Genomic DNA, 57,671 nt, shown 5'->3' with positions numbered 1-57,671 from the left:
AATTGCCACCAGCTGGGTAAGCAGCTCGATCACGATAAGTCAGGCGTTATTCGGGTATCAATGGGTTAAAGATAAACGCGGCAGAATGGTGCGTAATGGGATCGATGTCGGTCGATTTGCAAGTAGATTACAGAAACCCATGACGCTCCGCGAGCAGTTGCATATTCCACCCAATGAACCAATTATTGGTCATATTGGACGGTTTAGCGCAGCAAAGAATCATACATTTCTGATTGAGATTTTTGAAGAGCTGCTGTACCGTGTGCCGAATGCGAGGCTTATTTTGGTGGGGGATGGTGCATTGCGGCCTCAGATTCTAGCATTGATCGAGCAAAAAGGAATCCAAAATCGCGTTCATCTACTAGGACTGCGAGACGATATTTCTGAGCTCCTTCAGGAATTTGATGTCATGGTTCTTCCTTCATTCAAAGATGGTTTGCCTATGGTTTTGATAGAAGCGCAAGCCGCAGGAGTCCCCTGCGTGGTATCCGATGTTTTTCCGGAAGAAGCGGATCTGAGGGCAGGCTTTTTCGCATTCGTGTGTTTGAAACAAGACATTGCTGTATGGGTGCAGTGGTTAATGAGGGCATTGCGCAGCGATCCTGTCCCGGTGGATGAGCGAATCCGAGCGATTCGACTAGCCGGCTATGATATTAAAGAGGTGGCTCTGGAATTAGAAGACGTTTATGCGTTCCAATAGATAGTAGTGAGAGCTCTTATGTTGGTGACTTAATAAGGGTTCTTTATTCGCAGCAACATCATCGATTGTATGAACAGTAGTCTAACGACAAGAATCTATTCCCATTAGCGACAAAAATACCACTACAAACATTAAAATCGCAGAATTTCATGACAAAAAAATACCTTAAAAACGAACTATGCGACATGAAAATCCCTCGAATGTGTTACAGTCATTTTTGATTTAGCCAAACAAAATGGTAAGGATAAAGCATATCTTTGGGTTAAATAGATCACGTAGCCGATCTATTTCTATTCATGTGCGAGTGATTTGCCTCTTACTTTACTAACGAGCAAAAAAATAATCGGTAGTCCAACGATGAAAATTGGAAAAATGTAAATAATCCATACGAATTTCGCATAATCCAACAGACCTATGACGTTTGCAGGCACTAAGGAAATAGTGAAAATGGCGGTTGCAGCAAATCCAATCATTACCCGCCAGTTCTTGATGCCAATCAATTGTGCAGTTCCATAACTGTTGATGAACAAGTAAATGGCTAACTTTACGAATACACTGAAAATCCAGATGAACATAATCCAGACATCCATGTTTTGAATAAATTCTAGATAATTAATAAATCGAACCATACTAAAATACGGAAAAATTAAGGTTGATCCGATATTTGTTCCGAATGTCATAATTACAAAAATTGCCGTAAGTACGGCAATCAAGGATGGAATGCAGATCGCTAGTAGTGTGGGCTTAAGCATCTTTTCAGAATTCGCAATAAAAGGCACTAACATCATGATCATCATGGACTCTCCTAGAAATGATGCATTCACCAATGACCCCTTCAATATAGCTATTACCCCAGAGTCTGCATATATCGGTAAAAGAAGCGCTGGGTGCAGATTCGTTAAATTTAATCCAAAAGTAATGACAATGCCGACCAGAAGCAATGGTCCTGCCATTTCACTGAAGCGAGCAATACCTTCGATACTTCCTGCGTAGTTTATGTAAACCATAGCAGCGACCATAAGAGCTGCTATGACCCAAATCGGAGTATCGTGAAAAAGAAATTGCTTAATAAATAAGGAGAATATTCTCAGTATATCTGCTGATACTGAAAACCACATCAAAATATACAACGCACCAATTAGCTTTCCGACCCACTTCCCAAAAAGCTTTTGTGCAAACTCCACCAGTGTGTGTGAAGAATGCCGTTGACAAACTCGCACTAAAATCAATGTCACAACTAGTCCAATTGCACCTGCCACCGCTAGAGAGATCCATGCGTCTTGTTTAGCAATCTCGATCGATGGAGATACAGTAAGCCAAATACTCATTGAAATTTCTAACGTTGTGAGCATCCAAAACAACTGCCAAGGCGAGATTTTCACGTTCTTTCTCCTATTCCCGGGATGCGTTTTCCAATATTCCCCATATTCTGAATTTTCAATTTGACATTAACCGATACTTCAACTGTCGGGAATATTTGATCCCAGCTGTTACGAAGTTCTTTCCATCGGTAAGGGTGTTCTTTGTGAATTTCTTCTCCGATTCCAAACACATCCTGACCATATTGAAGCTGCATTTTCTTAATGGTTGCTTCTACTTTCTTTGCTTTGATTTCATTAAGCTTACGTTCTAACGGCGTTCGTTCTGCGGTTACGGAAATATCCGTATTCGTGTTGTTTTCAAGGACTCTTCCTGTTCCCTCTAGCTTCACGTAGGCTTTAAGTTTATTATCTTTAAATTCTGTGCGAATGGATCTTTTTAAATTGGATTCGTATAACGATATGCTGCCTTCCTCCGTTTCTTCAGTAAGAAATTGATCTTTTAACACACCTTTAACCCAAAACATTTCCAGGGATTCTCTCCCGCTCACTTTCCCGACCATTTGCAAGTCTTTATTAAAGATAGCAACGGATTTAACTTCGATTATTTCATGTTTCTCTTGTTCACTATTCGGTGAAATCTCAACCATCGGCATGGAAGGCCGGATGCCATCTCGTCCTACATCGAGTAAGACATCTCGTAAGGCAGTATCCCCTAAACGGCAAAATCGGTCTTGATCAACGGCTACGATCGCTGAGAATTGATTAAACGGACTGTTGATTTTTAATATATCTTTTCCTTCTCCATTATTCACAACAAATATATCCGTACGCATACGCGTATCCGTATTTCGTGTAAATTGATCCATAATATCAACTAATCCTTTTTTCGCTAGCTTTTCTCCGATGAAAATGGACCTGCGTTGTCCAAGAAAAACCCTCCGGGGTAGTTTGTCTTGAATTTGTTGTGTCAAGTCTACGATTGAAGTTCCGGTCGCTGTAAGTACAATATTTGCTCTTTGCTCGCTTCCCCCTCCCCCTTTGGTGCTCTTGAAATTAGCGGGCACTGCAACCTGAGCGCTTTTTTGAAGTTTTCCGCTCTCTGATAAATCAAGAGCAGTTCCAATCCAGAAAGCGTAATCATTAATTTCATTCCTGTCCCAACATCCAGAAATTAACATTGTCAGTGCAATCCACAGGATTAAACTCATTTTCTTCATTTTCCTCATTGTCTTCGTTGCTCCGATGCGTATCGTTTATTCATTCGTATAAGCGTATCTTTCCAGAATTCTCGTCCAATAGGCGCTACCTGTTTTAAATAAGGGACGCCGAATGACTTCAGCGACACAAGATGAATCATGACGAACATGATCCCGATGGCGACACCATACAGACCTAGGAATCCACCTAACATCAGAAGTGGAAACCGTAGAATTCGAAACGGCAATGCCAAACTATAACTCGGAAAAGCAAACGAGGCAATTCCGGTACCGGCAACGATCATCACGATAGGAGCAGAGATAAATCCAGCTTGGACAGCCGCTTCCCCAATAACCAGCGCCCCTACAATACTTACTGCTGAACCGATTGCTTTAGGCAACCGAAGACCAGCTTCCCGCAATCCTTCGAACATCAGTTCCATCAACAATGTTTCGATTACGGTTGGAAACGGAATACCTTCTCTCGATACTGAAATACTGAGCATCAACGCAAGCGGAATCATCTGTGGATGGAACGTCGTAAGCGCAACATATACGGAAGGAAGTAAGCAAGACATAATTGCCAGCAGGAAACGTATAAGTCTGACTGCCGAGACATATAAAAAGCGTTCATAATGGTCTTCCGCTGCTTGAAAACCTGCCCAAAATGTCATAGGCAACAATAAAGCGTTCGGAGAGCCGTCGACGATAATGGCTACTCTGCCTGCCAATAGACTCGCAGATACGGTGTCCGGACGTTCCGTATTTTGGATTTGCGGGAATAGAGAAAAGGTCTTGTCCTCAATAAATTCTTCTATATATCCCGAGTCCAGCAATTGATTCGTTTGAAAAGTATGAAGTCTTCTTCGGACTTCTTGAAGCAACTCTGGTTTGACCTGCTCTTCGATATACGCAACGACAAACTCCGTATTGGTCAGTTCTCCTGCTTGATGCTTTTCGAACTTTAGTTTGGGATGACTTATTTTTCTTCGAATCATGCTTAAGTTTGTTTTTAAGTCTTCGGTAAATCCTTCACGCGGACCGCGAATAGATGCCTCATTGGATGGTTCATTAATCGCGCGTTGTTTGAAATCGGTCAGATCTGCTAAATACGCAAAAGGCTTACCGTCTAAAAAAATGGCCGTACTGCCTTTCAATACTTTTGCTACAATTTCCGATAAGTGATAAACACTTTTATACTGTGTCAGTCGATCAAAATCGCGACTAATCATACATGCCGATATAATCTGTTCCAGTTTATCCGAGTCTGTCATCTCTGCAATATAAACGAGTAAAATATCTGAGTGATCCGTAAATTTTAACGGTCTAAATACGATATCTTCACAATGGTGAAATATATGTTGTAACGCTTCGTAATTGATCGTAACATTTTCATTCACATCCACTGGAATGCTTTGCTCCATGGCACTCCCCCCTTCCCGAAATCTGTTTTCTTATTTTGTGTGGTTTTATGTCATTTTATTCCAAGAAATAAAAAGAAGCCTGCTCGCAATTTCGTAGCAGTGCTTCATTAGTCCGTCTAATTTTTTGGGGGTAGTATCTACAAGTTAAAAATGAATATTTATTGATAAATTTAAGGTAGTCTATCGGATTATTAATCACATTATGATAGGATATCTTAACGTAAAGATTATTGGTAATCAATATTTTAACTACTTTTTTATAAACTAAATAACTTTTTTCACAGACAACTGCTAGGTTTTAAAGGGACTTTCTTGTCGCCAGTATGTTTTATAGGGATATTCTTGTCATAAAAAAACGACAAGAATATCCCACAAACAGAAAGAAACCTTGATTTATCAAGGTTCTTAGTAGGCATTTTCATGTCGTTAGACTTCTTTTAGACTTCTTCTTTCCTTATTTATAATAATTATCAAAAAGGATTGACTTTTGTTTTTATTTATTTATAATAATTATTATCTGATATGGATTCTCATTGGACAAACAGTCAATATGAGTTGAAGGAGTGCACAGCGATGTATGATGTCATAATTATTGGAGCTGGACCGGCGGGAGCTTCAGCTGCTATCTATACAGCAAGAGGAAATCTGAAGACACTAGTGATTGACAAGGCACCGAATACAGGAGCATTGGCCATCACTCACAAAATTGCGAATTACCCGGGTGTCATTGGGGAGTTATCAGGTAAGGATTTACTCGATACGATGAGGGAGCAAGCCAAGGGTTTTGGGGCGGAGTTCATCCAAACAACGATTACAGCTGTAGATGTGGAAGGCGATACGAAATATGTATTTACGGCTGACGGAATCTATGAGGGCAAATCGATTGTTATCGCGACGGGTTCCAAAGGACGCAACCGTATGCTGCCAGGGGAGGAAAACTTGTTAGGGCGCGGCGTTAGTACATGTGCAACGTGTGATGGAGCCTTTTTCGATGGAAAAACGGTCGCTGTCATTGGTGATTCAGAGGAAGCCTTGGAAGAAGCGCAAGCGTTAAGCAAATTTACGGATAAAATATACTTCATAGTTCCACGGCCTGAACTGCAGGGCGTTCACAACGTTCCAGAATTGCCGCGTACTGACTTTCTCTACAAAGCCAAACCGCTTGAAGTGCTTGGAGACAAGCATGTAGAGGGGCTTAGGATACGCACGAGTTCTGGTGCAGAGGAAATAATCCAAGTGGATGGTGTGTTTGTCTTCCTATCCGGCAGTAAACCAGGCACAGATTTCCTACAAGATCAGGTTCCGTTGGACGCGGAAGGTTTTATGATTCTGGATAGCTCGATGCAATCACCAGTTGCAGGTGTATTCGGGGCTGGAGAAGTTAGACGCACACCGGTGAAGCAAGCGGTTGTCGCAGCTGCTGATGGAGCCATCGCGGCCATGGCGGTTGATAAATTTATTAATAAACGGGCTCAGCTGATCCCGCAATACAAATAATCCTATACCCCACAAGGAGATGAATTCCGATGTCGAATGTCATTGTTTATTCAAGTACAAATTGCCCTTATTGCCAACAGTTGAAAAAGTATTTAACGGAACAAAATGTCTCCTACGAAGAAAGAAACATTGATCTGAATGATCAATTCGGGCAAGAGCTTCACGATTTAGGCTTGATGTCTTTGCCTGTGACGGTCATTGGTGAACACAAAATTTTGGGCCTTAACGTTACCAAACTCAAAAAAGCTTTGGCTGAAATCGCAAGCTAATATCATACAAATAAAGAGATAGAGGAGAGCTAACCATGACACAATTAACCGTACAACCCTCACATACTTTTGCTAAAATAGGGCTTCCAGCACCTTCATTTTCCTTGCTATCGACGAAGAATATGGAAACCTTAGAAGAAAAAATAACGCTTGAAGATTATAGAGGAAAATGGCTTGTTTTCTTCTTCTGGCCCTTCGACTTTACGTTCGTGTGTCCAACCGAAATTACAGCTTTCAGCGACCATTACGAGCAGTTCCTTGAACTGGATTGTGAAATTGTTGGCGCATCGGTCGACAGTGTGTTTACACACAGAGCTTGGACTCAAACGCCGCGCGACCAAAACGGCATCGGTCCAGTGAAGTTCCCGCTCGTCAGTGATTTCTCCAAAGAAACAGCACGCGCATATGGCGTGTTAGACGATGAAAGCGGCGCTGCGCATCGCGGATTGTTCATTATCGATCCGGAAGGCGTGCTGCGTTACCAAGTGGTCACGGATATGAATGTTGGTCGCTCTGTAGATGAGACACTTCGTGTGCTTCAAGCGCTTCAGGCTGGCGGACTTTGTCCGGCGAATTGGAAGCCAGGCGATAAAACACTTTAAGTCACAATTGTAAAACAGGCCTCAATCGACTCTCACTCGATTGGGGCTTTTGTATGTATTCAAAGTTTGTTTTGAAGTATAATAGAAGAACTATATAGGTGAAGACAGAGAGGTTAGATGCATGATGCAGTCCATATCGGACAAACTGTTTATGGGTTCTTTGATTTTACTCATGATTTCCATTGTGGTTAGCGGAATTGGATTTCAGTTCGTAAATTGGCGCACACAAGTAAACGATGAGTTAGATGGGGAGACGCAAGGAAGCGGCTCTCGAAAGAAAGCCGTACTGGATCGGCAGGATAAGAGCTTGGGACGTGTGCTTCGTTCCTATTTATTTTGGATCGCGATAGCAGGCATTCTCATATCCATCGGACTTTCTTGGTTTAGCTCTAAATAAACATATAAGGCGTATAGCCCTCAGGATGAGTGTTATACGCCCTTTTTGTATCCTATTTTAACCGAAATGAGGATTTAAACAACAATTTCTTCTACGCAGGAGTTGCAGACCAGCTTGCCTTTGAAATAGGTCATATTCTCGAAATTACCGCAGAATACACAGGCCGGCATATACTTCTTAAGTGTAATGCGCTCCGGATCGACATAAACCTCGATCGCGTCGCCGATATCGATATGAAGTGTTCGTCGCAGCTCAATCGGCAAAACAATCCGGCCCAACTCGTCTACTTTTCTCACTATTCCCGTCGATTTCATATGAAAGCCTCCCTATTTATTTCCTTAGACTTCGATCAAGTATGTTGTTTAATCAATTCCACATATAAACTTGAATTCCTTTTATTTACTTCAAACATTTTAGTGAAATATCTGTAAAATGTGTGAAGGTGGACGACAAATAGAGGGCTTTCACGTGTTTCAATGAACATGTGGAAGCCCTCTATGGTTGGAGCGAAACTACGGTTGTGGTAAGCCTGCAATTGTACATGCTTTTTTCTTTGAATCACGCCTAATCCTAAATTCCTGCAATCGTGCAGGCTTTTGTCGTTTTTTTAATCTTAGGATGGAAAAGCAAAAAAATTCCTGCATAATCGCAGGCTTTTCCTCAATTCAAACGATTTTAGCGAAAATACCTGCACTTTCGCAGTAGGTTTTATCTAGTCCCGTTGTTGATCTTTGGAGGTTTGCTCTTTAAGCGCTGCATTTTTAATAACCAGTTGTTTGGATAATTCAACTTGTAAAAGGTTGATTTTATTAATCTCATCCTTCAATTTACTAAGTCTAGACATCTTGCTGCTTAAATCGCTGGGTGAAGTGCTTAATTTTATATCCCTTTGTAATTGATTTATTTTTGAAAGGGCTTTTTCCTTTTTTTTCTGTTCGTCGATACTTCTTTGTTGAGTTTCAGTAATTTCTTTTTTTAATCGATTTATGATAGATAAAGTGAAACTTATAGCCATTCAAGCACCTCTTAGCAATGTAGTGTAGCTTCGACACCATTCTACACTAATTACTGATCCATGCCAAAAAGGGAAAAAAAGAGGGGAGTGAAGCGGGGCAGCAACGCTGAGTCGTACGTGGTATGAATTACTCAATCAGCTTTACATCAACGATGACTTCCAAATCTTGCTGACCGGCGCCGCGATAGACACCTTTGACCGGAACGATATCGTTGTAGTCGCGGCCATGTCCGAGCTTAATATAGCGCCAATTGACCTCGCAGTTGTTCGTAGGGTCGTAGCCGAACCAACCTGTTCCCGGGATCAGGCACTCTACCCATGCGTGGGAGGCTTGGGTGAATTCGGTGCTGCCTCCTTGCAGATCGCCAACAAAGTGATAACCGCTAACATACCTAGCAGGAATCCCTTTATCTCGGCAAATGGCAATCATAAAATGGGAGTAGTCCTGGCAAACACCGCGCTTAAATTGAAGCATTTCTCCAACGGTGGTCTGTACGGAAGTGGCTGAGGGATCATAGGTGAAATCACGATGAATCGTTGTGTAGATCGTACGCAGTAATTCGTATAAACGGATATTTTGATCAGAAATGGCATCGGAGTATGCCTTGAGTTCAGGGGTTAAACCCGTATAACTGGTTGGCAGCAAGTACTCCGCATGCTCATTTTGGAAGTCATCGCTAAGTCTCATCCCTTTCTCCTCGAAAGGAGAAGCGACGCTTGACGGAATGTTATCGTTGTCGTTCGTGACGACAGTGGACACCATTTTAATCGTTAGCTCGCGATGAAGTTTATTGACGGTAAAAGCATGTACACGATTATGAAAAAAATCCGAATACGTAAAGAAAGCTGAAGCAGGCTCCGTGGTGATTGCGTGATGATAGCAGGCTTGACGATTATCAGTGAGAGGCGTTAAACGAACTTCATTGACACTGTCCTGCGCTGTATGGGTGTAGGAATAGCGTGTGATATGAGTAATCTCCAGCTTTTTCATGCGATGACCTCTTCCCGGGAGGGAAAAAAGACTTTTGACATCCTTAACCCCATCACGTTACAGGATTCCCGAAGTGCACTTAACGTCATTTCCAATTTGCCGGATAAAATATCCTCTTCGTCCATGCAAGCAAGATTAGCCTTTACTTTTCCCGCTAGCTTAGCAAGTCTTTGTACAGCGAGGTTTAAATCGGGGTCTTCCAATTGAATGCCCTGCAAGGAACGCTCCAAGGATTGGAAAGAGAAGTTAACCGAGCGTGGAAATGATTCGTGAAGCATCAGAAATTTAATAATGCTGCTTAGATTTACGGTGTCTGCATGTTCCCTGCGATACGACTCATAACCGCTAACCGATTTCAATACGGACAGCATAAGCGGGTAAGAAGAGAGCTCTTCCCTAGCGTAATCATGACATAACGATTGGAGTAAGCGCAGCAAGTTCTCAGCGCGCTCCAAATATCTGCCGGCTTCCACGAAGTGCCATTCATTTTGACGCGGCATGACGGATGTGGCTGCTCCTTGAAACATCGACAAGGTGTCGCGAATGAAACGATAGAACAAATGAGGCGAATCGTTAGTGATATCTCGTACTTCTTTTTCTTTTAGCCAGAGATACAAGCCATTCATGATATCCCACAGCTCTGCAGGCATTTTCTCGCGAATATTACGAAGGTTAGAGCGAGCATGGTTGGTGCATGCTAGCAAAGAATTCGAATTATTTTTATCGAGTGTAATGTACTGGAGGACATGCTGTTCGGTGAAGCTCCCGTACTGCTCCGTAAATGCGGCACGATCGCCAATTGTATCGATTAATCGGCTCCACGATTGGTCGCTACTAGTCTCTTTCTCCTCGCGAATATGATAATACACGTCGATTAGCCTCGCGTGATTCTCCGTTCTCTCCGTATACCTGCCAATCCAGAATAAAGCTTCCGCTGTACGTCCCATCATTACCATGTTCGCCGGCCTCCAATCTATATTTGTTTCCCTATGAATGAGTGACCCACGTGTCCTTGCATCCCCCACCCTGCGAGGAGTTCACTACAAGTGAACCTTCCTTCAATGCTACCCGGGTGAGTCCGCCAGGTATAACCTGAATGCTCTCGCCGGCGATGACGAAGGCCCGAAGATCGATATGCCGTGCAGCCATTTGACCGTCCATCATGACAGGAGCTCTGGAAAGCTGAATCGTTGGTTGAGCGATATAGCGCTCGGGATTCGCAATAATTTTAAGCCGAAAATCTGCCAACTCACTCTCAGAGGCCGAAGGCCCAATGAGCATACCGTAACCGCCGGAGAGCGAGGTCTCTTTGACGACCATTTCATCTAGATGCTGCAGCACGTGATCACGTTCTTCCGGTCTAGAAAGGATATAAGTAGGCACATTATTCAGAATAGGTTCTTCGTTCAAATAGTAACGAATCATGTCTGGAACATAGGCATAAATGGCTTTGTCGTCGGCCACTCCGGTTCCAGGGGCATTCACGATGTTAATATTACCCGCACGATAAGCATTCATGATTCCAGCTACACCTAACATCGAGTTCGGATCAAAAGCAAGTGGATCCAAGAAATCGTCGTCGATTCTTCGATATAAGACATCGATTTGGCAGAGTCCCTTGATCCCGCGAATATAGACCTTATGATCAATGACGACGAGATCGTGCCCTTCAACAAGCTGGATGCCCATTTGCTGGGCAAGGAACGTATGTTCGAAGTAAGCTGAATTGTAGCAGCCTGGGGTCAATAAGCCAATGACAGGATCAGATTTTCCCGAAGGGCTAAGCCTGCGCAATGCGGATAGAAACACATTTAAGCTATGTTCAATATCTTGGATCGAATGGCTAAAAACGAGCTCAGGGAATAAGTGCGTCATGATGGAACGGCTTTTATACAAATAAGAGAAGCCTGAAGGTGATCGCAAATTATCCTCTAGGACGAAATATTCGCCATGCTCATCGCGAATTAAATCGATACCTGATACAGTTACGTACACATCATTCGGAACGGATAGACGCATCATTTCAGGTCGGAAATAGCAATTGGAAAGAACCATTTTCCTAGGAATAATACCGTCCTTTAAGATGCACTGGTCATGATAAATATCCTTGAGAAATAGATTAAGCGCCTTAACACGCTGCTGAAGCCCTCGTTCTAGCTTGAGCCATTCATCCCGTGGAATGATTCGTGGGATCGGATCGAAAGGGATGGTTCGTTCCAATGCTTCCGCTTGATCAGGGCTGTAGAGTGTAAACGTAATTCCTTCTTCCATCATGCGTTTCATGGTGGCCGTCTGGCGCTTACTCAAATTCCCCGCCTTCATAGACATGAACTGAAGGAAAACATTTTGATAATGTGATCTTACCGAATAGGAGTTCACAAACATCTCATCAAAAAAAGGACGGGGATCATAGGGGGTGGTGACCAGATTCTCAGGTTTGGACATCGCAGCTCCTGGTTTCTAAGCTATGCTTTCGGAAGCTACGTTAGGATAAGGGCCCGAAGCAGAAACCAGGCCTCCTTTCTGATCTAAGTTCTTTTTGTGTTAGAAAATATGACGCAACCTAATGGAAAACGTTGCTTTTTTATTACATTGTAAATTTATCAGAAAATTATGTCAATATAGCTTACGTATAAATTAACTGACAAGAAATGCGCAAATAGATCAAATGGTTGAAAGTTTCGAGAATTTTCTGTTTTTATCTTGCTTTACGTCGGAATCAGCTATAAAATGTCGAATAAGTAAATGTTACATAAAGTCACAATAGAGTCATATGCTAAATTGTGAATATAGGAGGTTGGGGTATGTTTGATTGGCTGGGATTTCGAAAAGGTCTGCCTTTGTGGTGGTCGTATCGTTTGAATCGTCATCTCAAAGAAGATGTGGAACATATCTTCGAAGGGATTGCGCATACGAGAATTGAAATTTTACGAAGCTGGGTAGAGGCATATTGGTCCAATTTGGATCGACTGCTTGAGCAAATATCTGATTCTGAGCATGGATCTACAGGCTTGACACAGGATGACTCGATGGTTCAACGGCTGTTGGCGGCAGCATTAAAGAGCGGTGCTGATTTTTCCGAGATTTTCATATTGAATGAAAAGGCAACAGTGATTCACTCTACGTCCCCTACTCATGTTGGGAAGTCTTATGATTCAGGAAGTGATCTTACAAAAGGGCTAGAGGAAGCGCGTAAAGGCAAGAAATGCTTATTTGGACCTTATTCCGATCCCCTGACATTAAAGTTTGGTCCAAGCACTTCTCCGTTTCACGATGCTATGACACTTGCTTTTATTACTCCTATCATGGTTAACGGCATATGGAAAGGGGCTATTTGCGGACGTGTCCCGAACGATGTGCTCGGCGATCTAATTCAGCGTGAGTCAGGACATGTGTATCCGGACTCCGGAGATAATTATTTATTTATGGCGAAGCCTGTGTTAAATAAACAAATTGTCCCAGGCACAGCGTTATCTCGCAGCCGTTTTGAGGATCTTACCTTTACGCATGGTGACAATTTAAAAGATGGCGTACGCACCGATTACGGCATTGTCGGTGTAAAGGAGCATACAGAGCTTGAGCTTATTTTCACGGATCCAGCAACGGGACAGCTTCATCCGGGGATCGCGGGAACAATTGCAAAGGGGCACAACCTATTCGTGGAGTTTCCAGGTTATTCGGATTATCGGCATATTTCTGTCATTGGCAAAGGTGTTACCTTCCAGCTTCCGCACTGCCCAGATGTTTGGGGGATGATGTGTGAAGGCGATCTTGAGGAGGTATACCGTATTCGCAGTATCGACTGGAAATTGCTCAAGCTGCAGCTGCGGTTCATTGTAGGTTATATATTACTCTCGGCAGGGGGCTTTTGGCTGCTTAATGGACATGTTTCCAGTACATGGGGATCCGTAATTATGGCAGCTGTAAGTCTTGTATATGGAGGAATAGGCGCAAGCATGATAAGGCGAAAAGGCAGCAGGCCGATCGTAAGGCAGCTCGCGCAAATGAATAAGTTCATCCGCATTAACGCAGAGGGCAGCGGAGATTTGACACAGCGCCTGCAAGTGCAGGAGTTCGCTGGCGATGAGACGCGGGAATTGGCGAAGTGGATTAATAATATGATTGATTCCCTTGAGGGGATTATGCTTCAGGTAAAACAAGCAGCGGCTGAAGTTCAGCGGAGCCAGGAACGAATGAACGATTCAACGGGTTCAACGGAACAATCGACCGGACGCATGAGCACCAAGATTCATGATATGATTCGTTCTTTGCGTGGTCAGCTCAAGGACATCGATGTTGCTAAGGATGTAACGCAGAATATGAGCGGCACTCTGCGTGAATTGGAAGAGAAGGCTTCGGGTCAAATCGCTGTGGCGCAGGATGAAGTGGACCGTATTGGCGAAAAGATGAATCATATTTCGGCGAAAGTCGCTGAAACGAATCGTACCATTCAGACTTTTTTGCAAACGACGCAAGAAATTCCGAAGCTGCTTAAGGTCATCGAAGAGATTTCCGCTCAAACCAATCTGCTTTCCCTGAATGCTTCCATTGAAGCCGCGAGGGTAGGTGAACACGGGAAGGGCTTCGCAGTCGTGGCCGGAGAGATTCGCAAGCTGGCTGATCTGACTAAGAAGTCTACGACGGAAATCAACGACACGATTGAACAGATTGAGCGCCATGCGAATGAAGCCTTCATCTCAATGGAAGAAGGCACCAAGGTTGTTCTCGAGGGGACGCAAATTGTAGCGGCGGCTTCTGAGATTCTAAGCAGCGCGAATGCGCACGACACCATGAAGACACAGGTGGTGGATGAAGTGGTTGCGCTGATGGAGAAAGTGGCGGCGGTAAGCATGGAGAATCGCCAAATCTCGGCGGAGGTTGAGCGCACCGTGCAAGAGCTTCTGCAGGATATGCTTCACGTGCGCCAAACGACGGGGGATGTAGGCGCTATTACGGAGTCATTGCTTCTGCTTGTCAATCAGTTTCATTTAACGGAGAGCCGCATTCGATAATGGTTTGATTCTAAGACATTTCCTGCGCATGTTAGCTAACCCATCCCGCATACAATGATAATGCGGAATGGGTTAGCTTTGTCTTGCTTGCGAAGAAAGTTTTCTAAAGAAAACTTAAAGGAGGATGTCTAATGAATGACCGTTTGAGCATTCGAACGAATAGGGAGTACATGATGGATCCCGGCTATTTTCCAATGCTCGTAGAGCGTCTGAAGGAGGAGCATTTGCAGATGCGCGAGCAGCTCTCCGGGATCCGAACGATGGCTGCTTCCTTGTACTCCCTTGAGGATTGCTCAATAGGAATGTGCAAGCTGATTGAACTCCAAGATCTGATTCTCTCCCTTGTTGAAGAGCTGGAACAGCATTCGGAATGGGAAGAAAAAGAATTATTTCCTCTCCTACAATCTTATTTACATCCAACAACAGCGATGTCTGTCTCTCGTTCCATGACTGTTTTAGAGCAGGACCATGACTTGGCGAAGAGAGTGGTGCAGGCGTTCGTAGATGGCGTGAATGCGATGAAAGTGCCGATAGATGAGGAGTTTTTGCATTTGATGGCATCGGAATTAATGACAGCTTGCTTAATACTGCTCAAACATTTTACCCTAGAAGAGGAGCTGGTGTACCCGCTCACCGATCGCATCGTGGAACAATTAGCTTAAGTACATAAAAAAGGGTCTTCTAAAGTCATTTGACTTGTAGAGGACCCTTTTTTGAGTTGAGTTTACTGCGGTTATTTGTTCGTGCGCTTATTCAGTGCGGGCGCGCAGGATGGTCTGCTGAGAGGAACGACGTTCTGCAAATGTGGGGAAAATGTAACACAACTTGAAATTAGCGGAACGTCAGTTCGCTATTTGATGAAATTTGTGCGTTTTCGGAACAAAACAACGATATAGCGAATCCTCGTTCCTCCTGTAATGAAATTCGGGGTTTTTCGGCAAAATAGCGTACTCACGTTCCTCAAAAGTATCACCTTGCCACCTTGGCAGGTCGCCGAAAGATTAGGTTACCACGCAGAACAGAAGAGGGATGAGTAAGTTGAGGGGGATGTGCTATTGAAACGCTTTGCAACAAAGAATAACCTAAGGCAGCGCCTTAGGTTATTTGTAAGTGTAACGCTTAAGCCTCAAGCGTGCTCATCGTTTTCTCTTCGCATTCTTTCGAGCAGAAGCTATTATGCTTCTCTTCACAGGCTTCACAGCAAATATGCTTCAAGTGGCAAGCATCGTTCGCGCAGTTGATGTAGCGATCTTCTGCCGTTCCACAGTGGTAGCATTTGCCTACGACGATATCTTCGTCCGTACGATTGATGGGGACTGAGATCCGCTCGTCGAAGACGTAGCATTTGCCATCGAATAAGCGACCTTGAACATCTTCGTCTTTCCCGTAGCTTACAATACCGCCATCCAGCTGATAAACCTCTTTGAAGCCTTCCTGTAAAAGGAAACCTGACAGCTTCTCACAGCGGATACCGCCGGTGCAATAGGTGAGAATCGGTTTGTCCTTGTATTCCTGGAGATTATTGCGAATCCATTCCGGGAATTCCTTCGTAGTCTCAACTTCTGGACGAATGGCGCCTCGGAAATGTCCGATATCGTACTCGTAATGGTTGCGTCCATCCAGGACAATGACATCTTCATGCTGGAGCTTCTCGTAGAATTCCTTTGGCTTCAGATGTGTGCCGGTGAGTTCGTTCGGATTCACGTCTTCTTCAAGCCGGAAGGTGACGAGTTCCTTTTTAGGACGAACAAATAGCTTTTTGAAAGCATGCTGTTCACTTTCATCTATCTTGTAGATCATGTCTTTGAACAGTGGCATTTGACGCATCATCGCCATGTAAGCATCGGTTTGTTCGACCGTTCCAGAAAGCGTTCCATTAATACCTTCGGGAGCGATAAGGATACGGCCTTTAATTCCGAGCTTTTTGCAATAAGCCAAATGTTCCCGAGCCAAAGCTTCGTGATCTATGACGGTAACGAATTTATAATACAACAAAATGCGATATGGAGCGCCTTCTACTGTCATGATTAACTTAACCACCTATACGTATATATTGCATGCTTAAACAAAGATAGCATAAGCATATAGTGACATAAACCAGCGTATTTTTCAATCTAACAGCAATTTTTGGATGGAATGAAAAACTTCCTCCAGAGCAATGGCAACTGATAGAAGTTGGTTCTGGATCATGCTGGCGTTTAATTCGTCGGGCCCAGCGTTATGTTCTAACATTTCTTCTAGGGCAGTTGCCGCGGCGAAAACCCGATTGGCAGACAGGTTGCTAGAAGAGCCGCGCAGCGCATGCAGCTGACTAATGGCTTCGGCATAGTCCCCTTTCTGAATCGAAAGGGTTAATTGCGGAATAATAGGAGCGGATTGCCTATAAAATGTTCGAAGCATTTCGTGATAGATCTCCGTTTTTCCGCCAAGCCGTCCAAGTGCTTCTTCGATATCTAGTCCAGGAACAGCCATCCGATTCTTCTCACTAAGAACAGCATCGACGGCTGCAAATAATCGGCTAGGAATGATAGGCTTGGAGATCACTTCGTTCATGCCAGCGCGAATGCAATCCAAACGCTTCTCCAAAGTAGAGTCAGCAGTTAAAGCAATGATAGGGATGTGCATCCATTTTGGCTCAAGACGAATTCGTTTGGTAGTCTCAATACCGTCTAGAACGGGCATATGGATATCCATTAAGATCAAGTCGTAATCGTTATTCTCTAAGTCATTTAATGCTTCGAAGCCGTTGGAAGCCAATTGAACGTCACAATTCATACTGCTTTCCAGCAGCGAACGAGCGACCGTTTGGTTAATTTCATTATCTTCGACTAAAAGAATACGATGAAATTTGGTCATTCTTTCTTCTGTTTGTACGAAGTCAGTCGTGGATATAAGTTCCTTCGCGGCATGTGTGCCTGTTAGTGTTTGCAGCGTCTGGTACAGCACGATCCGTGAGATAGGTTTGACCAAAATTGCATGTGGAGCCCATGCTGCAGGCAGCTGCTCTAAGGCATCCCTACCCGATAAAGAGGTGTAAATAACCGTTAGAATGTTCATTCGATTGCAGGCTTCAAGCATGCCCAGCCATACTTCCTCTCCGTACATATCATCAGCTTCCATATCAAGCAGGATCACATCTACGGGAATAACTTCAATGGCATTCCTTGCTTCTTTCCAAGAATAAACGCCGGCTGCTTCTGTGCACATGGATTGAAGAGTATGGACAAGCACTTGGTTCAGATAAGGGTGATCTTCCACAATTAATACGCGCAGCGGGAGGATTGCCTGAGACTTCTTCATAGGTTGTAAGGACAACGTGAAAGGTAAGCTAATCCGAAATTCACTGCCAAACTCTGGTTGGCTTGACACCTCGATGGTGCCGCCCATATTCTCAATAATGTTCTTGGAGATAACAAGACCGAGACCCGTACCCCCGAATTTCCGATTCGTTACTTCATCTGCCTGAACAAACGGCTGGAACAGCTTGGACAGCTGCTCTTCATCCATCCCGATGCCTGTATCGCTGACGGTAAAGCTAATTCGGACTTCTTCCTCTCGGAACTGTTCCACATAAACACGCAATGTGACCGTTCCTTGCTCCGTGAATTTTATCGCATTGCTAGTTAGATTCAGCAGTACTTGATACAAGCGCAGCGAATCCCCAATGAGTCCAAGCGGTACACTATCGTGGATATCACAAATAAAATCAACCGGCTTGTGGCCAAGCAGCACACTAAGGGTTTCACAGACACGGTCAATGGTCTCATCCAGCTGGAATGCATGATGTTCAATCGCTAGCTTGTCCACCTCGAGCTTCGAAAAGTCCAGAATGTCATTAATAATATTGGAAAGGGATACCGAGGATCTCGCTATTTTACTTATATAATCCCTCTGTAGCGGTGACATGCTTGTTCGCTCCATCAAGTAGGAGAGTCCGACGATGCCATTGAGAGGTGTTCGAATTTCATGACTCATGCGAGCTAGGAAAATCCCTTTAGCCAGATTAGCATCATCCGCTTCTTGCTTCGCTCGAATCAGCTCCTCTTTGGCATGTACTTGGTCCGTAATATCTCGCGTAATGGCTGAGAAATAACAACCAGCTTTGTCTCCTGGGCAATGGGGAACGATGATGACGGAAATGAATATTTGCCGTTTCTCCTTCGTTAGGACCTCAGCTTCAAATTCCCAGAATCCTTCCCGAATGGCTGTGTTCAAACCCTCTTCGAAATTGATGTCATTCTGGATATCTACATACTCACTGAAATGTTTGCCGGCGGTTTGTTGTTTATCTAATCCAATTATACGCTTACAAGCCTGATTCATATAAAAAATATAGCCTCTCTCATCAAATGAGAGAATGGAATCACGTGCGCTTTCTACAATCGTTAACAATCTCTCCCTAGTCTCATTGCTCTCCTTAATATCGCTAATGTCTCGAGCGATGAATACGAACCCTTTCAGCTCACCATTCGGATGTGTAATACTACTGACACTAACCTGAACGAAAATACGAGTGCCATCTTTGTGATGCCAAGTCCATTCAGAATCCTCTTTGAGATGACGTAATGAACGAATCACGAGGGCGGTACAATCAGCTGGAACATATTCCCCAAGCTCTGACGAGTATTGCGCGGCTCTTTCCATTAGTTGTTCTTGATCCAACCACAGGAGAGGTGTAGCTTTCTTATGAACTTCAGCAAAAGAATAGCCAAGAAGCTGTATAGCTCTACTGTTGAGATGGTTAATCGTAAAGAAAGGGTCTGTTACGATCATGGCATATTGATTGTGATGAATAAAAGCTTCGAAAGGCTCGAATAGTTCACGTAAGTTTTCGATCATGCCATTCACAGAATGGGCAAGAGCACCCAGCTCATCCTTGCTTTTGAAAACGAGCGGTTTGATGTAGAAATTACCTGCAGCGACTGATTCTGTAACATGAAGAATTTGCTTGATGCGTTTAATAATCAGTGTATTAGCCGTCAAGTAAATGAGGAGAAAAATGACCACGGCCGTCATCATAATTAATCCGATAGTCGACCAAAGCAATGGACTCGTTGGAGCTTCGAAAGCTGAAAGGGGCATGGAATAAGCGAGATACCAATCTAATTGAGGTACACGCGCATAAAACCACCGAGCTTTTTGGCCGCCGTATAAAGATTCATCCAGAAATCCTTCATTCGACTGCAGCGCTTTTTGAAAGGCGGGCATAAGTGAAGGGTATTCTTTGAAAATATTAAGGTTCAAAATTTGCGGTGTATCGGTATGATACAGAATGAGTCCCTCTTGGTTCACGATAAGTACTTCGCCCTTCTCCAAAGGGGTATGAAGATGCTCGAAAAAGGTTTGTTCCGCATCAAGAGAAATGTTTATGATACTCGTCACTTCGTTTTTCTCATTGAAGACAGGCGCGGTAATGGAAATGATGTATTTACCGGTTATATGACTGATTTCAGGATCAGAGATGAACGTTTTCCCTTTTAGTGCTTCTTGGAATCTTCGTTCCCCTGCTGCAGAAATGGTTTGTCCGGTAGTGAGCGTCATAGAGCCATTGAGATCTATAATCCCCATAGAATGATAGCGTTTAGCGCCTGTTTTTAATTCTTGGGTCAAAAATTGGAGACGCTCCTCAAGTGTCCCATGCTTCATAACATCAACCCGACTTAAAAGTTCCGCTTCTGCTAAACGGATGGATAAGAAATCGTATAAGTTTTGTGCGGAATTGGAAACGGAAGTTATCGATTGTTTCTTCATTTGTTGAATCAGCTTATCTTTCGAGAGCCGGTAGTTGGTAATCCCTACAACAGTTAGGGATATGCAAGTGATTAGAACAAGCAAGGAGACAAGTTTGAAACGTAACGATGATGACATGAGCAACCTCCTTGAAAATGATAAACTGTTAGCAAATCTAACAATTTCACAATGAATGTAAGGTAAGAAATTTAATGAATAAAGTTTATGATGATTGCAGCAGATGAATTGAGTATACATCATAGTTGGATCATTCATTCATTATTTGGGAGGAATTGGCATATGCGACTTACAGTGCGAACTAAAATGATTACGGTATTTGCACTCATCTTTCTGATGATTGGGGGGTTAAGCTGGACAGATATGAGTCGAATGGGCGCGTTGAAGGACAATACCAAGAAGCTTGCTAGCAATTGGATGATGGGTATTCAAATTATTGAAGAGATTCACTATAACTCGGAGCATCTATTGACCTTATACTACCAGAAGAAGTTAGAGCCGGATGTAAAGAAGCATGAGTCACTTGATGCTGCAATGGCATCATCAATCGCAAGTATTGATAAGTTGTCAGCAGATTATAAGGAATCCCTCGCCGGGGAAGAAGATGCCAATTACTTCAAGGAGCTTAATAAGAATTGGGAAGATTTCAAGACTGCTTTTATGAAAAACAAACAAAATGCCGCTGATCCTAGTAAGGTAAAAGAAGCCGCAGAAAGTCTTCAGGTGATGTCAACCGCTTTTGGAAAAGCGCAAAAAACAATGGCGGATATGGTTGCGTTCAATCAAGAGGGAGGAAGAAAAGCGGAGCTGGAAAGCTTGAACGTATATAAAACTAGTGTGAACACATCTTTTATCGTCCTTAGTATCATCATTGCATTCATGCTAGTTACTTGCTATGTGCTTGTTAGAAACATTTCCTCACCCGTTCGTAAAGCATCACATGCCTTAAATCGGATAGCGAATGGGGATCTCACCGTCGAACCTATTATCATAAAAAATAAAGACGAGATTGGCGTGTTAGTCAGTTCGGTAAATCAAATGGTTAACCACTTGCGTAAGTCTGTAGAGCAAATGATGCAAGCCTCGAATAGCGTAGCGGCATCGTCGCAGCAGTTGTTTGCCAGCTCCGAGCAGAATACATCTGCCTCGCAGCAAGTTGCACAATCTGTTCAGGATTTCGCGACTGGAGCCGATAAACAAGCCCAAAGCTCGATGGAATGCGGCAAAGCGATGGAAGAAATGGCTGTAGGCATTCAACGGATTGCAGAAACAACATCGGATGTATCTGATTTATCGATTTCTGCCTCGCAGATTGCTCAGCAAGGGACCATTTCGATGGAGCGCGTAGTGAGCAAGATGCAAACAGTGAGCCATTCTGTGGATGCTGCGAATAAAGTCATAAAAGAATTGGAAAAGCATTCACAAAGCATCGGTAAAATCTCGACGCTGATTGGAAATATTGCCTCGCAAACCAATCTTCTTGCCTTGAACGCAGCGATTGAAGCTGCTCGTGCCGGAGAGAGCGGAAAAGGTTTTGCAGTTGTAGCCGGTGAAGTTCGTAAGTTAGCGTCGCAGACGGATGACTCTGTACGTGATATTACCGAACTCATTTCGAACATTCAAAGAGATTCTGCACGTGCCGGTCTGGTTATGGATAAGGGACTGTCAGAAGTACAGGAAGGTCTTAAAGAGGTAGGGATTGCGGAGCTAGCATTCGGTCAAATCGTCAACGCGTCGCAAGAAGTAGCCAGCAAGATTCAAGAAACGGCTGCGGCGGCTCAGCAAATGGCTGCAAGCTCGGAAGAAGTTTCGGCAACCGTAACTAGTGTAGGCTCTGTTGCGCAGCAAACTTCGGGGACCGCTCAGTTGGTAGCGGCTGCAACGGAAGAGCAGCTCGCGTCCACGGAAGAGATTACAGCTTCTGCTGAAAGCCTTGCTGGTATTGCTCAAGATTTGCATCAAGTTGTGAGTTCATTCCGAATTGCATAAAAGAATGTTGACGTCCAGACTTTCTGATACGTTGGCGCGTCTAGTTATCGTAAAGGTTAAATCAACCGAAGATTACTCACGATAACGAATGAGGAGTGAACATGAAATGAAAAGAAATCCGTTTAACATGTTGAAATTTGGTGTAGTCGGATGTGCAATACTGGTAGGAGTGAGCGGTGCCATATTACCATTAACAGGTATGGCATCAGCGGAAACAGCTGCCGTAGTTCCAATTCTTTCACCAATTGCATCGGAATCAATTTCTTCAGTTCAAGTGAAAGAAGTAGATCTCACATCTAAAACGCAGGATCTAAAAACCAATATCAAAGTGCCGCAGCTTTCAGGCATGTTGGATACGAAGTATCAAGAGCAAACGAATGACATCATTTTATCCCACGCGAACAAAGATTTGGCGATTTGGGAGAATGAGGCTGCTCAAGCCGCGGCTGATGCAAAGACGAATGGTTTCACTTATCGCCCCTACGAGCTGACGATTCATTATGCGTTGAAATCGGATGGTTCGGGCAACCAGGCGGGTGTTGTTTCACTTGAAGTCACAACTTATGCAGCTACAGGCGGTACAGGTATGCCGCGCGTTGATACGTACAATGTCCTAAATCACGAACAAGGGCAGCGTGTTACTTTGCAGGATCTGCTTGGAGATAACTTCAAGGAGAATGTCAATGCCGGAATTCAAGCCCAAATCAATGAAAAACCGGAGAATTATTTCAAAGATGCATTTAAAGGAATCAGCGAGGAGCAAAGCTTTTATGTGGAAAAAGGCGAAGCGGTTATTGTGTTCCCGAAATATTCGATTGCGCCAGGCTCCACAGGCACACCGGAATTCCGTTTTAACTTACCTGAGAAATGGCAGATGACACCAAAACCCGTTGCCCCTACGCCTATAGTGAAAATGAAGCTGGATTTAGTAGCAAGAGATAGCCTAACTAATGCCGAAGGCGTGAGTCTGGTGCCTTTACGCAAAGTGGCAGAAGGACTTGACTACGAAGTGAAATGGAATCAAGAGACATACGCTGCAGAATTGAAAAAGGGTGCTGAGTGGACGAGTGTTTCCGTGGGTAAAGATAGCTATTTCTATGCGAAAATGGCTCCGGTTACGCTAGGGACTGCTCCAGTTATTCTGAACGATACGCTGTATGTACCTTTGAAATTCGTAACGGACATCCTGCAAGCAGATGTGAAAACGAGCGACGCAGGCGTCATTCATTTTGAACAATAAGAAATTTAGAAATATAAGCCTCTTGCTGCCTAATTGATTTGGGTGAGCTGGAGGCTTTTCCATTTCACATTTTTGAAAGCGATTGCATATACTATTACATCTCGTAAAGTAGGAGGTGGCAGCAGACGATGTATTGGAAAAACTTATTGTCCGCTTGTATGGGCCTTTGGTTTCTGGCGAGTCCCTGGGTGTTCGGCTTCGAAGATCATACGAATGCGCTTTACACCTGCGCGCTGCTAGGCAGCTTGCAGTTCGTAGGATCTCTGATGGCCCTAGGGAAAACCGGTAAAAAAGTTTGGCAAAATTGGCTTTGTTTTATTTTAGGTGCTGTGTTTATTGTCGTTCCCAACGTATATCATCTGGATTTAATGGCCTTTTTTTCATTTGTCGTGTTGGGCTTTATGACCATACTTGTCAATTACGCGAATTTATATGCGGATCATCAATGAAGCAGTTGAATGAAGAAACGTGAGATTGCCATGAGGTTGGTTTATACTTGTTTTATAAATAGGTAGGAAATGGGAGGATATATTCCGGCATGTTAAGTTCATTAGAATTAATAAAAAGGTATCGGGCAGGGGACACAAATGCCGCAGACCAACCTAAATGGTTAACCTATATCGTTTCGGCGGAGGAGCGCATCGTTAACTTCGAGCGGATTCAGTCGATCCAGGAGCTGGCACAGGCGAACCCTGTGCTTGATTATGTTGAGCGGACATTGCACATTTTGGACGGGCTAGCATTGTCCTTTTGGAAGAAAGATGTACTAGAAGAGGTGTTGATTTGGTCTGAAGTAGCAAAGGGTGGGACTTCAAGAGACCGTTTCGTGTGGCAAGAAGCAGGTATTCATCTTTCCGTCCATAACCTAGGTTCAGCGCAGTTATACAAGCTCGATAAAGGTGATACAAGCGATAAGTCAACTGTCATACATACGTTAATCTACACACATGGGCTAATTGGTCAAACGATTCGTGGCGAAGTTCCGCTTAAAGAACATGCACCGCTAAGTCATTTGATAAAGGAAAACTTACTTTCAGCTGATGAATTAAGAGATTTACTCCTGCCGCTGAATCAATGCATTATTGCAGGTGTATCAGAAGAACTCTGGCATTCCGTGCGTAATGAAGTGGAGTCAATGATCGAGCTGATCGTATCCGACTCTTTGGCAAAAGAGCCTGTTATAAAGGATCGTCTTGCCAGACTACGGGGAAACACGATTCAAAAGGGAGAAAATTTTGATGCCGAATATGAGAAGCTGCTGGATGAAGTTCCAATTGATGCATTGACGTCATTTTTGGATGGTAGAACGCTGTGGTTCGTAGAAGCGGCCCTGCAAGAATTCTCTTTGGAGCAGTTGGTGAAAGTATTCCTGATGATTCAGTTTTCAAGTGGACAAGCTGATTCTATTCAACACATTAGCTTCGAACCTTTGATGAATACGATGTATTACGATTATAAGGGCAGCAAAAAGGTAAATGTGTATAAGAAGAGGATGATTGAGAAATATTTGGGTGAGCTTGCTTGGAATGATTTAATGAAAGACCCGATGGAATTATCTCAAAATGTCAAGTCCGATGCTCTGTGGGGCAATGCCCATCTGAAACACTTCATTGATCGAAAGCTGCAGCTCCCAGACACGATATTCTTTACCTTCCAATTTTCTCCTGCTGCTGAGAAGCTGATTGAATTTTGTGTGGAAGCCGAGAAATCTCCACTATATGAAAAGGCGGTTCTGCTTCTGTTCGATCTGTTCGAATTACGCAGAGATGCTTATGACCGTTTTCATAACGAGGAAGAATACTTAGCCACGATGAACCAAACGGCTGATTATAAGAAGATGATGCTCGATTACGTTGTTGGGAAGCGGGTTGTCGATATTGGACCTGGCGGCGGGGTTATGCTGGATCTCATTGAGCAGTATTTGCCGGACAAGCATCCCATTGGGATCGACATTTCGTCGAATGTAATTGAAGCGCTGGAACGCAAGAAGCAGCTAGAGGGGCATCGGTGGGACGTTATGAAGGGGGATGCCCTTGATCTCAAACAATATGTAGAGCCGGGATCCATTGACACGGTTATTTTCTCATCGATCCTGCACGAATTATATTCTTACATCCCTTTTGGCGGAAAGAAATTCAACCATGCAACGGTTGCGGCAGCGCTGCGAAGCGCTTTCGATGTTCTAGCACCCGGAGGACGAATCGTTATCCGCGATGGTATTATGACGGAACCTGCTGAGCAGAAACGGACCATTCAATTTCTGCAAGATGGTGCGATGGCTTGGCTGCAGCGGTATGCGAAGGATTTCGCAGGGAGAACGATTCAGTATGAGGTCTTAGCTAAGGATGAGGTCATCATGCCCGTGAATGATGCGATGGAATTCCTTTTTACATATACGTGGGGAGAAGAAGCTTATGTGCATGAAGTTCAGGAGCAATTCGGTTACTTTACCCCGAGCGAGTTTACGGCGTTCATCCTGGATACATTAGGTAACGAGGCCAAAATTGTGGAGAGCAAGCACTTCCTCCAGGAAGGGTATACGGAGGCGCTTGCGGATAAAGTAAGGATCATGGATCAAGATGGAAACGTGGTTCCGTTGCCGGATAGCACGTGTTTGATTGTGATTGAGAAGTAAGCTGCAGACCAGCCACCGAATTCCCATTGCAAAACTGTTTTAAATATGTCATAATGAAATTATCAAATTGACAATATAAAAAGAAATGTACTAAACAGGTGATCAAATGAACATGCCAATAGAGAATGAAACGAACTACCAAGCGAGTAAATACCGCACACCTGACGGCGCGCCTACGGATATCGTCATCTTTACGATTACCTCAGAAGGAAAAGGATCCGTGAAGAAGTCGCTTCCTAATCGGGAGCTGCAAGTGTTATTGATTCAAAGAAAACAATGGCCTTTCGAAGGCCAGTGGGCACTTCCGGGCGGATTCTCGATGGAAACCGAAACGATTCAAGAGAGCGCTAGGCGCGAACTAACGGAGGAGACGGGGGTTTCGGACGTACACATTGAATATTTCAATGTGTATAGTACGCCGCAGCGCGATCCACGGGGATGGATGATCTCCCACGCGTTCTTCGCACTCGTGCACGAACGCTATCTCGAGAAACGTCAAGCCGCTGATGATGCAGCTGACGTTCGCCTCTTCCCTATCGATGAAGCGCTGGCGATGGATCTTGCTTTTGATCATGAAATCATCATGAGAGATGCACTTGCTCAAATTCAGCAGAAGATGCTGACGACGACGATTGCCAGAGAGTTCCTATCTGAGGAATTCACGATGAGTGAGCTGTATCAAGTCATTCAAACGGTCGTTCCGACGTTCAAGGAACGGAATTTTATTCGGAAAATTACATCGACCCAAAGTCGCAAAGGAATTATCGAAGAAGTGTTGGATCATAACGGACAGGGCAAAATGTCTAACCGTTACTCCCAGCGAGCTGCTCAGTTGTACCGATTTACGGATTATGTGCCTCAGCTGTCCATTTACAGCTAGGCCTCTCTTTTCTATTTTGATATTGTCTTAATAATAATATCAACTATACAATATGAAGGAGTGTTTAGGATGAGAGCTCTTATTGTCATTGATTATACGGTGGATTTTGTTGTTGGGAAGCTTCCTTGCGGGGAACCAGGCGCTCTGATTGAAGCGAGAATCTGTGAAGTGACAGAGCAATTTTTGGCTAAGAAGGACTTTGTGGTCATGGCTGTTGATCTACACGATGAACAAGACCCCTACCATCCAGAGACGAAGTTGTTTCCTCCACATAATATTCGAGGCACAGCGGGGCGCGATTTATATGGCAGATTGAAAAGCGTACATGAGGACAATAAGAGCGAGATTTATTGGATGGACAAAACAAGATACAGCGCCTTCTGCGGCACGGAGTTGGAGCTTAATTTAAGGGCAAGAGGAATTCAAGAGCTGCATCTGGTTGGTGTTTGCACAGATATTTGTGTTCTGCATACTGCGGTGGATGCTTACAACAAAGGCTTCGAAATTGTTATTCATGAAGATGCAGTCGCTAGTTTTAATCAGACAGGGCATGAATGGGCCTTGCAGCATTTTCAACATACTTTAGGGGCGAAAGTCGTTCGTGGTTAACAGCTGGCAGTTTCGATGATAGCCGTGGTATGAATCGGACAAAATTCACAGAAAATGAGGAGATGGTGAAAATGGGAAATTTAAGACAAGAAACGATTCAAGCTTCATTGTTTGTGAAGGAAAACATCGACGTGGCTTACGAAATCAAGCGCCGAGTACAATTCCTCAAGGACTATCTGGTTCATACAGGAGCCAAAGGCTATGTCCTCGGGCTTTCCGGAGGTCAAGATTCCACATTAACTGGTAAGCTGGCCCAAATAGCTATCCATGAGCTGAATATAAAAAACGGCGATGAAATCTTTCAATTCATGGCTGTAAGACTTCCATACGGTATACAGAAAGATGAAGATGATGCACAGGCTGCAATTCGTTTTATTGGGCCTAGCCGTGTCGTAACGGTTAACATACAATCCGCTGTGGATGCATCCGTTCGGCAATTTGCCGAAGCTACGGGAGAGGTCTTGAGCGACTTTCACAAAGGGAATGTGAAGGCTCGTGAGCGGATGAAAGTCCAGTATGATTTGGCCGCGCACTATCAATTGCTTGTTTTGGGGACGGATCATGCGGCTGAGGCGATTACCGGATTTTTCACAAAGCATGGGGATGGGGCATGCGATGTAGCTCCGATCTATGGCCTTAATAAGCGACAAGGCAAGCAGCTGCTGAAGCAGTTGGGGTGCCCTGAACATTTGTATTTGAAAAAGCCTACGGCAGATTTGGAAGATCTCAAACCAGGTCTTCCGGATGAAGAAGCACTGGGACTCACTTACGATCAGTTGGATGACTACTTGGAAGGAAGCCCCCTGCTCGCTTCTGCTGTGCAGAAGATTGAGGAGCGCTACGCTGTTACCGAACATAAACGCAAAGGTCCAGTAACGTGTTATGACAATTGGTGGAAAGGATGAATCCTATGAAATACGACAACTTGACGCTGCATACTGACAAATACCAAATTAATATGATGTACGCGCATTGGCTCCAAGGCACATATAAGCAGAAAGCTGTTTTCGAAGTCTATTTCCGTAAGCTGCCTTTCGGGAGCGGATATGCGGTCTTCGCTGGTTTAGAGCGGGTGATTCATTACATTCAAAATCTGCATTTTGGCGATGAGGAGATTGCCTACTTGCGGACACAGGAAGAGAATTATCGGGAAGATTTCCTGGAGGCGCTGCGCGCGTTTAAATTCGGAGGAGACTTGCAAGCTGTACCGGAGGGTACACTTGTCTTCCCGAATGAGTCGCTCGTACGCGTAGTAGCCTGCATGTTCGAGGCGCAGCTGGTTGAGACGGCGATTCTCAACTTCGTGAACTACCAGACGCTTGTCGCGACGAAAGCTTCGCGAATCAAACAGGTGGCTCCGCGCGATGTGCTGCTGGAGTTCGGCACAAGACGCGCCCAAGAGGCTGACGCCGCGATCTGGGGCGCAAGAGCGGCCTATGTCGCAGGGTTCCATGCGACATCCAACCTCAGAGCCGGGATGCTGTTCGGCATCCCGACCAAAGGCACGCATGCTCACGCATGGGTGCAGGCCCACGACACGGAAGAGGAAGCCTTCCGTGCTTATGCTGAGGCGCTGCCGGAGCAAGTGACGCTGCTCGTTGATACGTACGATACGCTGCGCAGCGGCGTGCCGAACGCGATCAAGACGGCGCGCCTGCTGCAGAGCCGCGGCAAGAGCATGAACGCCATTCGCCTGGATAGCGGCGATTTGGCGTATTTATCCCAGCAGGCTAGGCACATGCTGGATGAAGCGGGCTTTCCCGAGGTGAAGATCGTCGCATCCAATGATCTGGATGAGAACATCATCGAGGGGCTGAAAGCCCAAGATGCCAAGATCGACGTCTGGGGCGTTGGCACCCAGCTCATTACCGCTGCAGATCAACCCGCGCTGGGAGGGGTTTACAAGCTGGTGGCCCGCGAGAAGAACGGCGAATTCGTGCCGGTCATTAAGATCTCGGGCAACCCTGAGAAAGTGACCAATCCGGGCTTCAAGGAAGCTTACCGGATTATTAACAAAAAGACAGGCAAAGCGGAAGCCGACTATTTGGCACTTCAGCATGAAGTCGATATCAAGAATGGTGAACGAATCAAGCTTTTCGACCCCATCCATCCTTATATCTACAAATACATTGATGACTATGAAGCAATTCCACTGCTCCGCCCCATATTTCTCCAAGGGAAGCTTGTCTATAAGGAGCCCGCGTTGGATGAAATTCGGGATTACCATACGCAGCAGAAGCAGTCGTTTTGGCCGCAATATTTGCGCAAGCTTAATCCGGAGGTTTATCGTGTGAATTTAAGCGCGGCACTGTGGAAGTTGAAGATGGATTTGATTCATGAGCATCAAGGGTAGCTGTCACACGATGTGGCCTGCCCCCCTACTCTTCAATTCAACAGCGCAATCATCTGATACACCTCGCGATGATCGCCGGGGAGCAAGTAATTGGCGACTTTGAGCTGGGAGGAACCATCGCCGTCCAGAAACAGCCCATCCACTAGCTGTCCATTTCCGACTTGCTCTTGTACGGCTGTGCGGAACTGCTCTCCGGTGCATGGCGTTGGAGCTACGACTAGATAAACGTTGTTAATCCTGTCGTAGACGATACCTGATCGCATGCGTTTCTCGTTAATGACAGGCATCTCTTCCGCTATCGCTTGCTCCGCCCATCCGTCTGGATTTGTAAGTCCCATGCTCACGCCTCCCTGCGCCCAATAATGAGCGCGATCCATGACCTTCAGCTCGTCCGCGTGTTCAACGACTTGAATGGTGAAAGTTTGAGCCTTCTCATCCCATACAAGCGTTCCACGTTTGCGGTCAATATTAAACCAGCCAGAGCCGTAATCGCCAGGCTCCCCTTTGACGGGACGATCATTAATAACTGCGATGCTAAGGAGATAGCCCTGCCAGAAAAACCCGCCGTTAATCCCATTTTCCTGCCTTTCAGTCACATTGCCTGTAATTGCTTTCAGCCCAATGTTCTGTGGTGGAGTCCGAATACTATGGAGCGTAACACCGTTACTCGCTTGGTTGATGCTATATTCGGAAACAGGGAGTTTTGGCGGTGGTTTCACCGCTGAATGGGTTCCCCAGATGATCGTCCATATAAAACTAGTTATCATAATAAGGAGATAGATAAGTAGGTAAGCTGCATTCATTTTTACAAGTCGTAACATGTACATGGGGCAACTGCTCCTATTCTCTTAAATCAGATCCTTTCTATGAGTCTATGAAATTAAATTTCGAATTATGCTTATAAATAAAAAAACAGTTGAGCGGGATAGCTCCCGTCCAACTGTTTTTATTTATTTAAAATCGCCTAGCAAATAATTGTAGAAAGGTTCGTCCACCCAGAACTTGTAGGAGTCAACGTTCAAGCTAGCATTGATTTTCTTTAGGCCGGTAACGACATCGTTAGATTTATCACTGAGGGAGAAGGATTGTGCATAATAATGGCCTTTGCTGACTTTATTATTAGCAATTACTTTGTAGTCTTTCACATCGGTTAATGAATAGTAGAGAGGTTGCCACCAGGAAGAATAAATGAGTCCTGTCTCGTCTTTACTGTTCTTTTTAGCATATTGGAAAATGACCTGCTGGAACTTGTTCTTTTGCTCGGCGTTATCGAATTCGAACTCAATGTCGTATTCCTTGGCGTAAGCGATGAAATTGCCATTCTCGATTTGGACGACTTGATAATCGTCCGATTGTGTCGGCTCGCCCCATTCTTTCAAATAGATGAAGGCAGATGTTTTGGGTTCCAGCTGTACTTTCGCTTGGATGTTCTCGCTGCGCAAGAGTCCGATTAACTGAATCGCATGCGTAATGTCTGAATGTCCATAGGTGAGAGATAGCTTTGGATCAAAATTTGCATCGAAACGAGAGTCTTTCAAGTTGTAGCCTGTCACTAGATTCTTTTTCAAGGCTTCATCGAAGACTGCACGCAAATCTGTTGATGAAATAAGATCCTCCGTACGCCAGGTATCGTTAATTTTGCGGAAAATATCATCATCGGAAGTCGTTCCAATATAGTGTTTATATTGTCCTTTGAAAGTAAGAATCTTACCAAGCAGTTCGCCAGCAAAGCTTTGGCTAGCCGCAGCATTCGCATCGAAATCAGAGGAAACTAGGCCTGTATCAATAGCGGCGGCCAGTTCTTGGGCGGCTTGCAGTGTTAGTTGATTGTTTTGATCGTAATCAATATGTACTTTAGCCAAAGCGGCTTTGATTTTATCCTTGGGATAGGTATAGGCGAGTTCTTTCAAGCCTGCGGCTTTTAACGCTATGAAAGTCGCTTGCAGCTGAGTAAGCGGTTGATCACCCTGCAGCTTGCCTTCGGACAGAATTCCTTGCTCATGCAAAGCAAGCGCTGCTTTGTAATAAGGGCTATCCTTTTGCAAGTCTGTAAATGCATTGGTCTGATCTTTCGCTTCCGCCTTCAAGATGCGGTTAACTGCGATAACGAAATCGCCCTTGGATAAGGAGTCTGACAAGCTGATGGCATACTGATCATTCAAAAACTGCTTGTATGAGGCTGTGGCATCACTCGCTTCAGCGGCACTGCTTAATGTGCTCACAGAGGAGAAGAGGATGGCTGTTAAAACAGCTACTTGCAAAGGCTTGCGGGATTTCAATGGTTTCATAAGAATAAAACACCTCCAAATTTTTAATTCATATAGGAATAGTATGATTTATTGAAATATATCAGTTAAGATGATAGGTGTCAATAAATAATGGTTGACGTTTTTAATCTTGACATGACATAGGGAATCTACTACTATCAGTCTTAGTTGAAAAGTCACACTTTGTCGAAAAATTTTAAAAAATAAACAGATCAAAAGGGGAGAGCCACACATGAAAAAAACGTTAGTATCCATTTTCGCCGTTACATTACTGCTTACTGGCTGCGGCACTGCTAAAAATGATGCAGCAGCTCCGGCAGCTACGAAAGCTGCAGAAGCAACAAAAGCGCCTGAAACCAAATCATCCAAAAAAATCATTCTAATAACACCAGAAAAAATTGGTGTGAACCCTTTCTTTGCTCAAGAGGATGAGGGTGTTAAAAAAGCAGGTAAAGAATTCGGTGTTGATGTGAAAACAGTAGAATCTACGGATCCCAGCGCGATTGAACAAAACCTGCGTGCTGCTGTTGCAGATAATTATGATCTTATTATTACCAGCTCTTTTGAATCCGAGGATGCTCTGAAAAAGGTAGCTGCTGAAAATCCGAAGAAATCTTTTGCTATTATTGATACAGTTGTAGATTTACCGAATGTTAGAAGTGTAGTCTTCCGCGAGCATGAGGCATCCTACTTGCTTGGTGCGGCAGCAGGTCTTGCAACTAAGAAAAATGTTGTCGGTATGGTCGCAGCACTTGATATTCCTTTGATCAAAAAATTCACAGTCGGTTTCCAAGAAGGTTTGAAATCAACGAATCCGAATGCAAAATTCATCGTTAACTATGTAGGAAGCTTCACGGATCCAGCCAAAGCGAAAGAGCTGGCATTGACGCAATTCTCTCAAGGTGCAGATTTCATCGCAGCGGCATCAGCTGTTGGCGATTTGGGCGTGTTCGAAGCAGCTAAGGAAAAGGGCTTCTACACATCCGGCCAAGATATCGACCGTACAGTGACGGATCCTGAACACATCGTACTCTCTCAATTGAAAGGTACAGACAGCGTTGCTTACCAAACGGTGAAAGATTTCGTAAATGGAACCTTTAAATTTGGCGCTATGGATTACGGCTTGAAAGAAGACGGAGTAGGTCTTACTTTTGTAACCAAAGAAAGCAAATCCAAATTAAGTCCATTTATTGGTCAAGACGTTGTGACTAAAGTTAAAGCCATCAAAGACGATATCGTAGCTGGCAAAGTTACGGTTCCGAATCCTCTGAAATAGTAATAAGTCCTTACAAACATCATATAACCCTGGAAACTGTTTACGGCGACGTAGGCAGTTTCCGCATTTCTAGGAAAGGAGTGCGAAACCCGATATGCTGCTTCAAATGAACCAAATTACCAAAACCTACGGGAGCTTGAAAGCCAACTCCAACGTAGATTTTTCGCTGCGCGAAGGTGAAATCCATGCGCTTGTTGGCGAGAATGGGGCAGGTAAAACAACCCTAATGCGGATCCTTTACGGAATGGAGCAGCCAACGTCGGGCGCGATTCTTTTACACGGAAGAAAAATCCAATTCGTGAATCCTACGGATGCGATTCGTCATGGCATTGGTATGGTGCATCAGCATTTCATGCTGTTTCCATCTTTTACAGTGGCTGAAAATATTGTCATCGGCAATGAACCGCAAATCGGCGTGAAGTTCGACCGAAAGAAAGCTGCGCACCAAGTTAAGGCATTGTGTGACAAGTACCGACTACCCATCGATCCACTCAGGAAAGTCGCTGACCTTCCGCTTGGATTACAACAACGTGTTGAGATTTTGAAGGTGCTCTACCAAGGTGCGGATATCATTATTTTGGACGAGCCTACTGGCGTTTTGACACCGCTGGAAGCGAAGGAACTGCTTGTCATTATGAAGAGCTTAGCGAGCCAGGGCAAAAGCTTCATTGTCATCACGCACAAATTACATGAGGTCATGGAAGTTGCGGACCGAGTTACGGTGCTTCGGGACGGCAAAATCAGAGGGACTGTAGATACTTCGGCAACGAATGCAGAAGAACTTTCAAGATTAATGGTTGGCAGAGACCTGGTGCAAACGAGCAAAAGTGCCGCAAGACTTGGTGAAACGGTTCTCGAAGTGAAGGAGATTACGATACAAGGCAAGAAGGGGAAGCCCATATTGGATCGCGTCAGTTTTGAGGTGAAGGCTGGTGAGATCTTAGGCGTCGCTGGTATTTCCGGTAACGGACAGTCTGAGCTGATCCAAAGCATTACAGGACTCCAGCCGATCGATCAAGGTCACATTCGTTTGATGGGCAAAGACATTACAGGCCGTTCGGTTCGTGAGATCAGAGAAAGCGGGCTTTCGCATATTCCTGAGGATCGTTACCAATGGGGGGCTGCTAAGGAAGGCAGCGTACTTGAAAATGGTACAATGGGACATCACAGAACGCATCGACGTAACGGATTTTTGCAAGGTAAGTCGCTGCGAAATATGGTTGACGGATTCATCCAGCAATTCCAGATTAAAACGGGTTCTCAGGATACGAAAGTCAAATTTCTGTCTGGAGGCAATCTTCAGAAACTGATTGTAGCCAGAGAAATAGCCCAAAAACAACCGTTCCTTATCGCTGCTGAACCTACGCGTGGCGTTGATGTTGGAGCGATGGAAGTGATCCATGATGAGCTGTTGAAAAAACGTGATGAACAGGGTGCGATTCTATTGGTATCTTCGGAATTGACGGAGATTCTTAAGCTTTCTGATCGCATTATCGTAATGTATGAAGGGCGAATTGCGGGAGAGCTGTCAGCGCAGCATGCGACTGAGGAGCAAATCAGCCTGTTGATGGCAGGAGGTCATTCCCATGCTTAATTGGAAAGGTAACATTGGGGCGCTTCTGCAGCCGCTTATTGCTGTATGTATCGGTTTACTGGGCGGGGCCATTGCCATCGTCTTGATTGGCGGCTCTATTTCGGACACATACGCACAAATGTGGAAAGGCGCTTTTGGCAATTTTTATTTTTTTACAAATACATTGACACGCGCGACACCGCTTATATTAGTTGGATTAGGCGTTTCGATTGCCTTCCGCGCCGGATTTTTCAACATGGGTTCGGAAGGTCAAATGATTCTCGGTGCTTTAACAAGCGCGATGATTGCGCTCTATTTTCCTGGACCTGCACTATTTAAATTATTTGCAGCACTGCTAGGCGGTATTGCAGTCGGCGGTATATGGTCAGCCCTTGCTGGTTGGCTTGACGCGCGATTTAAAATGAATTTGATTGTCACCACACTCTTGCTCAATTATATTGCAGCTTTGTTTGCAGGCTATTTGGTTGCCTATCCGCTCAAGGATAAAACAGGTTCAGCTGCACTCGCACAAACGATGATGGTTGATAAAAGCATATGGCTGCCCAAGCTTTTCCAAGGGATGAGCATGCATGCGGGTTTCATCATCGCCATTGTTTTTGCGGTTCTCTTATTCTTGTTTATTAAATACAGTGCTGCCGGTTATGAAATCCGCATGCTTGGCTACAATCCGTTGTTTGCCGCTTATGGCGGCGTAAACCGTGGTAAATTAATGCTCGCCAGCATGTTTGCGAGTGGTGGTTTTGCTGGTCTTGCAGGCGCTGTCGAAGTGCTCGGCATGCAGTACCGCTATACGGACGGCATGATAACGAATCCGGGTTTCGCATGGTCCGGCATAATGGCTACGCTGCTTTCTGGCGCGCATCCGCTTGGTACGACTATTGCCGCAGTTCTTCTGGCTGCACTTCAGACAGGCGGTATGGGTGTTGAACGAAACACGAGCATACCCCTTGAAATATCGAGTGTCATTCAGTCTCTCTTGATCTTGTTCGTCACGGCTAAGTTCAGTTATACCCTATGGAAACGCAGGAAAGGAGGGGGAAGCGGTGCAGCATCTTCTTGATGTTTCGTTATTTAATTCCATGATTCGGATGGTTGCTCCGATTCTCCTCGCTGCGCTCGGCGGTGCGATATGCTCAAGAGTGGGGTTGTTCAATGTTGGTTTGGAAGGCTTCGTTCTTGTTGGCGCGTTCTCTGCTATTGTAGGCAATCATTATTCTGGCAATGTGTATCTAGCTGTCTTGATTGCGATTGCGGTGACGATGGTTTTTTCGCTTGCATTTGCGTATATAAGCATCCATTTGCAAGCGAACGTGATCGTCGTCGGTATTTCATTTAATTTTCTAGCGCTGGGCTTAACAGCGTTCTGCCTCAAAGCCATTTTCCACGTGAAAGGCGCCTTCTACGATAAAAATATGGTGGGGCTGCCGAAGTGGAACATTCCTTTTGTGCAAGATATTCCTGTTATCGGCGGTATTATATCAGGCCATTCCCCGCTTGTTTACTTGGCCTTTGCACTGGTGCTTGGCCTGCAGTACTTTTTGTTTAGATCAGTCCTTGGCTTCCGATTACTGGCCGTGGGTGAAAACCCAATTGCTGCGAAAAGTATAGGCATTAAAGTAAGCCGTATGCAGTATCTGGCCGTGTTAATTTGCGGCTTGCTTTGCGGGTTGGCAGGCGCTCAGCTGTCACTCGGTCAAGTCACGATGTTTACCGAAGGCATGACGGCGGGAAGAGGCTTTATAGCGCTGGTCGCAACGATGTTAGGACAAGCCAATCCGCTTGGCGTTATGGCATCAAGTCTCCTGTTCGGACTGATGGATGCATTCAGCATCAGGCTGCAGGGCTTCTCGCTGCCGACTCATTTCACACAAATGCTTCCTTATATTGTGACGCTGCTTGCGATGCTCTTTTTTAGAAAGAGCAGTTACATGGCAGATGCTCAGAAAGCTAACGGAAGCTCGCGCTAGGCTGCTAAAAGGAGATAATGAACAGATGTCTAAAGACACCAAAGCTGATCGAATCAGAAAGATGAAGGTTCCCTCTATAGGTTCGGCAATGTCAGACCGAGTCCCGCCGGGGCAGGTTTTGACTGACCGGTTTCCGATTTTGCATGAAGGAGAAGTACCGGAATACGACATGGGTGAGTGGACATTGCGAGTGTTTGGCGAGGTCGAAGAGGACAAAGTTGTCACTTATAAACAATTGCTGGCGATGCCTCAAACGCAAGTCCTCTGCGATATTCACTGCGTAACCCGTTGGTCTAAGCTTGACACGGCTTGGGAAGGGATTCTATTTCGCGATTTCCTTCGCCTGCTGGATATAAAGCCGCAAGGCAAGTTCGTCATGCTGCATGCCGACAACGATTATGAAACGAACGTCCCGCTCGAGGATCTGATGGGCGATCACGTTTTGTTGGCTTTGAAATATGATGGGAAGCCGCTGACGCCTAAACATGGTTGGCCTCTACGGTTGATTGTGCCTCATCTGTATTTTTGGAAAAGTCCGAAATGGATTCGAGGCGTCGAATTTATGACAGCTGACCGTGAAGGCTTCTGGGAACAAAACGGCTTCCATAATGTGGCCGATCCATTCCAAGAGCAGCGCTTCTCGGGGGAAGCGATTCCGATTCCCGAAGATGAATGGGAAAAGAAGGAGTTTGATTGACATGCTATTGCCAATTTTACAGGTTCATTCAGAGGATTTATCACCCTATGCGATCGTATGCGGTGACCCCTTTCGCGCGGAAGTCATAGCCAGCAAGCTTGATCATAGCAAAGAACTCGCCTTCAGCCGTGAATACCGCACATTTGTCGGTGAATTCCAAGGCGTTCCGATTACGGTTGTCAGCCATGGCGTTGGCTCGCCGGGTGCGGCGGTTTGCTTCGAGGAGCTGATCAAAGGCGGCGTGAAGACACTGATTCGCGTTGGTACAGCAGGTTCCTATTCGGCTGATGTGCCGCCAGGCAGCTTAGTCGTCAGTACGGCAGCTGTGAGAGAAGAGGGCTTAACTCGCCAACTCGTTCCGCATGGCTTCCCAGCAGTTGCTGACTTGGATGTCGTGCAGGCATTGTTCGAAGCCGCATCAGAGACGGATGGTCTTGTGCGGAAAGGGATTACCGTTACCTTGGATGCTTTCTTCCAAGGTGTCGAGGAATTCCCGCACCGCAAGTACAAGCAAGCCGGCGTTCTTGCTGTTGAGATGGAAATCGCAGCGCTCTATGTGATTGCTTCATTGCGTGGCGTTCGTGCCGGTGCGATTGTTGCGCTGGACGGTTACGCCGATGCTGATTTGAGAGAAGTTTATAACCCTCATACCGATGTTGTTGCTTCAGCGGTTGAACGTGAAATTATGACGGCGATTCGTGCTGTTATTAAACTGCACGCTAAGTCGTAATTTGGATAACCGATGGCAGAGCGGTAACTAGTTTGGAAGGCTCGAATAGTAACGGCAAAAGCTCAAGCATGGTGTCGAGGGAACGTAGAGGCGTTATTTGGACGAAAACAGCCGAAATCCTGAGGAAGAGGAACGAGGATGCGTTATTTCCGGCTTTTTGTCTACGGATCGCTCCTTTTTGATCAAATAGCGCCCTCTCGTTCCTCTCAATCGATTTTATGCGCAGATTTCTCGAAATAACGTCATTACGTTCCGCTAACTAGAGGTCGGGGTGACTTTCCATAGCAATCGCAAGAAAACAAAAAAATGAGAAGGCAAGTATGCCGTCTCATTTTTTTGTTTTCTGTGCCCTAAGTGAACTTGTTTACTTTTGGGTCAGAGCTTTATGCGTATGTAACGATTATGTCATTAAAAAATTGGGATTCTTGCTTTATTCCCATCTTTGGCATATAAAATGGCTTCCGAACTAAACAAATCAACGTGCTCTAACGGTTGAGCAAGGTTCATCGTTGTAAATTTGTTATAACGAAGAGCGTTGATCAGAGAGGGAATTAATTTGTGGTCCGTTCCAACGAAATTGACAGAAATCGGTGTTTTGTTAAAAAGAATATTCATTCTCACTTCAACTCATCTCCTATCAAAAAAATAAATATAAACAACTGAGAGTTAAGAATATCATCTATTAAGTTATAAGTCCGTCGATTATCGTTGTCGGAATACCACTATTTCTGTCGAGGTTCGGGAAAATAAACCAGATGCAAATAGAGGCCGCTTGAACTAATGCGCTCAAGTGGCCTCATCGTATTTACAGAAAACGACGATGATGCTTCTTCCCGTCAAAAGTGAACAAAACCGGCTTATCTTCCACGATGGTGTGCATATGAATCGATTTGCCCCAGAGTTTGTAAATGTAGGGGAGCGTTCGCTCGACATACTTGAGATCAAGTTCGACCCCTTCGAAAGCGTGCTTCAAATACAACTCGCCGCTGCGCTGGTAGTCGCCATCTTCCACAACAATGTAGGGGAAGCCGCCATTTACACGCGAGTAGATCAGCTGATCCCGGGTGTTTTCCCACGTTTTATCCGTAATCTTCCATTCAGGGCCTTTCTTTTCAAATACATATAAATCGAGTTCTTCCACAAGTGGTTTATTCAAATAATTCCGGATAAAAGAAGTATCCGATTCGTATTCGCGAACCTCAAATATTTTCTTTCGACCACTACCGGGTTCACGCCCATGTCTTCTTATTTCTTCCTCCGTCGGATTGTCCCAGTGCTTCTCGATGTCTTCATAAATTTTGAGCCCGAGATAATAAGGATTTAAGGTATGACGGGACGGAACCACGACCGAGGAGTTGAGCTTGGAGTACTCAATCGTCTCCTCTTCCGTCAAATCCAATTCGCGTAGTATGCGTTGGTGCCAATACGACGCCCAGCCTTCGTTCATGATTTTCGTTTCTAGCTGCGGCCAGAAATAGAGCATTTCATCGCGGAGCATCGTCAGAATATCCCGCTGCCAATCTTCCATATAAGGGGCATTCTCCTCGATGAAGAGCAAAATATCTTTCTCAGGCTGAGGTGGAAAGCGTTTGTTTTCCTCTTTTTCAGGTGCAGAGGGGATGTTCTTAACATCTAGATCCCAAATATCCTCATATCCATAGGTTGCTTTGGAACGTGCGGCTGGGGTTGAGGCTTTATTGGTTTCTTGGCGCTTGCGCGACTGTCGATAGGATAGGGTCAGGACAGGATCAATGTGCTCCTGAATAGCTAGCACGGCGTCAATGAATTGCTCGACTTCGTCAATGCCGTGTTCGATTTCATATTGCCGAATTCGTTCGGCGGTAGCGGACATGCTTTCTACCATATTGCGATTCGTATTTGCGAAGCGGGCGTTATTTTTGAAGAAATCACAGTGGGCAAGCACGTGTGCGACAATCAGCTTATTTTGGATGAGAGAATTCCCATCTAGCAAGAAGGCATAACAGGGGTCAGAGTTAATGACCAATTCGTAAATTTTGCTCAGTCCAAAATCATACTGTGTTTTCATGCGGTGAAAGTTTTTACCGAAACTCCAGTGACTGTAACGCGTCGGCATCCCATAGGCACCGAAGGTATATATAATTTCGGCGGGGCAGATTTCATACCTCATCGGGAAGAAATCAAGTCCAAAGCCTTTAGCAATTTCCGTTATTTCATCAATGGCGTATTCGAGCTTTTGGATTTCGGTTTTACTCACTGAACAGCCACTCCTTCCTGCTTGGTAAAAAAGGTTTTCAGTGCTTTGTACACTTCACCTTTCTCACGAATGACATAATGAAGAAATTTGGGATCATGAATATGGCGAAAAGCGGACATGAGTGTACTGCTGCGGTTGTACTGGTTGACTTCTCCGTAGCCGAACATGTTGGAGCGCTCCATCAACTGCGTAATGAGCTTCACACAGCGTTCGTTATCTGACGTCAAATTATCTCCATCGGAGAAATGAAACGGATAAATATTGAATTGTGATGGCGGGTACCGTTTGTCGATAATATCAATCGCGGCTTGGTAAGCCGAGGAGCAAATCGTACCTCCGCTTTCGCCTTTGGTGAAAAACTCTTCCTCCGTGACCTCTTTAGCTTCCGTATGGTGAGCAATAAATACAATTTCGACATTCTCATACTTCGTACGCAGGAAGCGTGTCATCCAGAAGAAGAAGCTGCGGGCTATATATTTCTCAAAGGAACCCATGGAACCGGAGGTGTCCATCATCGCAATAATCAGTGCATTCGAGTGAGGTTTCTCTACCTCTTCCCACGTTTTGAAACGAAGGTCATCGGGACTAATATGATGGATCCCAGGGGAGTTCGAGCGCGAATTACGCCGCATATTCTCCAGAATGGTCCGTTTCTTATCGATGTTGGACATAATCCCTTTTTTGCGGATATCGTTGAAAATCACTTCTGTCGTCGTCATATTGCGCTTATCTTTTTTCTTCAAATTGGGCAGCTCCAGCTCTGAGAACAACATGGCTTGCAGTTCCTCCATGCTCACTTCCGCTTCATAGTAATCCTCGCCAGCTTGATCACCTGCACCCTCACCTTTCCCAGGGGCTTGGGCTGGCTGTGGATCTGTACCCAACACATCGCCGACCTGTGAGTCCCCGTCGCCCTGACCAACGTGTTTTCCTTTACTAAAGTTATAGCGGAATCGATATTCATCCAGACTCTTAATAGGTACTTTCACGACCTGTTTTCCATTGGACATGACAATGCTTTCGTCGGTAACCAGATCGGGAAGATTCTGTTTAATGGCTTCTTTGACCTTTTCTTGATGTCTAGTTTGATCTTGGTATCCTTTACGGTGCAAGGACCAATCCTCTTTGGAAACGATAAAAAGGGGTTCTGTCATGAGGACACCTCCTGAGATGCTTTATGGCAAGCTTGACGCTGAAACAGACTTTGGCAGTAATAAAGCTTGTTACTAAATATATTCAAGTGTGCGGGGGATATGTGAAGAAAAGTCTGTTGAATCTCCCACGTCTACGCTGGAGATCAAGTAGACTTTTTAGTTACTTCTAAAATAATAAGGGGTTCTGTCATGGGAAACCTCATTAGAGTTAGTGGAATACAATTATTCGTCCGAGGTGCTATACTGAAAAGTGACCAAAAAGATCGGAGGAAATCAAATGAAGTATTTCACTATATACGCATCAAGAAACGACACACAAGGAATTGATGAGTACATAACTGAAATTTTCGGCAAAGGCTTTAAAATAGAAAAAAATGACAACGAATACGCCATTCGCTCCAAGAAGCTGTTGAATAAGAACCATATTTTCATTAAAATAGCGTCGGAAGAAAGTGAACCCGGTTATTTCAGCAGAAATATCCCAGGCATGATGGGGTTTTATGAAAACATACAAATTCAAGATGAACATATAAAATCATTGGTGTTAACACAAATCTCGGTCATTAATACAATGCTAGCTATTCAAACGGACAAAGAATACGATGAAGGCTACTATCAACGTTTTCTCGCCTTGACAAAACGGGTAAGCGGAATTGGTTTTTTACCTGATGGTACCTTGCTGGGGCAAGACGGGCTTGTGATCGTATATCCTGATGGGACAATCGGGCCTTCGAAGTTCACTCCTCATGCTTGTACGAATAAAATAAGAGGCACGGAGTCGAAGACCACGGAAGGTGAAGAACGTAAACAAAAGTCGATTGCTTATCTAAAGAAAAATGATATTCCGTTTATTGAGCATTTGCCGGAGCTGCCGCCACTCACGAATATTCAGATTCGATCTCAAGAGGAAATAGCCAGTAGAGCTGTTGCACTGCTTTTAGTGATCCAGTATGCGTGTGATATCGCGAACGAGGCAGATTTGAAGGAATCAAGAGAATTCGTTCTCAATCTGTTGAAGCAGTATAAAGCGGTAGAATATATGACGGAGAATGAGCGACACTTGCTATTCGGAAGCCAACCGAGTAAGGAAGAAGCCATTCAAATTAGCTGGCAATATGAGGCGTTCTGGACGCTGATCTGGGCACTCGGTTTAGTTGAAACACTCCAATTGCCGAATCAGCTCTGTGACTGTGATTATGCGATACAAACGGTTTCTAGTTGCAATACGTTCGAGGATTTCTTAAGTCGCATCCAGATGCGAAGCGGTCAGGAGATTCTGGATGAAGCGGACAAAGTCTATCGGCTGCATTGGGCTTGCGTCAATGCTAGAGTTCGTGGGGAAGCGCCTGCCCATGACTTAAACGAAAGTATTGTCATGGAAAGACGCAGGGCGTTATTTTGGTTAATACAAGCTGGCCATGAATCATGGGATCAAATCAGCATGGACACTTAGCGTGGAATCGCAATTCTGATAAAGTCTGCTTGGGCTTAATCGCTCAAACAGGCTTTTTTTATTGGATGGAACGACTTCCCAATAGCCTACGAATCCTTCAACCTTTGAAATTTTGATATAATAGGTTTACATTCTCAAACAGGAGCATATCAGTATGGACCCCATTTCTCGATTACGCACGCATCTACAATCAATTAAGAAAAACAAAGTTTCACTTTCAGAACTAGAATTAATATTTCAAGCGCATCCATGTACTGATGAACAATTTGCTGGTGCAATACTAGAGCTTGAAGCTGACGGTGTGGATGATCCCTTGATGTTTGCGGTTAATCCGTATAGCATAACGAATGCCGTGCACCGACATCTCATTGTTGAAAATAAAACGACCTATCAAGCGCTGCTGCAAGTTTTGACGGATGTCCCGTTCACGACGTTAATTTTTGGCGGCGGATATCGTGTAACGAAGAGCATTGAGCTGCTGCCGATGCAGCTTCCGCTCAGGGACCCTGCTCATGAGTTCTACTATTTTGGCGATATAGATAAAGAAGGAATCCACATTTGGCATCTATTCAATGAGCGTGTGCTGGCTCTTTTTGGCAGACCGGCCCGTTTGGCCCTTCCTTTTTACAGAGCATGTCTAAGCAGGGAGTTTGCTTCCGGCAAAGAAAACCAACGTGATTTTGAGCAGGCTTTACAGGAGTTCCTGATTCATTTTACAGAAGAAGAACAAATAAAAATCAATGGCTGTTTAGCAGCCGGCGGTTACTTCCCGCAAGAAATATTACCTACACATGAGCTTTGTACGATTTGGAGGCACACAGCATGGATTACGTAGAAATTGGTCAGGTTATTTCCGGGTTTCGGGAACGCATGACCAAGCTGGCACTTTTTGATCCTCTCTATGAGCTTCAGAGAAAGCGCCAAACCGATCGGCAAAACAAACCGATAGATTTCATGGAGCTAGGATTGTTGACGCTTCTATATTTTTTTGAGCAGAAGTTGATGCGCAATAACAAGGCGGGTGTCAAGGACTTAGCCGAGTTTCTGTTGAAGGTGACGGGGATTTTCATCGATTTGGATGAAGCCGGATTTGAGGATCTGGCCCGGCAGATTACACAAGTGTTTCGTCCGACGACTGGGAAAAAGCGTGATTTTACATTTATGAATTGGGAATCCGGGTTGACGGAGCATATTTACATATCGATTCTAAAAGCGAACGCTTTCGACTTAAAAACGAATACACAGTACTACACGCTCGACGAAGATGGGTTGGAGCTTATTTTTGCGACCAAGGAATTTTATACCGAATTTCAATTATCGATTCATCAGCTGGTGCTGCGCAAGCAATTGGAAAAGGGTGAGTTCGAAGGAGCGCTGCGGCAAATTAATGAGATGCGAATTGATGTGGAAGCTCTGCAGGAGCGGATGGTCAAGCTGGAGCATGAGTTGAAAAGGAATATCGTATCTGAAGAAACATTCGGACGTTATAAAGGTCTACTGGAAGATATTTATTTGCGCTTGCAGATGGAGAATGAAGAGTTCGAGGAACTGCGGCAGTTTGTGAAGGAGACCAAGGACCGCGTTCAGGCACAAACTGTTAGACAAGCGGATCAACGGCCTTATGAACTGATTTTGCGCATATCCAATGAGCTGGAGAAGGTGCATGGCGAGCATTCGGTTCTTTTTCACCAAAGTATGGTCTTGAAATCACATGCTCTGGGCGCGGCGCAAGAATCCTTATATTATACAGGACTGGATTCCTTTAATTTTGATCAGGATATTGCTTCTCTAATCTTTAGTACGCCATTGCCTTTGGAAACGATGAAAGGTGTGCTGGCACCGTTCCTGCCGATTCAAGAGACGAAGATGTGGTCGCTCTTGACCGTTTGGGCGGAGCAAAATATGCTCGAAGACGGCAGCGGACAGGAGCGGGATGACAAATTCCTGGAGCTTGGCGGAGACAGTGAGGAATATCGGTATCAGACGATGCAGAAAAAGCTGTACATGCTTCTTATGGAGCTGCTGCTGCAAATGATGGAAGAGCAGGGTCAAGTCGAGTTGAAACCGTTTATTCAGTGGTTCGGAGAGAGCGAACATGCAAGCTTGCTGAACGAAAGAGCTTTCTATGATTTTTGGATCTATTTGCATCAAAGAAGTCCGCTTCAGGCGGATGATAGAGATAATCAGCAAAAAGAAGAGCCGGGGTCGTTGCTGGAAGACATGTATATGCTTCTGGGCAGACGCTGTCTGGTTATTATTGAGCAAGAGGATATTATCAAGGTAAACGACAGGTTTAGCATACAGAATATGTTGATTTCGTGGGGAGAACAGAATGACAATTGGACTTGAAAATGGGACTGTAATGAGAGCTTTTCGCATCTATACCTTGCTCGCTCGCGATAATGCAGTGGGCAAAGAATGGCTCCAAGAATATATGGCGGACGACGTGGTGCGTGGACTTGTGGATCAATTCGCGCGAGAAGTCGATTGCGTTACGATCATTGCCGGGGAACAGCTGTATATGATACCGGAGACACGGCTATCGCCTTTTCATCTGAATAACGAAGTAATTAAACGCACCTATCTGCGGGCGAATGCCGTGAATGCGGATCTTTATCTGATGTATGTCAGCATTATAGTGCTAATTGGCGCCTTCTATGATAGCTATCAAACAATGGAGCCTACGAGAAGTTTCATCGGGATTGAAGAGTGGACAGAGCTTGTGAATGAGCGAATTGCGTTATTGAAGACGCATCCTGAAGCAGAATTAAGAGAGATGGAGCAGGAATTTTCATATAACTGGACGGCCTTGATTGAGAAATGGAGTGCCATGGACGATATCAAGGAGACAGCGGCGAGACAAAGCGGGAATACGATTAGCCGGGTTAGCTTTATGGACTCTGTCCGCAAGTTTCTGGTTGCGCAAGAGTTAGTGATCGATATTGGCAACCAAGAAATTGCCTTGACTGAAAAGGCCAAAGTGGTTGTGCAGCGTTATTTTATGGAATTGGAGTATAACCGAGGTATTTTGGAGTTTTTATATCAAAGCGATGCGTTTGAGGGGGAGGGAAGCGAACATGCCAGCGATCTCTAAAATTCGGTTTACGAATGTGGTCTATGAGGATGGGAATAAGCGCTACAACGATGAATTGTTTCATTTCGATGGGCATAATGGCGCGATCCTGCTCGAAAATGGAGGAGGCAAGACGGTTTTCATCCAGTCTGCCATTCAAGCCATTCTTCCGCATGCAGAGCTTGCCGGACGAAAAATGAAGGATACGTTAAGTCTGGAAAATGGTCCTGCGCATATCGCGATCGAGTGGATTCTGAGTGAACGTCCACGGAGATATGTGGTAACTTGCGTCAGCTTGTTTCTGACAGCAACGGGAATCGACTCCTACCGGTATGTCTATGACTATCCAGAGCTTGATGTGGATGCTATTGATCGGATTCCTTTTGTGAAGGAAAGTGCGGGCAGTCTTCGATCAGCCGATAAGGGTGAAATTCATGATTATTACCACCAGATGACGTCGAAAAGAATGAATGCGAAGCTGCCGTCCACGTTGAAAGAGTACAAGAAAATATTGGAAAACGATTATCACATTATCGCATCAGAGTGGGATCGTATTGCCAAGATCAATAGCTCAGAGGGCGGTGTTGAGAGCTTTTTTGATGAATGTAAAACGACGAGCCAATTGTTCGATCGCTTGTTGATCCCAACGGTAGAAGATGCTATGGCAGGTTATGAGCAGGGCGAGTTCGCGAATAATTTTGAAATGCATAGGGACAGCTTCAAAAAATATAAAGAATTAAAAGAGAAAATCGAAGAAAATAAAAAAATCCTCGTGGAACTGGATGGCTATGTGCGCCATTTTGCCAAAATGGATACCAAACAGATGGCTTATGCAGCCGCTCAAGCTGAAACGAAGGCCTATTGGCTGCTCGTGAATGAGCAGAAGAATGAGGAAAGTGCCAAGCTCTCGCAATGGCATAATCAGATGTCAGAATGCGACCAGCAATTGCAGGTATTGGCTCGGAAGAAGGAGTCGCTTCATATTGCCAAGCAAAAGCAGGAGCAATCCGCCTTGGAAACAAAGCTCAGATTGGTTGAGGAAGACGTTGAGCTCAAAGAAACGCTTGTACGAAGTGCTAAGCAGCACTACTACTCTTTGCGTTTGGCCGAATACAGGCAGCAGTTGACCTCAGCCGAGGAGCGCATGAACTATTTGCAAAGTGAACTGGATCGGTTCGGCAATACCGAGGAAGAGGCTGATCTCAGAGAGGCATGGCTCAATAATGGCGGGCAAATTCGCAGTATTTACAGCAAGATGGAGCAAGAGTGGCAGGTTGAAGAAGAGAAACTGAGTCAGGAATTAACTGCTTATCAGAATAGGACCGATTTAGAGGAAACGATGCTTAGAGAGCTGTCAAGCGAACTAGAAGAACTAAATAAGCAGCTCATTGAACATAGATCTATCGTGCAGGCGCGCGAGAAAGATAAAGAGGCGCTGAGAGCCGATGTTTTGACCAACCTACCCGTCGAAAGCATGGAAGGCAGCATGACGGACTGGATTCAGCGTTATCAGAAGTTGGATGACAGCAATGTGCAGCTTGTGCAGAAGAACAAGGATTTGGCATTCGGTAAAGAAGAAAGCGAGCGAGAACTGGAAGGTGTGAGTGAAAGCCTCAAGATCGCCTACGTGGAACGTGCCGGTTCAGAGCAAAATCTCGAAGCGTTTAAAAAAGAACATCAATCCATGCTTGCCGAAATTGCTGCGTACAAGTCCTCATGGGGGAGACTCTCCTCCGTTTATGAGAAGCAGAGTTCAATTGAAGAGCGGCTTAGAGAGGATACGGAAAAGCAGCAGCTGGAGAAGGAAGCTTACTTATTGAAGGAGCGTCTAGCTTTCCGTTATATCGATGACTACAGCTACCAGCATACATTTTTTGCTGATGTCTATGTGGCAGGCTTAGTGGACAAGTGGAGAAATCAGTTCGCCTTATTGGAGACAGGCATTCAATATTTGCAGGGCTTGGAGCTAACCGAACGGGCGATGACTCAACCTCTTTGGTCTGTGACGTTAATTACGACCGAAGGTGAGGTTGGGTTAGTAACGAGCAAGCTTCGGCAGTATGCGGAGGACATGCAGTTCCCGATTCAAGTGATCTCGTCACAGGAAGCAGCGCGTCTTGCCAATAGTGATACACCGCCTGCTGTGGATGATAACGCTTGGGTTGAACCGCAGCATTGGCGTGATAATGCGGACGAAGCCGAATTCGTGAGCTGGAAGCAAACGATATCGCAAAAAGGGGAAGAAGTTCGGACGACACGAAAAGAAAAGGAACGCGATTTGCAGCGCACTTCCGATCTACAAGCTTCTTTCAGTCGATTCATTGCTTCCTATCCGCTTGAGGTCGTGCAAGAAATGGAAAGACAAGTTGGAACGAATCGCGAACGAGTGCGTGAGTTAGAGAGCCAGGGGGATGCCATTCGGAAATCCATTCGCCAGGTTGAGCAGACGATTGGGCAGCACAATTCCATCATGGAAGAACAAAAAGGTGAGATGGTTCAGCTTCAGCAGTGGATTGAAAAAGGGCGGAAATATGTCGAGTTGGGGAAAGAAATCGACTCTTTGAATGGGGTCATCGACCAGCTTGCCCAGCAGTCAGAAGATCGGCAAAGCAAGTGGGAGAGCAGACAGCGCTCCATGGAGCAAGTGAAGCTGCAAATCGAAGACGTGAAAAGCAGAATGAACTATTTGAGAACGGAGAAAGCGAGTCTTCAAAGTCAAGATTTGTATATCGAAATGCTGGATATGCAGCCGATTGAAGCGAGTCATAGCTTAGATTGGTTGAAAACAGAACGAAAAGATTTGCATCTCAAGTTAAATCACATATCTCAAGGGCGACAGCAGCTTGAAGCAGAATGGAGCCATGCCAAGTCCAGCAGAACAACGCTGGAGAAGGAGATGAGCAAGCTCCGACTGGAACAAGCGGACCTGAACTTGAATGAGGATCTTGCCTTCTCGGTCACTGGCGAAGAACAGATGTCGGAGCTGTTGTCGGCTCTCAAGGAACACGAATCTCGGTTGACACGTGATAAAGAAGAATTCGTGCGAGTCGAGAAACAATTTGATGCGCTGGCGACGAGGATTAAACTTCTGATTGAGCAGTATAGCGCTGCGCATTCGGGTGGGCTGCCTCTAACCTTTACGGAGTCACTGAGTGTAGTGGATGAGCAAGTCCACAGTGAGGATACACGTCTGCAACAGCAGAAAATGGGATTACAGCAGCAACATGCGCAAATCCAAGTCCAATTAAGCAAAATTGAAGAGGTTATCCAATATTTAAATCAGTACAAAATCATGCATGGGTTTGAAAATCCGCTCATTCAGGCAGCCTTCATCGCACAGGAGCAGAAAGCGGAGTTTCCGTATGACAGAATGAAAATGGTCAGGACATCTGTGACTTCGCTCTCTGCTGTTATGAAAGAACTGGAAGCAGAAGAGGCATCCGTGAAAAAGGCCAGACTTCACTTTATTGATTTTTGCCGGAAACAGATCAAAGATGTCAAAATGAGAGATATGGCCGAGCAAGGTGTCGAGAAAAAAGACAACTATCAGGAGCTAACGCAATTTCAACAGAAAATGCACAGCCGGATTGAACGTGTCAATCATGTCGCAGAAGAAACGATGCGCACACATAATCAGCAGCTCGAGCAGTATATCATTCATGTGCACAGCCATATTAAGCTGATCGCTTCTGAGCTTCGCGATATCCCGAACAAAACCAGAGTCAAGGTCGAGGATCAGTGGAAGCACATTTACTCGTTCCAAATTCCCGAATGGGATGAACTTGAGGCTAAGGACCATCTGCGCAAGCATCTGGAATGGATTTTGGCCGAACTGGAAAAAGGCCACTACCGTGATGACAGCGGGCAGGAAGTGAAATCGACGGTTCGCAAGGAGATTGAAAAATGGTTGGATACCAAGCAGCTTCTGCACATTGTTTTGCAAGAAAGGCCGATGAAAGTATCCTGCCGCAAAGTAACCAATGAGAATAACGTAACGAAGGCTTCCTTCTCGTGGGAGCAGTCAAATAATTGGTCCGGCGGGGAAAAATGGAGCAAGAATATGACCTTGTTCTTGGGGCTACTCAATTACGTCGCTGAAAAACGTCAGCATATTCAAGCGAATATGAAAAGACATCGCACCGTCATCTTGGATAATCCGTTCGGGAAAGCATCGAGCGATCATGTCTTGAGTCCTGTCTTTTTTATTGCTGAGCAGCTTGGCTTCCAGATCATAGCGCTCACCGCTCATGCGGAAGGGAAATTTCTTAAAGACTATTTCCCTGTCGTCTTTAGCTGCAGGCTTAGACAAGCGGCTAATGGAAGCAAGCTAGTCATGACCAAAGAAAAGGAAATTAATCAGGCTTATTTCCGTGATTACGCGCCGATTTCACTTGAAAGATTAGGGGATGTTAAGCAGATAGAGTTATTCATTTAGCGGCTTGAAAAGTAAATAGATTCTAAAGAAAGTCTGCCCAGTCTCCCGTCGTTACGCACCGGAGTTCAGGCAGACTATTCTTGTTTATGAGAGCCAAATGTATCTATGCAATGCCGCAGCACGGAGAACAACCTTTCTATTCTAGTTTTGCTATATTAAAATATTGTCTATAATTAATAATACAATACTAGAATGAGTCTGCAAAAGAAACTGTTGATTGAAGCTGGTTAATCCGACATTAGTAGGAGGAACGGCTGTTTATGGCCACATTGAATCATAAGAAGAAGCAGTCAAAACCGGAGCTGGAAGCTAGTTTAAAAGAAGAGGAAATCCGTTATATCCTTCACGCGGCAGATAGTTTGATCGGTAGTGGAGGAAGGAGCATGTTGGCCAAAATTTTAAAGGGCTCACGCGATAAAAAGCTGTTGGAGCTGGAATTGAACAAGAATGTCGCCTATGGCTTCTATAGTTACTTGACTCTAGAGCAAATTACAGAACGAGTCGATTGGATGATCAAGAATGATTTTCTTGGGTTGGAGTACAATCGCGATATGCCCCTGCTTATTTTCACAGAAAAAGGATGGCTGATCCAATGCGATCAGCTGACTGACCTGCTGCTGCATCAGTGGAGCCAGTGGATTGAAGCCGGAATTGGCGATATAGATATGTCCTATCTGAAAGATCGCAACCGAGGCATGATTTTGCTTTTCTTACAGAAAGTTGCGGGCACTTCGGATGAACGCTTCATTCCACTGCTCAAGCGATGGCAGCTTGTCGATTATCAGAAGGTGAAGAAAGCGATAATGGAAGTAATTGCTCATCTTCAAAATAAGGGGGAGAGTCGCCTAGTTTTAGAAGGTGCAGCACCTCAAATGGATATGACTTCCAATCTGTTCCATCAACCGCGCGAAGCGGAACGACTTAAATGCTGGGAATGCGGAAAACGTTTTGAATGGAAGGTAGAGGAACAGGATGTTTTCCGCATGCGTGGCTGGGATCCACCAAAACGTTGTTCTTCTTGCCGGGATGAACGCCGTTGGCAAAAAGAAGGCTACACATGGAATGATTTTGATTAAGCCATCGTGTTATCGTGTTAACTAGCAGGAGGGGGAATATGGAGGCGCTTGCACTTCTGCTTTTTGAGCGTATGGGTATTCTGTTGATCGTGACGTTTATCCTGACGCGAATTCCTATCGTACGTCAGCTTCTGGACAGAAAAATGTCCGTTATGAATACAATTTATTTCATTTGTTTATTTGGTTTGTTTGGCATTCTTGGCACCTATGCAGGAGTGGTGATCGAGGGGGGAGTCATTTCATCTTCCTTTTGGATCTTTCCTCTGCAGGCCGATCAAGCATTAGCCCATTCCGCTCTGGTTGGCGTTGTCATCGGAGGTTTAATGGGAGGTCCGATTGTCGGGATCGGTGCAGGTTTAATTACGGGATGCCACTTATATATGATGAGTGGATTTACCGGTTTGGCAGGCGGAATCGCCGCTCCGCTGATCGGATTGTTAGCGGGCGGAGTGGCGAGATTCTTCTTGCAGGAACGGGTCATTTCTCCAGTTAAAGCCATTTTTATCGGCATGTTCGCGCCCATCGTACAGATGGGAATCATCCTTATTGTATCAACGCCATCCGAGAAGGCTATTGAACTTGTGGATTTGATCGGCATTCCGATGGTGCTCACGAACAGCATCTCCATCGCGATATTCACAACCATGCTGCGTGTTGTATTTCGGGAAGAGGAACGCGCGGTTGCTTATGAAACACAGCGCGCCCTGCATATCGCAGAAGCTGCGCTGCCACATCTGAAGCAGGGACTGACCTATCAATCGGCAGATGCGATTGCTTGGTTGCTGCTAAGGGAGCTTAAGACAGCTGCGGTTGCAGTGACCAATACGCAGAACATTCTTGCTCACGCTGGGCTCGGGGATAGGATTCTCATACCCGGTGAGCCGATTCGCTCTGAGCTTTCACGACAAGCCATTGGTACAGGTAAGCTGCAAATCGCTCTGAACCACGAGGACATCCAACCGAATCATAGAACACTTCGGGCTGCGATCATAGTTCCGATCAAGCAGGCTGGACATGTTGCCGGTTTGATCAAGCTATATTTTAAAAAACCACAGGAAATTCGTTCGGTTGAAATCGTACTTGCAGAAGGATTAGGCAAACTGCTGTCTTATCAGCTTAGTGTTGCCATGCATGAGAATATGGAGGCATTAATGAAGGAATCCGAACTAAGGATTCTGCAGTCGCAAATAAATCCTCATTTTTTATTCAATACATTGAACTCCATTGTCTCCTTAATTCGAATTGAGCCTGATATGGCAAGGCACATTACCATGCAGCTTAGTACTTATATGAGGCTTAACATCAAGCTTATTGCGTCCCATACCATTTCGATCCAACAGGAAATCATGCACCTTAGGTCGTATTTGGAAATTATCCAGATTCGATTCAAGGATCAGATCACGATGGAAGTTCAGTTGGACTCTGATTTGCTGATAGCTATGATTCCTCCCGTTACACTGCAGCCCTTAGTTGAGAACTGTATCAAACATGGATTGAAAGATAGGAATCACGGGGGGCGAATCCGAATACAAGTGTTGAGCTGTAAGGATACTTTACAAATATCAATCGAAGATAACGGGAGCGGCATACGTCCTGAAGTGATTGAGCAATTAGGCAAAGTACCAATAAATAGCAGCGAAGGGAACGGGATAGGTGTTTACAATGTCAATCAACGACTAATCGGCTTATTTGGCCAGGAATCAAGGCTTTTTATCGAAAATCATGTAAATGGCGGATGTAGATTTTCATTTAACATTCCTGGGACAAGTACGGAGAGGAGGGTATACGCAGATGAGAACCATTAAGGTCATGATTGCTGAAGATGAGTGGCTGGCCCGTAAAGAGCTGATCTATCTGTTGGGGATGGAAGAAGATGTTGAGTTGATGCCGCATGCCTCCAACGGTAAGGAGTTATTGGAGCTTGTGAAAGAATGGGAGCCAGATGCTATATATTTGGATATTCAAATGCCGGAATTAGACGGCGTGCAAGCCGCCCAAATGCTAAAAATGGCTGCGCATGCGCCCCTAATTGTATTCACAACGGCCCACGATGACCATGCGGTTGAGGCGTTCGGGTTGAATGCTGTTGATTATTTACTTAAACCTTATAGTCACGAGCGTCTCAAGGAATCACTGGATCGGATTCGCAGCAAGCTTTCCAATAGCCCACTGATGGCGGAATCACGGCCAAGCAAAATGCAATTTTCCTCCAAAGCAAGGAACTGGAATAAGCTATTGATCATAGATGGGGAGAAGCATGTCCTGCTTGATCCTGAGACTATCCTTTATGCCGAGAGGGAAGAGAAAAGCATCCATATTTATACGTTTTCCAACCAGATTTATATGTCCAAAATGAGCCTGCAGGAGCTAGAAAATAAGCTCGGGGAACTGCCTTTTTTTCGTCCTCATCGCAGTTATTTAGTTAATTTAAATGGTATCGATGAATTAGTTCCATGGTTCAATGGCGCTTTTAATTTGATTTTGAAAAATGAAAGAAGAACGCAAATACCCGTTTCGCGGGAGATGGCCAAAGAGTTGTTTAGGCTGCTCAAATGAAAGTGAAACCGTTTAAAACTCCCTTTTAGGCAATTCAGGCGGGGAATATGACGATTCGCGACAGTCTTCATACAAAGGACGGAAATTCGCATATAATCAAGCTGAAGGCGCTTACATTTAAGGGGGGACGTGCAAATGTCAAACAACAAGCCAATACATTATGGGGAAGTGGCACAATCTGAAAAATTCAAGGAATTAATCGGCAGCAAAAAGCGATTTATCATTCCGATGACGATTTTTTTCCTTCTTTTTTATTTTACACTGCCTATCTTAACCTCTTACACCAAAGTACTGAATAATCCGGCAATCGGCCCTATTTCATGGGCATGGGTGTACGCTTTTGCACAGTTTCTGATGACTTGGGCGCTATGTATCATTTACTCCAGGAAATCCAAGGAATTCGACCGAAAAATTGAAGAAATAAAATCGGAAACTGGGGGTACTTCGTTATGAGTCCAACTGCCGTCATTCTATTTCTTTGTATTATTTTGTTAACGATGATTATTACGTATTATGCAGCTAAGAAAACGGATAGCTCGAATGAATTTTATACGGGCGGCGGTGGTTTAACGGGGTGGCAGAACGGGCTTGCGATTGCCGGGGATTATATGTCGGCAGCCTCCTTCTTGGGAATCGCAGGGACGATTGCCTTGACTGGATTTGATGGATTCTTCTACAGTCTAGGTTTTCTAGTTGCCTATCTTGTCGTCCTCTATTTAGTAGCGGAACCGCTTCGAAATCTGGGGAAATATACGATGGCAGATATGATCGCAGCGCGATTTGCTAACCAGAATGTTCGTGGGGTTGCCGCATTAAACACGATCACTATTTCCATCTTCTATATGATCGCGCAACTTGTAGGAGCGGGTGCTTTGATCAAACTTCTATTCGGATTTAATTACTATACCTCTGTATTAATCGTGGGTATCTTGATGACCATCTATGTGGTATTTGGCGGAATGAGAGCCACGAGTTGGGTGCAAATTACCAAAGCGGTCCTTCTGATGGGTGGGACGCTGATTCTATCACTTATCGTTCTAGCGAAATTTAATTTCAGTATTTCCGAAATGTTTACCCAACTGAAAACAGCGACTCCATTGAAAGAGGCGTTTTTAAATCCGGGTAACAAATATAAGATTCCGGTTGAAACGCTCTCGCTTAACCTTGCCTTGGTGCTCGGAACTGCTGGATTGCCGCATATTCTTACTCGTTTCTATACAGTTAAAAATGCGGCTACAGCAAGAAGTTCTGTTGTCTCGGCAACATGGGTTATCGGTATTTTCTATGTCATGACCTTATTCCTTGGCTTTGGAGCTGCAGCATTTGTTGGCGCTAAGGATATCACAGCGATTGATAAAGGTGGGAACATGGCTGCGCCGCTGTTAGCCAAAGCACTAGGCGGGGACTTCTTGTTTGCCTTTATTTCAGCGGTTGCTTTTGCTACGATATTAGCGGTCGTTACCGGATTAGTGCTTTCTGCCGCTTCGGCCTTCTCCCATGATTTTTACGGACAAATCGTTCGTAAAGGCAAAGCGACGGATAAGGAAGAATTGAAAGTAGCCCGTTTCGCTTCGATTGGTGTAGCCGTGCTCTCGATCATCTTTGCACTGTTTGCTCAAAAGCTCAATGTTGCTTTCCTAGTATCTATTGCCTTCGCTGTTGCGGCAAGTGCTAATTTGCCAGTCATTCTCTTCACTGTCTACTGGAAAAGGTTTAACACGACTGGTGCGATTGTCGGTATGTTAAGTGGACTATTAAGCTGTATCCTACTTGTTGCCGTGGGCCCAAATATTTGGGGAGAGGCAGGGAAGGCGATTCTGGTGGGCAATCCGCTTATTAATTTGGCTAATCCTGGCATTATCTCCATACCGCTTGGGTTCCTTGGAGCTTTTGTTGGAACGATGCTTTCCACACAAAGAGACGATGTGAAATATACGGAAATTAATGTAAAAGCAAATACGGGTATGTAAGCAGCCTATTCTCTTGAACGCCAAAAACATGCAGTCAGCCTTTCTTAAGGCTTGCTGCATGTTTTTGCTTTTTTTGAGCTTAAATATGATATTCTCTTAGTAGTAAATAAAGAGCAGCCAAGAAAGGAATCGGTTCATTATGAATTTTTTCGCGTTTGTCTTTTTCGTGGCCGTAGTGATTGGGACGCTAGTTATTACGTACCATTCTGCTAAACGTACAATGAACACGAATGACTTTTATGTGGCTGGAAATCGACTCACTGGCTTTCAAAACGGGCTGGCCATTTCCGGTGATTATATGAGTGCCGCTTCTTTTCTTGGTATTACGGGGACAATTGCCATTTATGGCTTTGATGGTTTTTTCTATTCTATAGGCTTCCTAGCATCCTACGTGGTTGTTCTCTATATCATCGCAGAACCACTGCATAATCTAGGACGTTTTACGATGGCAGATGCGATCGCAGTGCGGTTTCAAGAGAAGAATCTTAGAGGTTGTATGGCGATTAACAATATCTTGATCACGATTTTTTATATGATTGCTCAATTGGTTGGCGCAGGGGGGATCATTCATTTACTGCTTGGGGTGCAGTATTCCTCTGCCATCCTTGTAGTGGGCAGCTTGATGACCATTTATGTGGCTTTCGGTGGTATGCTTGCTACTTCTTGGGTGCAAATTATCAAGGCTATTCTACTCGTGTGCAGTACTTTTATGATCAGCCTGATGGTACTTGCCCGATTTCATTGGAATATTTATGATCTGTATATGTATGTTTCGCAGGCCACTCCGTTAAAGGAGAAGTTTGTGCAGCCTGGGAATTTATTTTCGGGACCCTTGGATACGCTTTCCTTTAATCTGGCTTTGGTATTGGGGACGGCAGGACTGCCGCACATCATCTCCAGATTCTATACAGTCAAAGAGGCGCAGACCGTCAGGTCTTCCGTCATTCATGCCACTTGGCTAATCGGCGCTTTTTATGTGATGACCATCTTTCTTGGTTTTGGTGCAGCGGCCTTCGTTGACCGAACATTATTATTAGGCGAGGACAATATGGCGGCGCCTTTACTTGCCAAGGCACTTGGCGGCGAGTTTTGGATGGCGTTCATTTCAGCGGTTGCTTTTGCCACGATTCTGGCTGTAGTCTCGGGGTTGGTGCTGGCGGCTACGTCCGCCTTTTCCCATGATATTTACAGCAGTATATTGAAAAAAGGAAAAGCCACGGAGGCCCAGCAAATGCTGGTTGCCAAATGTTCCGCAGTAGTGGTCGGTGTATTGTCTATCATACTTGCTTTAGGTGCCCAGCGGTTAAA

General features: G+C 44.9%; 47 protein-coding genes (2 of these 47 running past the window's edge). 32 read left to right on the top strand and 15 right to left on the bottom strand.

From position 1 onward, the window contains the following. Positions 1-700, top strand: the 3' portion of a protein-coding gene (locus NYR53_RS27320; protein ID WP_261302243.1) for a glycosyltransferase. The gene continues 431 nt to the left of window position 1, outside the view; 700 of the gene's 1,131 nt are visible here — the last part of the coding sequence; its start codon lies off the left edge, out of view; its stop codon occupies positions 698-700. A gap of 290 nt (positions 701-990) precedes the next feature. Here NYR53_RS27320 and NYR53_RS27315 read toward each other — a convergent pair whose 3' ends face one another. From NYR53_RS27315 to NYR53_RS27305, 3 genes are read right to left on the bottom strand one after another with little or no spacing between them, the layout of a single operon-like run. After that, entirely contained in the window at positions 991-2,082 is a 1,092-nt protein-coding gene (locus tag NYR53_RS27315) for a GerAB/ArcD/ProY family transporter (protein ID WP_261302242.1), read from the bottom strand. Next, positions 2,079-3,230: a Ger(x)C family spore germination protein gene (locus NYR53_RS27310; protein WP_261306537.1), complete on the bottom strand. Its 1,152-nt coding sequence runs from the start codon at positions 3,228-3,230 to the stop codon at positions 2,079-2,081. The genes NYR53_RS27315 and NYR53_RS27310 overlap by 4 nt, the downstream gene beginning before the upstream one ends. Before the next feature lie 14 nt (positions 3,231-3,244). Beyond that, positions 3,245-4,642: a spore germination protein gene (locus NYR53_RS27305; protein ID WP_261302241.1), complete on the bottom strand. Its 1,398-nt coding sequence runs from the start codon at positions 4,640-4,642 to the stop codon at positions 3,245-3,247. Positions 4,643-5,215: 573 nt separating this feature from the next. On the opposite strand from NYR53_RS27305, the gene NYR53_RS27300 reads away from it, so the two are divergent. The 4 genes from NYR53_RS27300 to NYR53_RS27285 all read left to right on the top strand — a co-directional run bounded on the left by NYR53_RS27300 (position 5,216) and on the right by NYR53_RS27285 (position 7,407). Further along, the gene (locus NYR53_RS27300) at positions 5,216-6,139 is read left to right on the top strand and encodes an NAD(P)/FAD-dependent oxidoreductase (protein WP_261302240.1); all 924 of its coding nucleotides are present in this window, start codon (positions 5,216-5,218) and stop codon (positions 6,137-6,139) included. A 29-nt stretch (positions 6,140-6,168) separates the two neighbouring features. Continuing rightward, entirely contained in the window at positions 6,169-6,408 is a 240-nt protein-coding gene (locus NYR53_RS27295; RefSeq protein ID WP_029196850.1) for a glutaredoxin family protein, read from the top strand. Between the two features lie 35 nt (positions 6,409-6,443). Further along, positions 6,444-7,010 carry a peroxiredoxin gene (locus NYR53_RS27290; protein WP_261302239.1) on the top strand — a complete coding sequence of 189 codons (567 nt, stop codon included), beginning with the start codon at positions 6,444-6,446 and terminating at the stop codon, positions 7,008-7,010. Between the two features lie 121 nt (positions 7,011-7,131). Continuing rightward, positions 7,132-7,407: a hypothetical protein gene (locus NYR53_RS27285; protein WP_261302238.1), complete on the top strand. Its 276-nt coding sequence runs from the start codon at positions 7,132-7,134 to the stop codon at positions 7,405-7,407. 74 nt (positions 7,408-7,481) lie between these two features. Here NYR53_RS27285 and NYR53_RS27280 read toward each other — a convergent pair whose 3' ends face one another. From NYR53_RS27280 to NYR53_RS27260, 5 genes are all read right to left on the bottom strand, one after another. Continuing rightward, positions 7,482-7,721, bottom strand: coding sequence for an AbrB/MazE/SpoVT family DNA-binding domain-containing protein (locus tag NYR53_RS27280; protein WP_261302237.1), 240 nt, complete (start codon positions 7,719-7,721; stop codon positions 7,482-7,484). A gap of 398 nt (positions 7,722-8,119) precedes the next feature. Next, positions 8,120-8,422 (bottom strand): hypothetical protein, encoded by a 303-nt coding sequence (locus tag NYR53_RS27275; protein WP_261302236.1) that lies wholly within the window; start codon positions 8,420-8,422, stop codon positions 8,120-8,122. Between the two features lie 127 nt (positions 8,423-8,549). Continuing rightward, positions 8,550-9,413, bottom strand: a complete 864-nt coding sequence (locus tag NYR53_RS27270) for a transglutaminase family protein (RefSeq protein WP_261302235.1) — start codon at positions 9,411-9,413, stop codon at positions 8,550-8,552. Continuing rightward, positions 9,410-10,369: an alpha-E domain-containing protein gene (locus NYR53_RS27265; RefSeq protein WP_261302234.1), complete on the bottom strand. Its 960-nt coding sequence runs from the start codon at positions 10,367-10,369 to the stop codon at positions 9,410-9,412. The genes NYR53_RS27270 and NYR53_RS27265 overlap by 4 nt, the downstream gene beginning before the upstream one ends. A gap of 31 nt (positions 10,370-10,400) precedes the next feature. Further along, complete coding sequence (locus tag NYR53_RS27260) at positions 10,401-11,858, bottom strand: circularly permuted type 2 ATP-grasp protein (protein ID WP_261302233.1); 1,458 nt, start codon at positions 11,856-11,858, stop codon at positions 10,401-10,403. A gap of 359 nt (positions 11,859-12,217) precedes the next feature. Between NYR53_RS27260 and NYR53_RS27255 the strand changes: the two genes are divergently transcribed. Next, positions 12,218-14,425 (top strand): methyl-accepting chemotaxis protein, encoded by a 2,208-nt coding sequence (locus NYR53_RS27255; protein WP_261302232.1) that lies wholly within the window; start codon positions 12,218-12,220, stop codon positions 14,423-14,425. A gap of 131 nt (positions 14,426-14,556) precedes the next feature. Beyond that, a complete protein-coding gene (locus NYR53_RS27250) occupies positions 14,557-15,087 on the top strand; it encodes a hemerythrin domain-containing protein (protein ID WP_261302231.1) in 531 nt (176 codons plus the stop codon). A gap of 457 nt (positions 15,088-15,544) precedes the next feature. On the opposite strand, the gene trhO is transcribed toward NYR53_RS27250, so the two are convergent. Together trhO and NYR53_RS27240 are read right to left on the bottom strand one after the other, a co-directional pair. After that, complete coding sequence (trhO, locus tag NYR53_RS27245) at positions 15,545-16,450, bottom strand: oxygen-dependent tRNA uridine(34) hydroxylase TrhO (protein WP_261302230.1); 906 nt, start codon at positions 16,448-16,450, stop codon at positions 15,545-15,547. An 84-nt stretch (positions 16,451-16,534) separates the two neighbouring features. After that, a complete protein-coding gene (locus NYR53_RS27240) occupies positions 16,535-20,293 on the bottom strand; it encodes a response regulator (protein ID WP_261302229.1) in 3,759 nt (1,252 codons plus the stop codon). A 162-nt stretch (positions 20,294-20,455) separates the two neighbouring features. On the opposite strand from NYR53_RS27240, the gene NYR53_RS27235 reads away from it, so the two are divergent. From NYR53_RS27235 to NYR53_RS27200, 8 genes are all read left to right on the top strand, one after another. Continuing rightward, positions 20,456-22,162 (top strand): methyl-accepting chemotaxis protein, encoded by a 1,707-nt coding sequence (locus tag NYR53_RS27235; protein ID WP_261302228.1) that lies wholly within the window; start codon positions 20,456-20,458, stop codon positions 22,160-22,162. Between the two features lie 106 nt (positions 22,163-22,268). Further along, entirely contained in the window at positions 22,269-23,402 is a 1,134-nt protein-coding gene (locus NYR53_RS27230) for a stalk domain-containing protein (RefSeq protein WP_261302227.1), read from the top strand. A gap of 128 nt (positions 23,403-23,530) precedes the next feature. Beyond that, complete coding sequence (locus NYR53_RS27225) at positions 23,531-23,851, top strand: SPW repeat domain-containing protein (protein WP_261302226.1); 321 nt, start codon at positions 23,531-23,533, stop codon at positions 23,849-23,851. A gap of 89 nt (positions 23,852-23,940) precedes the next feature. Next, positions 23,941-26,037, top strand: a complete 2,097-nt coding sequence (locus NYR53_RS27220; RefSeq protein WP_261302225.1) for a class I SAM-dependent methyltransferase — start codon at positions 23,941-23,943, stop codon at positions 26,035-26,037. Positions 26,038-26,149: 112 nt separating this feature from the next. Further along, the gene (locus tag NYR53_RS27215) at positions 26,150-26,917 is read left to right on the top strand and encodes an NUDIX domain-containing protein (RefSeq protein ID WP_437180080.1); all 768 of its coding nucleotides are present in this window, start codon (positions 26,150-26,152) and stop codon (positions 26,915-26,917) included. A gap of 69 nt (positions 26,918-26,986) precedes the next feature. Next, positions 26,987-27,526 (top strand): cysteine hydrolase family protein, encoded by a 540-nt coding sequence (locus NYR53_RS27210; RefSeq protein ID WP_261302223.1) that lies wholly within the window; start codon positions 26,987-26,989, stop codon positions 27,524-27,526. Positions 27,527-27,597: 71 nt separating this feature from the next. Beyond that, entirely contained in the window at positions 27,598-28,431 is an 834-nt protein-coding gene (gene nadE, locus NYR53_RS27205; protein WP_261302222.1) for an NAD(+) synthase, read from the top strand. Positions 28,432-28,436: 5 nt separating this feature from the next. Then, positions 28,437-29,879: a nicotinate phosphoribosyltransferase gene (locus NYR53_RS27200; RefSeq protein ID WP_261302221.1), complete on the top strand. Its 1,443-nt coding sequence runs from the start codon at positions 28,437-28,439 to the stop codon at positions 29,877-29,879. A 32-nt stretch (positions 29,880-29,911) separates the two neighbouring features. Here the strand turns inward: NYR53_RS27200 and NYR53_RS27195 are convergent, their stop codons facing one another. Both NYR53_RS27195 and NYR53_RS27190 read right to left on the bottom strand, forming a co-directional pair. Next, a complete protein-coding gene (locus NYR53_RS27195; RefSeq protein ID WP_261302220.1) occupies positions 29,912-30,706 on the bottom strand; it encodes a hypothetical protein in 795 nt (264 codons plus the stop codon). Positions 30,707-30,829: 123 nt separating this feature from the next. Then, the gene (locus NYR53_RS27190; RefSeq protein WP_261302219.1) at positions 30,830-32,167 is read right to left on the bottom strand and encodes a hypothetical protein; all 1,338 of its coding nucleotides are present in this window, start codon (positions 32,165-32,167) and stop codon (positions 30,830-30,832) included. 211 nt (positions 32,168-32,378) lie between these two features. Between NYR53_RS27190 and NYR53_RS27185 the strand changes: the two genes are divergently transcribed. The 6 genes from NYR53_RS27185 (at position 32,379) to NYR53_RS27160 (ending at position 38,410) form a co-directional block, all read left to right on the top strand. Then, positions 32,379-33,422 (top strand): BMP family lipoprotein, encoded by a 1,044-nt coding sequence (locus NYR53_RS27185; RefSeq protein ID WP_261302218.1) that lies wholly within the window; start codon positions 32,379-32,381, stop codon positions 33,420-33,422. A 94-nt stretch (positions 33,423-33,516) separates the two neighbouring features. Beyond that, the gene (locus tag NYR53_RS27180) at positions 33,517-35,016 is read left to right on the top strand and encodes an ABC transporter ATP-binding protein (protein ID WP_261302217.1); all 1,500 of its coding nucleotides are present in this window, start codon (positions 33,517-33,519) and stop codon (positions 35,014-35,016) included. After that, positions 35,009-36,076 carry an ABC transporter permease gene (locus tag NYR53_RS27175; RefSeq protein ID WP_261302216.1) on the top strand — a complete coding sequence of 356 codons (1,068 nt, stop codon included), beginning with the start codon at positions 35,009-35,011 and terminating at the stop codon, positions 36,074-36,076. Before NYR53_RS27180 ends, NYR53_RS27175 begins: the two co-directional genes overlap by 8 nt. A gap of 28 nt (positions 36,077-36,104) precedes the next feature. Continuing rightward, positions 36,105-36,983 carry an ABC transporter permease gene (locus NYR53_RS27170; protein ID WP_437180201.1) on the top strand — a complete coding sequence of 293 codons (879 nt, stop codon included), beginning with the start codon at positions 36,105-36,107 and terminating at the stop codon, positions 36,981-36,983. Positions 36,984-37,008: 25 nt separating this feature from the next. Continuing rightward, positions 37,009-37,680 (top strand): sulfite oxidase-like oxidoreductase, encoded by a 672-nt coding sequence (locus NYR53_RS27165; protein WP_261302214.1) that lies wholly within the window; start codon positions 37,009-37,011, stop codon positions 37,678-37,680. Position 37,681: 1 nt separating this feature from the next. After that, the gene (locus tag NYR53_RS27160; RefSeq protein WP_261302213.1) at positions 37,682-38,410 is read left to right on the top strand and encodes a nucleoside phosphorylase; all 729 of its coding nucleotides are present in this window, start codon (positions 37,682-37,684) and stop codon (positions 38,408-38,410) included. Positions 38,411-38,818: 408 nt separating this feature from the next. Here NYR53_RS27160 and NYR53_RS27155 read toward each other — a convergent pair whose 3' ends face one another. From NYR53_RS27155 to yhbH, 3 genes are all read right to left on the bottom strand, one after another. Continuing rightward, positions 38,819-39,031 carry a hypothetical protein gene (locus tag NYR53_RS27155; protein ID WP_029197871.1) on the bottom strand — a complete coding sequence of 71 codons (213 nt, stop codon included), beginning with the start codon at positions 39,029-39,031 and terminating at the stop codon, positions 38,819-38,821. A 184-nt stretch (positions 39,032-39,215) separates the two neighbouring features. Beyond that, entirely contained in the window at positions 39,216-40,646 is a 1,431-nt protein-coding gene (locus tag NYR53_RS27150; RefSeq protein ID WP_261302212.1) for a SpoVR family protein, read from the bottom strand. Beyond that, positions 40,643-41,800, bottom strand: coding sequence for a sporulation protein YhbH (gene yhbH / locus NYR53_RS27145; protein ID WP_261302211.1), 1,158 nt, complete (start codon positions 41,798-41,800; stop codon positions 40,643-40,645). Before yhbH ends, NYR53_RS27150 begins: the two co-directional genes overlap by 4 nt. Before the next feature lie 277 nt (positions 41,801-42,077). Here yhbH and NYR53_RS27140 point away from each other — a divergent pair, with 277 nt between their 5' ends. The 11 genes from NYR53_RS27140 to NYR53_RS27090 form a co-directional block, all read left to right on the top strand. Further along, positions 42,078-43,253: a DUF4272 domain-containing protein gene (locus NYR53_RS27140; protein ID WP_261302210.1), complete on the top strand. Its 1,176-nt coding sequence runs from the start codon at positions 42,078-42,080 to the stop codon at positions 43,251-43,253. 154 nt (positions 43,254-43,407) lie between these two features. Continuing rightward, on the top strand, positions 43,408-44,088 hold the full coding sequence (locus NYR53_RS27135; protein WP_261302209.1) for a Wadjet anti-phage system protein JetD domain-containing protein: 681 nt from the start codon (positions 43,408-43,410) through the stop codon (positions 44,086-44,088). Further along, entirely contained in the window at positions 44,076-45,602 is a 1,527-nt protein-coding gene (locus tag NYR53_RS27130) for a replicative DNA helicase (RefSeq protein WP_261302208.1), read from the top strand. Before NYR53_RS27135 ends, NYR53_RS27130 begins: the two co-directional genes overlap by 13 nt. Further along, the gene (locus tag NYR53_RS27125) at positions 45,586-46,347 is read left to right on the top strand and encodes a DUF6063 family protein (protein WP_261302207.1); all 762 of its coding nucleotides are present in this window, start codon (positions 45,586-45,588) and stop codon (positions 46,345-46,347) included. The genes NYR53_RS27130 and NYR53_RS27125 overlap by 17 nt, the downstream gene beginning before the upstream one ends. Then, the gene (locus NYR53_RS27120; protein ID WP_261302206.1) at positions 46,331-50,761 is read left to right on the top strand and encodes a coiled-coil domain-containing protein; all 4,431 of its coding nucleotides are present in this window, start codon (positions 46,331-46,333) and stop codon (positions 50,759-50,761) included. Before NYR53_RS27125 ends, NYR53_RS27120 begins: the two co-directional genes overlap by 17 nt. A gap of 260 nt (positions 50,762-51,021) precedes the next feature. Next, the gene (locus tag NYR53_RS27115) at positions 51,022-51,837 is read left to right on the top strand and encodes an RQC-minor-1 family DNA-binding protein (RefSeq protein WP_261302205.1); all 816 of its coding nucleotides are present in this window, start codon (positions 51,022-51,024) and stop codon (positions 51,835-51,837) included. Between the two features lie 38 nt (positions 51,838-51,875). Further along, a complete protein-coding gene (locus NYR53_RS27110; protein ID WP_261302204.1) occupies positions 51,876-53,642 on the top strand; it encodes a LytS/YhcK type 5TM receptor domain-containing protein in 1,767 nt (588 codons plus the stop codon). After that, the gene (locus NYR53_RS27105) at positions 53,629-54,393 is read left to right on the top strand and encodes a LytR/AlgR family response regulator transcription factor (RefSeq protein WP_261302203.1); all 765 of its coding nucleotides are present in this window, start codon (positions 53,629-53,631) and stop codon (positions 54,391-54,393) included. The genes NYR53_RS27110 and NYR53_RS27105 overlap by 14 nt, the downstream gene beginning before the upstream one ends. 135 nt (positions 54,394-54,528) lie before the next feature. Further along, positions 54,529-54,846, top strand: coding sequence for a DUF485 domain-containing protein (locus NYR53_RS27100; protein ID WP_261302202.1), 318 nt, complete (start codon positions 54,529-54,531; stop codon positions 54,844-54,846). Next, positions 54,843-56,363 carry a solute symporter family protein gene (locus tag NYR53_RS27095; RefSeq protein WP_261302201.1) on the top strand — a complete coding sequence of 507 codons (1,521 nt, stop codon included), beginning with the start codon at positions 54,843-54,845 and terminating at the stop codon, positions 56,361-56,363. Before NYR53_RS27100 ends, NYR53_RS27095 begins: the two co-directional genes overlap by 4 nt. A gap of 139 nt (positions 56,364-56,502) precedes the next feature. Next, positions 56,503-57,671 carry the 5' portion of a solute symporter family protein gene (locus NYR53_RS27090; RefSeq protein WP_261302200.1) on the top strand. It continues 358 nt past the right edge of the window, so 1,169 of the gene's 1,527 nt are visible here — the first part of the coding sequence; its start codon is at positions 56,503-56,505; its stop codon lies off the right edge, out of view.

The organism is Paenibacillus andongensis (assembly GCF_025369935.1).
GTDB classification, from domain to species: domain Bacteria; phylum Bacillota; class Bacilli; order Paenibacillales; family NBRC-103111; genus Paenibacillus_E; species Paenibacillus_E andongensis.
Note: the sequence above shows the minus strand (reverse complement) of the source record. Positions and strands in the feature narration are given on the sequence as shown.

What these genes read in the sequence shown, in the direction of transcription:
- NYR53_RS27310 (WP_261306537.1), bottom strand. Translation starts at nt 3,230, where the DNA reads ATGAGTTTAATCCTGTGGATTGCACTGACAATGTTAATTTCTGGATGT.
- NYR53_RS27305 (WP_261302241.1), bottom strand. Translation starts at nt 4,642, where the DNA reads ATGGAGCAAAGCATTCCAGTGGATGTGAATGAAAATGTTACGATCAAT.
- NYR53_RS27300 (WP_261302240.1), top strand. Translation starts at nt 5,216, where the DNA reads ATGTATGATGTCATAATTATTGGAGCTGGACCGGCGGGAGCTTCAGCT.
- NYR53_RS27295 (WP_029196850.1), top strand. Translation starts at nt 6,169, where the DNA reads ATGTCGAATGTCATTGTTTATTCAAGTACAAATTGCCCTTATTGCCAA.
- NYR53_RS27290 (WP_261302239.1), top strand. Translation starts at nt 6,444, where the DNA reads ATGACACAATTAACCGTACAACCCTCACATACTTTTGCTAAAATAGGG.
- NYR53_RS27285 (WP_261302238.1), top strand. Translation starts at nt 7,132, where the DNA reads ATGATGCAGTCCATATCGGACAAACTGTTTATGGGTTCTTTGATTTTA.
- NYR53_RS27280 (WP_261302237.1), bottom strand. Translation starts at nt 7,721, where the DNA reads ATGAAATCGACGGGAATAGTGAGAAAAGTAGACGAGTTGGGCCGGATT.
- NYR53_RS27275 (WP_261302236.1), bottom strand. Translation starts at nt 8,422, where the DNA reads ATGGCTATAAGTTTCACTTTATCTATCATAAATCGATTAAAAAAAGAA.
- NYR53_RS27270 (WP_261302235.1), bottom strand. Translation starts at nt 9,413, where the DNA reads ATGAAAAAGCTGGAGATTACTCATATCACACGCTATTCCTACACCCAT.
- NYR53_RS27265 (WP_261302234.1), bottom strand. Translation starts at nt 10,369, where the DNA reads ATGGTAATGATGGGACGTACAGCGGAAGCTTTATTCTGGATTGGCAGG.
- NYR53_RS27260 (WP_261302233.1), bottom strand. Translation starts at nt 11,858, where the DNA reads ATGTCCAAACCTGAGAATCTGGTCACCACCCCCTATGATCCCCGTCCT.
- NYR53_RS27255 (WP_261302232.1), top strand. Translation starts at nt 12,218, where the DNA reads ATGTTTGATTGGCTGGGATTTCGAAAAGGTCTGCCTTTGTGGTGGTCG.
- NYR53_RS27250 (WP_261302231.1), top strand. Translation starts at nt 14,557, where the DNA reads ATGAATGACCGTTTGAGCATTCGAACGAATAGGGAGTACATGATGGAT.
- trhO (WP_261302230.1), bottom strand. Translation starts at nt 16,450, where the DNA reads ATGACAGTAGAAGGCGCTCCATATCGCATTTTGTTGTATTATAAATTC.
- NYR53_RS27240 (WP_261302229.1), bottom strand. Translation starts at nt 20,293, where the DNA reads ATGTCATCATCGTTACGTTTCAAACTTGTCTCCTTGCTTGTTCTAATC.
- NYR53_RS27235 (WP_261302228.1), top strand. Translation starts at nt 20,456, where the DNA reads ATGCGACTTACAGTGCGAACTAAAATGATTACGGTATTTGCACTCATC.
- NYR53_RS27230 (WP_261302227.1), top strand. Translation starts at nt 22,269, where the DNA reads ATGAAAAGAAATCCGTTTAACATGTTGAAATTTGGTGTAGTCGGATGT.
- NYR53_RS27225 (WP_261302226.1), top strand. Translation starts at nt 23,531, where the DNA reads ATGTATTGGAAAAACTTATTGTCCGCTTGTATGGGCCTTTGGTTTCTG.
- NYR53_RS27220 (WP_261302225.1), top strand. Translation starts at nt 23,941, where the DNA reads ATGTTAAGTTCATTAGAATTAATAAAAAGGTATCGGGCAGGGGACACA.
- NYR53_RS27215 (WP_437180080.1), top strand. Translation starts at nt 26,150, where the DNA reads ATGCCAATAGAGAATGAAACGAACTACCAAGCGAGTAAATACCGCACA.
- NYR53_RS27210 (WP_261302223.1), top strand. Translation starts at nt 26,987, where the DNA reads ATGAGAGCTCTTATTGTCATTGATTATACGGTGGATTTTGTTGTTGGG.
- nadE (WP_261302222.1), top strand. Translation starts at nt 27,598, where the DNA reads ATGGGAAATTTAAGACAAGAAACGATTCAAGCTTCATTGTTTGTGAAG.
- NYR53_RS27200 (WP_261302221.1), top strand. Translation starts at nt 28,437, where the DNA reads ATGAAATACGACAACTTGACGCTGCATACTGACAAATACCAAATTAAT.
- NYR53_RS27195 (WP_261302220.1), bottom strand. Translation starts at nt 30,706, where the DNA reads ATGTACATGTTACGACTTGTAAAAATGAATGCAGCTTACCTACTTATC.
- NYR53_RS27190 (WP_261302219.1), bottom strand. Translation starts at nt 32,167, where the DNA reads ATGAAACCATTGAAATCCCGCAAGCCTTTGCAAGTAGCTGTTTTAACA.
- NYR53_RS27185 (WP_261302218.1), top strand. Translation starts at nt 32,379, where the DNA reads ATGAAAAAAACGTTAGTATCCATTTTCGCCGTTACATTACTGCTTACT.
- NYR53_RS27180 (WP_261302217.1), top strand. Translation starts at nt 33,517, where the DNA reads ATGCTGCTTCAAATGAACCAAATTACCAAAACCTACGGGAGCTTGAAA.
- NYR53_RS27175 (WP_261302216.1), top strand. Translation starts at nt 35,009, where the DNA reads ATGCTTAATTGGAAAGGTAACATTGGGGCGCTTCTGCAGCCGCTTATT.
- NYR53_RS27170 (WP_437180201.1), top strand. Translation starts at nt 36,105, where the DNA reads ATGGTTGCTCCGATTCTCCTCGCTGCGCTCGGCGGTGCGATATGCTCA.
- NYR53_RS27165 (WP_261302214.1), top strand. Translation starts at nt 37,009, where the DNA reads ATGTCTAAAGACACCAAAGCTGATCGAATCAGAAAGATGAAGGTTCCC.
- NYR53_RS27160 (WP_261302213.1), top strand. Translation starts at nt 37,682, where the DNA reads ATGCTATTGCCAATTTTACAGGTTCATTCAGAGGATTTATCACCCTAT.
- yhbH (WP_261302211.1), bottom strand. Translation starts at nt 41,800, where the DNA reads ATGACAGAACCCCTTTTTATCGTTTCCAAAGAGGATTGGTCCTTGCAC.
- NYR53_RS27140 (WP_261302210.1), top strand. Translation starts at nt 42,078, where the DNA reads ATGAAGTATTTCACTATATACGCATCAAGAAACGACACACAAGGAATT.
- NYR53_RS27135 (WP_261302209.1), top strand. Translation starts at nt 43,408, where the DNA reads ATGGACCCCATTTCTCGATTACGCACGCATCTACAATCAATTAAGAAA.
- NYR53_RS27130 (WP_261302208.1), top strand. Translation starts at nt 44,076, where the DNA reads ATGGATTACGTAGAAATTGGTCAGGTTATTTCCGGGTTTCGGGAACGC.
- NYR53_RS27125 (WP_261302207.1), top strand. Translation starts at nt 45,586, where the DNA reads ATGACAATTGGACTTGAAAATGGGACTGTAATGAGAGCTTTTCGCATC.
- NYR53_RS27120 (WP_261302206.1), top strand. Translation starts at nt 46,331, where the DNA reads ATGCCAGCGATCTCTAAAATTCGGTTTACGAATGTGGTCTATGAGGAT.
- NYR53_RS27115 (WP_261302205.1), top strand. Translation starts at nt 51,022, where the DNA reads ATGGCCACATTGAATCATAAGAAGAAGCAGTCAAAACCGGAGCTGGAA.
- NYR53_RS27110 (WP_261302204.1), top strand. Translation starts at nt 51,876, where the DNA reads ATGGAGGCGCTTGCACTTCTGCTTTTTGAGCGTATGGGTATTCTGTTG.
- NYR53_RS27105 (WP_261302203.1), top strand. Translation starts at nt 53,629, where the DNA reads ATGAGAACCATTAAGGTCATGATTGCTGAAGATGAGTGGCTGGCCCGT.
- NYR53_RS27100 (WP_261302202.1), top strand. Translation starts at nt 54,529, where the DNA reads ATGTCAAACAACAAGCCAATACATTATGGGGAAGTGGCACAATCTGAA.
- NYR53_RS27095 (WP_261302201.1), top strand. Translation starts at nt 54,843, where the DNA reads ATGAGTCCAACTGCCGTCATTCTATTTCTTTGTATTATTTTGTTAACG.